71 protein-coding genes and 3 pseudogenes (1 of these 74 running past the window's edge) are annotated in these 55530 nt (G+C 35.8%); 25 read left to right on the forward strand and 49 right to left on the reverse strand.

Going from position 1 to position 55530, the window contains the following annotated elements:
- Nucleotides 1–152: 152 nt before the first annotated feature.
- From LJC66_RS18925 to LJC66_RS18955, 7 genes are all read right to left on the reverse strand, one after another.
- Nucleotides 153–1091: a ring-cleaving dioxygenase gene (locus LJC66_RS18925; protein ID WP_230933288.1), complete on the reverse strand. Its 939-nt coding sequence runs from the start codon at nucleotides 1089–1091 to the stop codon at nucleotides 153–155.
- A 141-nt stretch (nucleotides 1092–1232) separates the two neighbouring features.
- Entirely contained in the window at nucleotides 1233–1631 is a 399-nt protein-coding gene (locus LJC66_RS18930; RefSeq protein WP_013084346.1) for a DoxX family protein, read from the reverse strand.
- Nucleotides 1632–2077: 446 nt separating this feature from the next.
- Nucleotides 2078–2359 carry a hypothetical protein gene (locus LJC66_RS18935; protein WP_153253988.1) on the reverse strand — a complete coding sequence of 94 codons (282 nt, stop codon included), beginning with the start codon at nucleotides 2357–2359 and terminating at the stop codon, nucleotides 2078–2080.
- 10 nt (nucleotides 2360–2369) lie between these two features.
- Nucleotides 2370–2759: an SHOCT-like domain-containing protein gene (locus LJC66_RS18940; RefSeq protein ID WP_230933289.1), complete on the reverse strand. Its 390-nt coding sequence runs from the start codon at nucleotides 2757–2759 to the stop codon at nucleotides 2370–2372.
- Between the two features lie 11 nt (nucleotides 2760–2770).
- Entirely contained in the window at nucleotides 2771–3136 is a 366-nt protein-coding gene (locus LJC66_RS18945) for a DUF2089 domain-containing protein (RefSeq protein WP_230933290.1), read from the reverse strand.
- A 224-nt stretch (nucleotides 3137–3360) separates the two neighbouring features.
- Nucleotides 3361–4167 carry a DUF2262 domain-containing protein gene (locus tag LJC66_RS18950; RefSeq protein WP_230933291.1) on the reverse strand — a complete coding sequence of 269 codons (807 nt, stop codon included), beginning with the start codon at nucleotides 4165–4167 and terminating at the stop codon, nucleotides 3361–3363.
- Between the two features lie 90 nt (nucleotides 4168–4257).
- Entirely contained in the window at nucleotides 4258–4764 is a 507-nt protein-coding gene (locus LJC66_RS18955) for a hypothetical protein (RefSeq protein ID WP_230933292.1), read from the reverse strand.
- Between the two features lie 379 nt (nucleotides 4765–5143).
- On the opposite strand from LJC66_RS18955, the gene LJC66_RS18960 reads away from it, so the two are divergent.
- Nucleotides 5144–6124 (forward strand): cell envelope integrity TolA family protein, encoded by a 981-nt coding sequence (locus LJC66_RS18960; protein ID WP_230933293.1) that lies wholly within the window; start codon nucleotides 5144–5146, stop codon nucleotides 6122–6124.
- 143 nt (nucleotides 6125–6267) lie between these two features.
- Nucleotides 6268–7416 (forward strand): lysozyme inhibitor LprI family protein, encoded by a 1149-nt coding sequence (locus tag LJC66_RS18965; protein ID WP_230933294.1) that lies wholly within the window; start codon nucleotides 6268–6270, stop codon nucleotides 7414–7416.
- A gap of 382 nt (nucleotides 7417–7798) precedes the next feature.
- Here LJC66_RS18965 and LJC66_RS18970 read toward each other — a convergent pair whose 3' ends face one another.
- The gene (locus tag LJC66_RS18970; protein WP_230933295.1) at nucleotides 7799–8266 is read right to left on the reverse strand and encodes a hypothetical protein; all 468 of its coding nucleotides are present in this window, start codon (nucleotides 8264–8266) and stop codon (nucleotides 7799–7801) included.
- 97 nt (nucleotides 8267–8363) lie between these two features.
- Nucleotides 8364–9809 (reverse strand): DHA2 family efflux MFS transporter permease subunit, encoded by a 1446-nt coding sequence (locus LJC66_RS18975; protein WP_230933296.1) that lies wholly within the window; start codon nucleotides 9807–9809, stop codon nucleotides 8364–8366.
- A gap of 563 nt (nucleotides 9810–10372) precedes the next feature.
- On the opposite strand from LJC66_RS18975, the gene LJC66_RS18980 reads away from it, so the two are divergent.
- The gene (locus tag LJC66_RS18980) at nucleotides 10373–10567 is read left to right on the forward strand and encodes a hypothetical protein (protein WP_230933297.1); all 195 of its coding nucleotides are present in this window, start codon (nucleotides 10373–10375) and stop codon (nucleotides 10565–10567) included.
- Nucleotides 10568–10921: 354 nt separating this feature from the next.
- Here the strand turns inward: LJC66_RS18980 and LJC66_RS18985 are convergent, their stop codons facing one another.
- From LJC66_RS18985 to LJC66_RS18995, 3 genes are all read right to left on the reverse strand, one after another.
- Nucleotides 10922–12643, reverse strand: a complete 1722-nt coding sequence (locus tag LJC66_RS18985; RefSeq protein WP_230933298.1) for an MFS transporter — start codon at nucleotides 12641–12643, stop codon at nucleotides 10922–10924.
- A gap of 80 nt (nucleotides 12644–12723) precedes the next feature.
- On the reverse strand, nucleotides 12724–13356 hold the full coding sequence (locus LJC66_RS18990; RefSeq protein WP_230933299.1) for a TetR/AcrR family transcriptional regulator: 633 nt from the start codon (nucleotides 13354–13356) through the stop codon (nucleotides 12724–12726).
- Between the two features lie 438 nt (nucleotides 13357–13794).
- A complete protein-coding gene (locus tag LJC66_RS18995; RefSeq protein ID WP_028409873.1) occupies nucleotides 13795–13992 on the reverse strand; it encodes a ChaB family protein in 198 nt (65 codons plus the stop codon).
- Between the two features lie 992 nt (nucleotides 13993–14984).
- Here LJC66_RS18995 and LJC66_RS19000 point away from each other — a divergent pair.
- Both LJC66_RS19000 and LJC66_RS19005 read left to right on the forward strand, forming a co-directional pair.
- Entirely contained in the window at nucleotides 14985–15416 is a 432-nt protein-coding gene (locus LJC66_RS19000; RefSeq protein ID WP_230933300.1) for a hypothetical protein, read from the forward strand.
- 266 nt (nucleotides 15417–15682) lie between these two features.
- Entirely contained in the window at nucleotides 15683–16012 is a 330-nt protein-coding gene (locus LJC66_RS19005; protein ID WP_230933301.1) for a hypothetical protein, read from the forward strand.
- Nucleotides 16013–16092: 80 nt separating this feature from the next.
- On the opposite strand, the gene LJC66_RS19010 is transcribed toward LJC66_RS19005, so the two are convergent.
- Nucleotides 16093–17295 (reverse strand): iron-containing alcohol dehydrogenase, encoded by a 1203-nt coding sequence (locus tag LJC66_RS19010; RefSeq protein WP_230933302.1) that lies wholly within the window; start codon nucleotides 17293–17295, stop codon nucleotides 16093–16095.
- 349 nt (nucleotides 17296–17644) lie between these two features.
- Nucleotides 17645–18535: a LysR family transcriptional regulator gene (locus LJC66_RS19015; protein WP_230933303.1), complete on the reverse strand. Its 891-nt coding sequence runs from the start codon at nucleotides 18533–18535 to the stop codon at nucleotides 17645–17647.
- A gap of 481 nt (nucleotides 18536–19016) precedes the next feature.
- Here LJC66_RS19015 and LJC66_RS19020 point away from each other — a divergent pair, with 481 nt between their 5' ends.
- Entirely contained in the window at nucleotides 19017–19208 is a 192-nt protein-coding gene (locus LJC66_RS19020; RefSeq protein WP_050690279.1) for a hypothetical protein, read from the forward strand.
- 399 nt (nucleotides 19209–19607) lie between these two features.
- Here the strand turns inward: LJC66_RS19020 and LJC66_RS19025 are convergent, their stop codons facing one another.
- Nucleotides 19608–19775, reverse strand: coding sequence for a hypothetical protein (locus tag LJC66_RS19025; protein WP_153252171.1), 168 nt, complete (start codon nucleotides 19773–19775; stop codon nucleotides 19608–19610).
- A gap of 196 nt (nucleotides 19776–19971) precedes the next feature.
- Nucleotides 19972–20355: a hypothetical protein gene (locus LJC66_RS19030; RefSeq protein ID WP_230933304.1), complete on the reverse strand. Its 384-nt coding sequence runs from the start codon at nucleotides 20353–20355 to the stop codon at nucleotides 19972–19974.
- Between the two features lie 608 nt (nucleotides 20356–20963).
- Between LJC66_RS19030 and LJC66_RS19035 the strand changes: the two genes are divergently transcribed.
- Entirely contained in the window at nucleotides 20964–21677 is a 714-nt protein-coding gene (locus LJC66_RS19035) for a hypothetical protein (RefSeq protein ID WP_025749947.1), read from the forward strand.
- A 53-nt stretch (nucleotides 21678–21730) separates the two neighbouring features.
- On the opposite strand, the gene LJC66_RS19040 is transcribed toward LJC66_RS19035, so the two are convergent.
- Together LJC66_RS19040 and LJC66_RS19045 are read right to left on the reverse strand one after the other, a co-directional pair.
- Nucleotides 21731–21877 carry a hypothetical protein gene (locus LJC66_RS19040; protein ID WP_230933305.1) on the reverse strand — a complete coding sequence of 49 codons (147 nt, stop codon included), beginning with the start codon at nucleotides 21875–21877 and terminating at the stop codon, nucleotides 21731–21733.
- 43 nt (nucleotides 21878–21920) lie between these two features.
- Nucleotides 21921–22841, reverse strand: a complete 921-nt coding sequence (locus LJC66_RS19045) for a CPBP family intramembrane glutamic endopeptidase (protein ID WP_230933306.1) — start codon at nucleotides 22839–22841, stop codon at nucleotides 21921–21923.
- 934 nt (nucleotides 22842–23775) lie between these two features.
- Between LJC66_RS19045 and bioF the strand changes: the two genes are divergently transcribed.
- From bioF to bioC, 3 genes are read left to right on the forward strand one after another with little or no spacing between them, the layout of a single operon-like run.
- Nucleotides 23776–24954 carry an 8-amino-7-oxononanoate synthase gene (bioF, locus tag LJC66_RS19050; RefSeq protein WP_230933728.1) on the forward strand — a complete coding sequence of 393 codons (1179 nt, stop codon included), beginning with the start codon at nucleotides 23776–23778 and terminating at the stop codon, nucleotides 24952–24954.
- Nucleotides 24951–25697: an alpha/beta fold hydrolase gene (locus tag LJC66_RS19055; protein WP_230933307.1), complete on the forward strand. Its 747-nt coding sequence runs from the start codon at nucleotides 24951–24953 to the stop codon at nucleotides 25695–25697. The genes bioF and LJC66_RS19055 overlap by 4 nt, the downstream gene beginning before the upstream one ends.
- Nucleotides 25690–26514, forward strand: coding sequence for a malonyl-ACP O-methyltransferase BioC (gene bioC, locus LJC66_RS19060; RefSeq protein WP_230933308.1), 825 nt, complete (start codon nucleotides 25690–25692; stop codon nucleotides 26512–26514). The genes LJC66_RS19055 and bioC overlap by 8 nt, the downstream gene beginning before the upstream one ends.
- Nucleotides 26515–26622: 108 nt before the next feature.
- Here the strand turns inward: bioC and LJC66_RS19065 are convergent, their stop codons facing one another.
- Nucleotides 26623–27030, reverse strand: coding sequence for a PTS sugar transporter subunit IIA (locus LJC66_RS19065; RefSeq protein ID WP_230933309.1), 408 nt, complete (start codon nucleotides 27028–27030; stop codon nucleotides 26623–26625).
- A gap of 154 nt (nucleotides 27031–27184) precedes the next feature.
- Nucleotides 27185–27467: pseudogene (locus LJC66_RS19070) on the reverse strand (glucose PTS transporter subunit IIA); the annotation flags it as partial.
- Between the two features lie 207 nt (nucleotides 27468–27674).
- Between LJC66_RS19070 and LJC66_RS19075 the strand changes: the two are divergent.
- A complete protein-coding gene (locus LJC66_RS19075) occupies nucleotides 27675–28787 on the forward strand; it encodes a type II asparaginase (RefSeq protein ID WP_230933310.1) in 1113 nt (370 codons plus the stop codon).
- A 153-nt stretch (nucleotides 28788–28940) separates the two neighbouring features.
- Here the strand turns inward: LJC66_RS19075 and LJC66_RS19080 are convergent, their stop codons facing one another.
- From LJC66_RS19080 to LJC66_RS19105, 6 genes are all read right to left on the reverse strand, one after another.
- Nucleotides 28941–29327, reverse strand: coding sequence for a hypothetical protein (locus LJC66_RS19080; RefSeq protein WP_230933311.1), 387 nt, complete (start codon nucleotides 29325–29327; stop codon nucleotides 28941–28943).
- 309 nt (nucleotides 29328–29636) lie between these two features.
- A complete protein-coding gene (locus LJC66_RS19085) occupies nucleotides 29637–30500 on the reverse strand; it encodes a DUF4097 family beta strand repeat-containing protein (RefSeq protein WP_230933312.1) in 864 nt (287 codons plus the stop codon).
- Complete coding sequence (locus tag LJC66_RS19090) at nucleotides 30490–31053, reverse strand: HAAS signaling domain-containing protein (RefSeq protein ID WP_230933313.1); 564 nt, start codon at nucleotides 31051–31053, stop codon at nucleotides 30490–30492. The genes LJC66_RS19085 and LJC66_RS19090 overlap by 11 nt, the downstream gene beginning before the upstream one ends.
- Nucleotides 31040–31369: a PadR family transcriptional regulator gene (locus tag LJC66_RS19095; protein ID WP_028409849.1), complete on the reverse strand. Its 330-nt coding sequence runs from the start codon at nucleotides 31367–31369 to the stop codon at nucleotides 31040–31042. Before LJC66_RS19095 ends, LJC66_RS19090 begins: the two co-directional genes overlap by 14 nt.
- Nucleotides 31370–31649: 280 nt before the next feature.
- Nucleotides 31650–31805, reverse strand: coding sequence for a hypothetical protein (locus LJC66_RS19100; protein ID WP_230933314.1), 156 nt, complete (start codon nucleotides 31803–31805; stop codon nucleotides 31650–31652).
- 306 nt (nucleotides 31806–32111) lie between these two features.
- Nucleotides 32112–33014 (reverse strand): LysR family transcriptional regulator, encoded by a 903-nt coding sequence (locus tag LJC66_RS19105; RefSeq protein ID WP_230933315.1) that lies wholly within the window; start codon nucleotides 33012–33014, stop codon nucleotides 32112–32114.
- Nucleotides 33015–33192: 178 nt separating this feature from the next.
- Here LJC66_RS19105 and LJC66_RS19110 point away from each other — a divergent pair, with 178 nt between their 5' ends.
- From LJC66_RS19110 to LJC66_RS19120, 3 genes are all read left to right on the forward strand, one after another.
- Nucleotides 33193–33708 carry a cyclophilin-like fold protein gene (locus tag LJC66_RS19110; protein WP_230933316.1) on the forward strand — a complete coding sequence of 172 codons (516 nt, stop codon included), beginning with the start codon at nucleotides 33193–33195 and terminating at the stop codon, nucleotides 33706–33708.
- Between the two features lie 80 nt (nucleotides 33709–33788).
- Nucleotides 33789–34958 carry an MFS transporter gene (locus tag LJC66_RS19115; RefSeq protein WP_230933317.1) on the forward strand — a complete coding sequence of 390 codons (1170 nt, stop codon included), beginning with the start codon at nucleotides 33789–33791 and terminating at the stop codon, nucleotides 34956–34958.
- A gap of 163 nt (nucleotides 34959–35121) precedes the next feature.
- Nucleotides 35122–35241 carry a YrhK family protein gene (locus LJC66_RS19120; RefSeq protein ID WP_269067670.1) on the forward strand — a complete coding sequence of 40 codons (120 nt, stop codon included), beginning with the start codon at nucleotides 35122–35124 and terminating at the stop codon, nucleotides 35239–35241.
- Nucleotides 35242–35340: 99 nt separating this feature from the next.
- Here LJC66_RS19120 and LJC66_RS19125 read toward each other — a convergent pair whose 3' ends face one another.
- From LJC66_RS19125 to LJC66_RS19165, 9 genes are all read right to left on the reverse strand, one after another.
- A complete protein-coding gene (locus LJC66_RS19125) occupies nucleotides 35341–35496 on the reverse strand; it encodes a hypothetical protein (protein ID WP_230933318.1) in 156 nt (51 codons plus the stop codon).
- 70 nt (nucleotides 35497–35566) lie between these two features.
- Nucleotides 35567–36037, reverse strand: a complete 471-nt coding sequence (locus LJC66_RS19130) for a DinB family protein (RefSeq protein ID WP_230933319.1) — start codon at nucleotides 36035–36037, stop codon at nucleotides 35567–35569.
- A gap of 302 nt (nucleotides 36038–36339) precedes the next feature.
- Complete coding sequence (yjcZ, locus tag LJC66_RS19135) at nucleotides 36340–36510, reverse strand: sporulation protein YjcZ (RefSeq protein ID WP_230933730.1); 171 nt, start codon at nucleotides 36508–36510, stop codon at nucleotides 36340–36342.
- Between the two features lie 290 nt (nucleotides 36511–36800).
- A complete protein-coding gene (locus LJC66_RS19140; protein ID WP_016766356.1) occupies nucleotides 36801–36908 on the reverse strand; it encodes a YjcZ family sporulation protein in 108 nt (35 codons plus the stop codon).
- Nucleotides 36909–37091: 183 nt separating this feature from the next.
- Nucleotides 37092–37430, reverse strand: coding sequence for a CotD family spore coat protein (locus LJC66_RS19145; RefSeq protein ID WP_230933320.1), 339 nt, complete (start codon nucleotides 37428–37430; stop codon nucleotides 37092–37094).
- A gap of 186 nt (nucleotides 37431–37616) precedes the next feature.
- The gene (locus tag LJC66_RS19150; protein WP_013058440.1) at nucleotides 37617–37805 is read right to left on the reverse strand and encodes a hypothetical protein; all 189 of its coding nucleotides are present in this window, start codon (nucleotides 37803–37805) and stop codon (nucleotides 37617–37619) included.
- A 130-nt stretch (nucleotides 37806–37935) separates the two neighbouring features.
- A complete protein-coding gene (locus LJC66_RS19155; RefSeq protein WP_230933321.1) occupies nucleotides 37936–38679 on the reverse strand; it encodes an HAD family hydrolase in 744 nt (247 codons plus the stop codon).
- Between the two features lie 220 nt (nucleotides 38680–38899).
- Nucleotides 38900–39082, reverse strand: a complete 183-nt coding sequence (locus LJC66_RS19160; RefSeq protein WP_230933322.1) for a hypothetical protein — start codon at nucleotides 39080–39082, stop codon at nucleotides 38900–38902.
- 133 nt (nucleotides 39083–39215) lie between these two features.
- Nucleotides 39216–39422, reverse strand: a complete 207-nt coding sequence (locus tag LJC66_RS19165) for a hypothetical protein (protein ID WP_230933323.1) — start codon at nucleotides 39420–39422, stop codon at nucleotides 39216–39218.
- Between the two features lie 186 nt (nucleotides 39423–39608).
- Between LJC66_RS19165 and LJC66_RS19170 the strand changes: the two genes are divergently transcribed.
- From LJC66_RS19170 to LJC66_RS19180, 3 genes are all read left to right on the forward strand, one after another.
- A complete protein-coding gene (locus LJC66_RS19170; protein ID WP_230933324.1) occupies nucleotides 39609–39773 on the forward strand; it encodes a hypothetical protein in 165 nt (54 codons plus the stop codon).
- Between the two features lie 317 nt (nucleotides 39774–40090).
- The gene (locus LJC66_RS19175) at nucleotides 40091–40300 is read left to right on the forward strand and encodes an alpha/beta-type small acid-soluble spore protein (protein ID WP_050690258.1); all 210 of its coding nucleotides are present in this window, start codon (nucleotides 40091–40093) and stop codon (nucleotides 40298–40300) included.
- An 83-nt stretch (nucleotides 40301–40383) separates the two neighbouring features.
- The gene (locus tag LJC66_RS19180) at nucleotides 40384–40542 is read left to right on the forward strand and encodes a hypothetical protein (RefSeq protein ID WP_165592303.1); all 159 of its coding nucleotides are present in this window, start codon (nucleotides 40384–40386) and stop codon (nucleotides 40540–40542) included.
- Between the two features lie 225 nt (nucleotides 40543–40767).
- Here the strand turns inward: LJC66_RS19180 and LJC66_RS19185 are convergent.
- Nucleotides 40768–40869 (reverse strand): annotated as a pseudogene (locus tag LJC66_RS19185) (esterase); the annotation flags it as partial.
- Nucleotides 40870–41134: 265 nt separating this feature from the next.
- Between LJC66_RS19185 and LJC66_RS19190 the strand changes: the two are divergent.
- Nucleotides 41135–41923 carry a hypothetical protein gene (locus LJC66_RS19190; protein ID WP_230933325.1) on the forward strand — a complete coding sequence of 263 codons (789 nt, stop codon included), beginning with the start codon at nucleotides 41135–41137 and terminating at the stop codon, nucleotides 41921–41923.
- A gap of 4 nt (nucleotides 41924–41927) precedes the next feature.
- A complete protein-coding gene (locus tag LJC66_RS19195) occupies nucleotides 41928–42398 on the forward strand; it encodes an inorganic phosphate transporter (RefSeq protein ID WP_230933326.1) in 471 nt (156 codons plus the stop codon).
- A gap of 191 nt (nucleotides 42399–42589) precedes the next feature.
- Here LJC66_RS19195 and LJC66_RS19200 read toward each other — a convergent pair whose 3' ends face one another.
- From LJC66_RS19200 to LJC66_RS19220, 5 genes are all read right to left on the reverse strand, one after another.
- On the reverse strand, nucleotides 42590–43108 hold the full coding sequence (locus tag LJC66_RS19200) for a YfiT family bacillithiol transferase (protein WP_230933327.1): 519 nt from the start codon (nucleotides 43106–43108) through the stop codon (nucleotides 42590–42592).
- Between the two features lie 537 nt (nucleotides 43109–43645).
- Entirely contained in the window at nucleotides 43646–44179 is a 534-nt protein-coding gene (locus tag LJC66_RS19205; RefSeq protein WP_230933328.1) for a hypothetical protein, read from the reverse strand.
- A gap of 284 nt (nucleotides 44180–44463) precedes the next feature.
- Entirely contained in the window at nucleotides 44464–44745 is a 282-nt protein-coding gene (locus LJC66_RS19210; RefSeq protein ID WP_025749994.1) for a hypothetical protein, read from the reverse strand.
- A gap of 80 nt (nucleotides 44746–44825) precedes the next feature.
- Nucleotides 44826–45011 (reverse strand): hypothetical protein, encoded by a 186-nt coding sequence (locus LJC66_RS19215; protein WP_230933329.1) that lies wholly within the window; start codon nucleotides 45009–45011, stop codon nucleotides 44826–44828.
- Between the two features lie 79 nt (nucleotides 45012–45090).
- Entirely contained in the window at nucleotides 45091–45225 is a 135-nt protein-coding gene (locus LJC66_RS19220) for an ankyrin repeat domain-containing protein (protein WP_230933330.1), read from the reverse strand.
- 201 nt (nucleotides 45226–45426) lie between these two features.
- On the opposite strand from LJC66_RS19220, the gene LJC66_RS19225 reads away from it, so the two are divergent.
- Nucleotides 45427–45879, forward strand: coding sequence for a DUF4288 domain-containing protein (locus LJC66_RS19225; RefSeq protein ID WP_230933331.1), 453 nt, complete (start codon nucleotides 45427–45429; stop codon nucleotides 45877–45879).
- 122 nt (nucleotides 45880–46001) lie between these two features.
- Here LJC66_RS19225 and LJC66_RS19230 read toward each other — a convergent pair whose 3' ends face one another.
- Entirely contained in the window at nucleotides 46002–46571 is a 570-nt protein-coding gene (locus tag LJC66_RS19230; protein ID WP_230933332.1) for an MEDS domain-containing protein, read from the reverse strand.
- A gap of 376 nt (nucleotides 46572–46947) precedes the next feature.
- Nucleotides 46948–47534 (reverse strand): annotated as a pseudogene (locus LJC66_RS19235) (manganese efflux pump).
- A 119-nt stretch (nucleotides 47535–47653) separates the two neighbouring features.
- Here LJC66_RS19235 and LJC66_RS19240 point away from each other — a divergent pair.
- Nucleotides 47654–48289 (forward strand): DUF1232 domain-containing protein, encoded by a 636-nt coding sequence (locus LJC66_RS19240; RefSeq protein ID WP_230933333.1) that lies wholly within the window; start codon nucleotides 47654–47656, stop codon nucleotides 48287–48289.
- 46 nt (nucleotides 48290–48335) lie between these two features.
- On the opposite strand, the gene LJC66_RS19245 is transcribed toward LJC66_RS19240, so the two are convergent.
- Both LJC66_RS19245 and LJC66_RS19255 read right to left on the reverse strand, forming a co-directional pair.
- Nucleotides 48336–48599, reverse strand: a complete 264-nt coding sequence (locus tag LJC66_RS19245) for a DUF3973 domain-containing protein (RefSeq protein ID WP_230933334.1) — start codon at nucleotides 48597–48599, stop codon at nucleotides 48336–48338.
- 803 nt (nucleotides 48600–49402) lie between these two features.
- Nucleotides 49403–49975 (reverse strand): NAD(P)H-dependent oxidoreductase, encoded by a 573-nt coding sequence (locus LJC66_RS19255; protein ID WP_230933336.1) that lies wholly within the window; start codon nucleotides 49973–49975, stop codon nucleotides 49403–49405.
- 119 nt (nucleotides 49976–50094) lie between these two features.
- On the opposite strand from LJC66_RS19255, the gene LJC66_RS19260 reads away from it, so the two are divergent.
- Complete coding sequence (locus tag LJC66_RS19260; protein ID WP_230933337.1) at nucleotides 50095–50472, forward strand: winged helix-turn-helix transcriptional regulator; 378 nt, start codon at nucleotides 50095–50097, stop codon at nucleotides 50470–50472.
- A gap of 463 nt (nucleotides 50473–50935) precedes the next feature.
- Nucleotides 50936–51067, forward strand: coding sequence for a YvrJ family protein (locus LJC66_RS27845; protein WP_269067671.1), 132 nt, complete (start codon nucleotides 50936–50938; stop codon nucleotides 51065–51067).
- Nucleotides 51068–51079: 12 nt separating this feature from the next.
- Here LJC66_RS27845 and LJC66_RS19270 read toward each other — a convergent pair whose 3' ends face one another.
- Nucleotides 51080–52345 (reverse strand): molybdopterin molybdotransferase MoeA, encoded by a 1266-nt coding sequence (locus LJC66_RS19270; protein ID WP_230933338.1) that lies wholly within the window; start codon nucleotides 52343–52345, stop codon nucleotides 51080–51082.
- Between the two features lie 114 nt (nucleotides 52346–52459).
- Here LJC66_RS19270 and moaC point away from each other — a divergent pair, with 114 nt between their 5' ends.
- Together moaC and LJC66_RS19280 are read left to right on the forward strand one after the other, a co-directional pair.
- Nucleotides 52460–52948, forward strand: coding sequence for a cyclic pyranopterin monophosphate synthase MoaC (gene moaC / locus LJC66_RS19275; protein WP_230933339.1), 489 nt, complete (start codon nucleotides 52460–52462; stop codon nucleotides 52946–52948).
- 12 nt (nucleotides 52949–52960) lie between these two features.
- Nucleotides 52961–53473 carry a MogA/MoaB family molybdenum cofactor biosynthesis protein gene (locus tag LJC66_RS19280; protein ID WP_230933340.1) on the forward strand — a complete coding sequence of 171 codons (513 nt, stop codon included), beginning with the start codon at nucleotides 52961–52963 and terminating at the stop codon, nucleotides 53471–53473.
- Nucleotides 53474–53506: 33 nt separating this feature from the next.
- Here LJC66_RS19280 and LJC66_RS19285 read toward each other — a convergent pair whose 3' ends face one another.
- The 3 genes in view from LJC66_RS19285 to LJC66_RS19295 are tightly spaced (at most 24 nt apart) and all read right to left on the reverse strand, a layout consistent with a single transcriptional unit that may run on beyond the window.
- Nucleotides 53507–54169 carry a sulfite oxidase-like oxidoreductase gene (locus tag LJC66_RS19285; RefSeq protein WP_230933341.1) on the reverse strand — a complete coding sequence of 221 codons (663 nt, stop codon included), beginning with the start codon at nucleotides 54167–54169 and terminating at the stop codon, nucleotides 53507–53509.
- 24 nt (nucleotides 54170–54193) lie between these two features.
- On the reverse strand, nucleotides 54194–55111 hold the full coding sequence (locus LJC66_RS19290; RefSeq protein ID WP_230933342.1) for an ABC transporter permease: 918 nt from the start codon (nucleotides 55109–55111) through the stop codon (nucleotides 54194–54196).
- Nucleotides 55098–55530, reverse strand: the 3' end of a protein-coding gene (locus LJC66_RS19295) for an ABC transporter permease (protein ID WP_230933343.1). It continues 635 nt past the right edge of the window; only the last 433 of its 1068 coding nucleotides appear in the window; its start codon lies beyond the right edge, outside the window; it ends in the stop codon at nucleotides 55098–55100. The genes LJC66_RS19290 and LJC66_RS19295 overlap by 14 nt, the downstream gene beginning before the upstream one ends.

Here is a 55530-nt window from a genome sequence, read left to right on the forward strand (position 1 = left end):
TTCACCTCCTTACTTGGAATTAATTTCATATTACCACGGTGTTTCAAATATAGATATTAGTTTTATATATAGATAAATTAATTCCTTCTTTGTACCTAATTTAGAATTTAACTAGTGTTTTACTATTACTAAAAGAATTCTTTTAGTAAAATTCAGTCTAAGTCTCTCACTTCAAAAGGAATCAAAGCTCTTTCAATTTGATCTCGATGAGTTTCATACTGTTCAGGCAGCATGAGCTTTTCTCCCATTGTTTCAAGTGATTCATCATGTGCAAAGCCTGGAGGGTCTGTTGCAATTTCAAATAGAATTTCTCCGTGCTCCTTAAAATAGATCGCATTAAAGTAATTTCGATCTCGAACAGCCGTTACTCCGTATCCGCTGTCGGCTACGTATTTCTGCCATTCTAACTGATCTTCATCATCTTTTGCTCGCCATGCAATATGGTGAACCGTTCCAACGCCCATTTGCCCGCGTCCAATGGTTGTTAATTTTAAATCAATCACATTTCCAATGTCAGCTGATGATTGAAGGCGTATAAAATCTCCTTCTTGCCCTACTTTTTGTAGACCCATTACGCTTTCTAATAACTGAGCTGTTTCATGAGGCTTAACAGATAATAACGTAGCGCCTCCGAATCCTTTAATGGCAACATCAGGTTTAATTTCACCAGCTTGCCACGTATTCTTTTCGCCTTCTTCTCTTTCCACAATCTCTAGATGCAAACCATGAGGATCGTCAAACTCTAAATACTGTTCTCCGAATCGCTCCATCTTTGTAGCTGGAACCCCAAACTTTGCTAATCGCTGTTCCCAAAAGTTCATCGCACCTTTTGGAACCACATAGGAAGTTACGCCAACTTGCCCGTCACCTATTTTTCCTTGTCGTGCATTTGCCCACGGGAAGAATGTAATAATCGTTCCAGGTTTTCCCCCTTCATTCCCAAAGTAAAGATGATACGTTCCTGGATCATCAAAGTTTACCGTTTGTTTGACCAAGCGTAATCCTAGCACGCCCGCATAGAAATCAACATTTTCTTGAGGATGACCTACAATCGCCGTGATATGATGAATACCCGCTGTTTTTTTACTCATTACCACCATCTCCTTCGATACATTTTTCGTCATATGTTTCGTGATCCCTTTTACAATTACAACTATTTATCGCAAATATCTCGAATTCGAGATATTAGTCAAAAAATAAAAGCGTCTTTCTTATTCAACCCATTTTCTCTTTTAGAAAATAAACGTATCTAGTGCATAATAACCTGGTCCTGCAATTGCTACACCGATTGCTACAACTAAAAGCGTAAGGTTATATTCATACCCATTTTGTGTTGCCCAGTATCCATTCGGGCCGTGTACTTTCACAATCGCCATGACCATTGTTCCCGCAATCAAAAGCGCTCCAAGCGGTGTAAGAAGTCCTGCAGCAAATAAAGCTCCTCCTACTAACTCGGATAATCCAGCCATTAACGCCATTCTAACACCTGGCTTCATTCCGATGGATTCAAACCAGCCGCCCGTTCCTTTTAAGCCGTGCCCGCCAAACCATCCAAATAATTTCTGAGTTCCATGAGCCATAAAAGATAACCCAATGACTAAACGTATTAACAACAAACCAATGCTCACCATTTTTTATTCCTCCTATTTTTTCATCAATTTAAAATCTCGAATTAAAATATCTTTAATTAAGGATAATTATAAAATCATATGGTTCTACTGTCAACATAAATTTTTATATTTTTTTGCAGCTAGTTGAAACGCTTAACGACGTATTAAAAACATATTCATGATTTTATATGGATATGAGCATGGAAGTGGAAAATATAATGGGTGGACTTTGTTGTTCTTACTAAAAGTGCAATGGTTTTTGAAACGCAACTATACTTAATGATTCTAAGCCAAATTGAGACACTTTTTTGTATCAAAACTTATCTCAATACCTATAAACAGAAGCGTATACATAAATAAAAGAAGCATCTCCTATCGCCAGAGTTTGCTCCTTTTATTAAATGAGCTCAAACAAGCGGAGCCATTTGCAATTTAGTTCTCTAAAGCTAATTGTACTTTATACTAAATCATAGTTTAACTCTTACCTCTGTACCGTCAGTAGCTTTGACATCTACTAGTACCATTCCCTTATGTTTCTTCAGTTCCTTAACAATAGGCTTTAGCATGCTTTTATCTACTATCGGAAAAGTGAAATTCAGCCCTTTTCTTTTAAAATGGTCTTTTGTCCATTTATCCGCATGCTTCTGGATAAATTTTGAAAAAGCAACGCTAATAGCAATGTTTAAAAGAGCATATGGAACTGGAATGCTAAATCGAACATCTTTTGTTTTTACTTTTACATGAATCATAAGTAAACCATTACTCTATGATGACTGAAACGGTATCTCCGTTCGCCGATTTAATATCAACAATTTGGCCATCTAACTCGTTTTCGATTGCTTCAACAATCAGGTTTATATCTATATCTTTTACATATTTTTCTGATTGAGGAATACTTGCTGCGATGCTGTGTCCCGCCATTAATACCAGCTTGACAAGCTTGATTGGCAAATTCACCTTTACATTATCGTTTTCAGTTGACACAACTCGAATTTTCAACATTTTATCTAGATACGCATTCGGTTTCTTCAAAAGCGTATTGCCTGTTTCTTCTTTTTCCTTTAATACTTGTATCAGTTCTGATCCCTTTTCTGCATCAATTTTGCCTTCTTGAACCATTGTTAACACTTTTGTAATTTCCTCTTTCACAAAAATCCCCCCTATTCTTCCTTTAAGAGCTTGATGGCTTCTTCTGCTGTAATTTCACCATTTTCTAGCATAGACACAACTTTCTTCTCGTCTACTTCATTTTTCTTATTTTCTACATATCCAAGAGATGAAATGATGTCAGTAAGCTTGCCTCGGACGGTTGGATACGAAACTCCCAGTTCCTTTTCCACTTCTTTGATATTTCCTCTGCATGTTAAAAACACTTCTACAAAATGAAGCTGATCACTTGATAAGGATGCCAGCTTAGATAATTCGAACTCATTTTCAATCGTCGTGTGACAATGACTGCACTGCAGCTTTGTGATTTTTAACGTTTCACTGCAGACAGGACAATTTGTAAGTACTTTATAAGCCATAATCAAATCCCCTTCTTTTAGTTAATTTGATTATACAACAAATATTCAACGTTAAAAACAATAAAATTAAATAATTTTAACAAATAAATTAAAAATATAAATTTACATTTTAATAATATTAATAATCTTTTTAACGTACACATAAAATCAAATAAAAAAAAGAAGGATAAAAACCTTCTCTTAAACTACATAATTGCTTTTCAGCTATCATTCAATTGATCTATTTACCCTGCAATCTGAGCCCTAGTAAAAGTCCCATTTATATTTCCTTCTACAACGATGCTATGTCCTGCAAACATATCTCCATCAGAAAAATAAAAATCAAAATCACCTTCTGGATAAACGGATATAGTATCTAAACTCATAAAATCCATAAACATGTCTTTTGTAATCCCCTCTATTTCATCCTCTTCCTGCAGCCAATCATTTGCTAGATCGACCAGTTCCGCCGCTGCATACATTCTAATTTTTTGATTCCATTTATCCTGCTCTTCAAAAAGTGTATGTGCTGTCTTCAACGCAGACTTTATCATGTTTTCATCTTTATGCCAGTCAAAATACAGCTCGCACTTTTCATTCGCCCAAGCAATGTTTCTTTCAAAAACCTTAATACTTTTTTCAAGTGTAAACTTGCCAAGTATCTCATCATAATAATAAACTGGCTTCACTGATTCTTTTACTATCGTTTCTAGCTCTCCGTCTTCATACTCTGGTTCCAGAATATTAACGAGCATCATTGAATCCGTTCCCGTACGTACTTGTAGCTTTACAACGGTATTACTTTGCAGTAGATTCATTGCTTTTTCCACTTCATCCTCGTCCACTAACCATCTAAGCTGTATCTCTTCTTTCTTGACTGCTTCATTTCTCTCTAAACTTTTCCATGCAATTAAATCAATTGATGCTGTCCATAAAGTCTCTCCACTGGACATTCCAGCACCAATCCCTACTGAACCTGTAACCGCTACTATGTCAATTACTTCTTCTGAGAATCCTTTTTCAAATTTCTTTTTTTCACTGAATTTACTCATTTAATGTACATTCCCCTCTTTAACTGCTGTTGAAAAATTCGCCCTAAATATATAGTTACAAACTGATATGTCGTTCTCTACTCTTATTTTTTATAACGGTCCACCTTCAAAACCGATAGGCCATCCGCTTCTGTTGAATTTTACTTTATACTGAAAGGCATTGGGGTAATCCCCATAAACAAAAGCTAAAGAAAATCCTGCAAGAATATGTCCGTCAAAATTTAAAAGCCGCCCAAAACTTACAGCGGACAGATAATAGACGCTGAATTTTTGCGAAGAAATGAACTGCTTTAAATACTTCAATGACCTTTTAAGATAGATATGTAGTTGTTCTAATATACAATCTGCCATTTCAACGAATTCCTCATATGGCTTTTCACTATTTCCCTCTACCGTAATTTCAACTTCTTTCCATTCTCCTATATCCGTACTCCAAAACCATTGCCTTGTAACTGGGACTTCTGCTTCGTATTCACTACTATTCCATTTTTCCGCTGCATGTTCATCAAGTGGTTTAGATAGAACAAGCTTTTGATACCCCTTTTGCTTGAAGTTAGAGATTGTGTAATTCTGTTTAGAAAACTCAGAGTGACTCATTTATTCCCCTCTTCCTTCTATGTTTTTACTGCTATGTAGAAATATGTTTTGACTTGCTAAGCTTAATTTTAGTATCCCGCAAAGCAGACATCAATTAGATTACTTATTCTTCTTTAATAAAAACACTTTTCCGAATTACCGTTACTATAGTACATTATCCCTTTTGATATGAATACACAGGTTCCAAGTTTATCTAAGAGCTTTTTGTTTTGACACGGCAAAAGGCAGCCACTTGATATAGAAAAGAATTATTATTTTTTGGGATTTTTGAGAAAATATGAGCATTAATAGTTATTTTTGGTATAATAGGAAAGGCTTTTTATGATCCTTAAGAATTATATTAAAGTAAAAAAAAGAGAAATACGGAGGAAATACAACTATGAAAATGTTAAAAATTGCTTTAGGAGTACCTCTGCTAGTTTTAGCGTTAACAGCTTGTGGGCAAGAAAATAGTGAACCAGCATCTCGACAAGAACAAACGAAGTCAGAAACAGCAGTACATACTAAAGAAGCTTCTAAAGGTACAGCAGATACTTTAAAAGAAGCATCACCTAGCACGCTACATACTAAATCTACTAAATTGCAAAAGGCTGCAAATGCTAATAATGCAGACCGGAATTATCTTATGGATTTGATGGCTGGTTATCAATATATCCAAGTAGGTAACAACGAATATATTTATTATGGAATCAACCAAGAAGAAAATATTTTTTCTATAATGCAGGTAACCTTTGATAATGACATTAACTATATTCAAGACGTTAATATAATTGACAATGCTTCTGCAAATCAAATCGCTACGTTGCAAAGCCAAATTCAAAATCAACAAGCGCAGCTATCTGACCTTGAACAAAAGCAAATGAAAAAAGAGTTAGATGATTACTATACGCAACTAGAAGCAGATCAAAAAGCTAAAACTGAGGCTGATGATAAGGCTGCAGAAGTTATAGAAGCACAAGCTAAAGCTGATGAAGAGGCACAAGAGCAGGCAGATCAAGAAGCTAAAGCACAAGCTGAAGCTGATAAAAAGGATGAAGAAGAAGCACAGGCACAGGCTAAAGCTGAGGCTGATGCACGAGCGAAAGAAGAGGCTGCAGCTGCTCAAAAACAAGACGAAGCTGAGGCTGATTCTCAAGAACCAGCTGAGCAACCAGAATTAACACAAGATCAAATGGAATCAGTTGAAGCTGCAAATGATGTAATGGATTTCATTGGTGACTGGTTATCGCCAGAAGCTTCCCAAAAAATCCAAGAAGAACTAGCTGCAAGTGGTGACGGATCAAGTCCGACTTTAGATCACTGCTATAGAGCTCATGAAGGAGCAGAAGAAGATTCTGACGGTTTTTGTTCAGCACAATAAATAATGAAAGGAAGTAAAGGTCTCCCTTTTGTTCTTTTTATTTTATGAATTTGATAGATGCTGAAGTAGGATGAGTCGATTCGAAATTCTACCTATACTATTAAACATAGATACAATATACATATTAATTTGGAGGAACAATCATGTACAAAAAAGGTTTAATCTCATTAGTAGCAGCAACTACATTTTTAGTTAGCGGCTGCCAATCAGAGGAAAAAGCAGATTCAAAAACAGTAGAAACAGAAAAAGGTACTAATCAAGAAGCTAAAAATAGTAGTGCTGTTAAGACTAAGCAAGATAGCAGTAGCACTAACAACATGACTCAAAGTAAAACTGAAGAAAATACTAGCACTCCTGCAAATAATAAGCAAAATGTGACAGGTAGTAATAATGCAACTGCCACTCATAAAAATGATTCACAAACTGATTCTAGCAATCAAAGTAATTCAGGGAGTAACAATCCAGCACCTACTAATACATTTGTTCCATCAAGTGATACAGCAGCCCTTTTTATGGGTGATTACATAAATGGACTAACAGAAGCAATTAACACGGGAAGATTCGAGTACTATGTTAGCGATGGTCTCAAAGGCTCCCTTTATAATCAACAGAAATCATTAGTAAGTAAGTTATACAAACAAGGTATCAAGGAAAGATGGGAAGACTTTTCTGTAATTAGCTTTACTAAAACAGGAGAATCTTCAAAAGGAGCACTATACAAAATAGCAACTAAAGAAACTGTAACTGTTATTAAACCTAGTGGTGCTAAAACTACTAAAAAATATAATTGGATGTACTCTGCAATCTTTACTAATAACAGTCTATATCTAACAGATATCGCTAAAAACGGCCCAATAACAACCGTTTCAGAGAGCGAGGCAACGAATAACCAAAATCAGTCTACAGATAATCAAACAGCTACAAACAGCCCAGCAACTACTAGTAAAAAAGAAGAATATGTATATAAATTGAACCATACCAAAGATATGTTAGAAGTTAGTGCCAATTCTGAAAGCGATTTTGAAAGAAAGCAGCAGTACGGACAGAATTACCAACTGTGGGATGGTTTGTTGAATGAAATTTATGGTGTCTTAAAGACGCAATTGTCCGCTTCGGAAATGAATAAACTTCAAGCTGAGCAACGTCAATGGATCAAGTCTAGAGATGCAGCTGCTCAAGCAACTTTTGATGAAGAAGGTGGCGGTACTTTATCTCAAGCTGAACAAGTACGTACATTATGGGAAGTTACAAGAGACCGCTGCTATGATTTAGTTAATAATTATATGAAATAAGTGGAGCAAAAAGAGCAGCTAATGAAGCATCTTATTATGCTGTTCATGCCGCGGACGAAGCACGATCTTCTAGGCACAATCATTAAGAGTTATTAGTACATGTAGCTCTATCAATCAAATATGTAAAAACTAAAGTACAATAATAAAAGAGAGAGAAGGAATAACCTTCTCTCTCTTTTATTTTATTATCTCTGTTTGGGTGCCCTTTTAAACGCACTCCTCTATTTTATAAATTAACTGGAGAAACGCCTTTTTGTAATTTCCGTTTATTTGAATTAGTTAAATAAAAATGCACTGCTTATTTAACTTATATTGATAATTTTCTCATGTTTCGTTGCAAACATATAAAAGGGGCGTATATGATTCCATATAAGTCGTTAAATCAACTCCATTTTTTCACCTTTTCAAATAAATACTGCACTCCATATAACAAATATGCTTTGTAATGAAGATAGATAAAAAATTGAAAATGATTTAATCGGTTTAAACTTACAATTTTTAACCTTTTAAGAACATCAATAAAGTAAAAAGCAAAGATTCCATCAACTATAATATTCAGTAATATAAACTTCTTAAAGTTGCCATACGAAGATTTAAGCAGCCACATTGAAAGTGGCATATAAGGTCCAATGCTAAAAGGAAGTTCATCTTTTATAAACGAATCTTTTTTGTCATAAAATCTCCACCACTTCCTCTGATGCCCATACAAATGATTAATAATTTCTAAGATAATAATAAAAACCCCTGCTAACGAATAACGTTTTATGCTGCGTTTTCCTATAAACAACAATGATAACCACGGAATCGCTATTATGGATAAGTTAAATCCTAAGTGTTTTCTTGATATCATAAGTGAACTCACCTCAATGTATTTTATCTAGTTCTTCTTATAGTGTCCGCCTATTACAAAAAAAACACAGACCATCTATAATGGTCTGTGTTTTTTATTAATGCGCCTTCTGTTCAACATTAACTCTCTTGATAAAGAACGAGATAATCAATCCAACAATGGAAACAATGATCGCAAAGATGAACGCATGTTGAACACCGTTGGTAAAGGCAAGAACTTGGTTTAATGGATCCATTTTATCTGATACCGTCTCAAGGAAGCTTCTTGAACCTGATGAAAGAATGGAAATTCCAACAGCTGTTCCAATTGCGCCAGAAACCTGTTGTAAAGTGTTCATAATTGCTGTTCCATGCGGGTACAGCTCAGGTGGAAGCTGGTTTAATCCGTTTGTTTGAGCCGGCATCATAATCATCGAAATAGCTATCATAAGCGCAATGTGCAGAGCAACGATAAACCCTGTTGACGTTTCCAGCGTTACGGTTGAAAAACCATACATGGTGCCGGCTACAATTACAAGACCAGGGATAACTAACCATTTAGGACCAAAGCGGTCAAATAATCCGCCCATAACCGGTGAAAGAATTCCGTTAATCACTCCTCCAGGAAGAAGCATTAGGCCAGCGGCAAAGGTTGATAAAGCTAGTGATGTTTGTAAGTATAAAGGTAAAATCATCATCGCAGACAGCAGTACCATCATGCAGACTAGAATTAACAGAAGACCGATTGTAAACATCGGATACTTAAAGGCTTTAAGGTCTAACATTGGCTCTTTCATCTTCGTTTGACGAATAGAGAATGCAACTAACGCAATAGCTCCAATCACAAGAGTTAGAATAACCTGTAGACTTCCCCAGCCTCCGCCTTCTCCGGCGCTGCTAAATCCAAACACGATTCCGCCAAAACCGATTGTTGAAAGAACAACAGAAATCATATCGATTTTTGGTTTCGTTGGTGTGGTAACGTTCTGCATAAAGAAAGCTCCAAACACTAAGGCAACAAATAACAGCGGAAGTGAAATCCAGAAAATCCAGTGCCACGTTAATGTTTTTAAGATTAAGCCTGATACGGTTGGTCCCACAGCTGGCGCAAACATAATAACAAGGCCGATAATCCCCATTGACTTTCCACGTTTATGCGGCGGGATAATAACAAGAATCGTGTTAAACATAAGCGGTAAGAGTAAAGCAGTTCCAACGGCTTGCACGACACGGGCAATCATGAGTACCCCAAAAGTTGGTGCAATAGCGGCAATAAATGTTCCAATGATGGAGCAGATTAGAGATGCTATAAAAAGCTGTCTGGTCGTAAAACGCTGAAGAATAAAACCTGAAATAGGTACCAAAATTCCTAACGTTAACAGATACCCTGTTGTCAGCCACTGTGCGGTTGTTTCGTGAATGCCAAAGCCAGAAATTAGCTCCTTTAACGCCATATTTAAAGCTGTTTCACTAAATAAACCGATAAATCCAGCAATAAGAAACGACGTAATAATCGGCAGCACTTTGATGTTAGAGCTTTCGGCTACTGTTTGTTGATTACTCATATTAAATTGTCTTCCTCTCTTTTACATACTCTTTTTGGTGAACATTTTTCTATCTCAATGATAGGTTGATTAGCAGACAAACAATGCATATTGATATAAAGATTAGTGATAGGTTTAAGGCATTATGTTGACTAAGCTTTTTCTTTCTCTTCTCTTTTGATCGAAGTGCTTTTTGTCTTCTAAATTCGTTTCTTTCCACAGATCCCTCTCCATTTCATTTCTAAATCAACTTTAGAAACCTTCCTATGTAAACTAATTTCCATTCATAATATGGAATTTTTAATAAGTAAGTTAAAACGAAATAGAACGATAAAATGAATTTCACTCTATATAACAGGAATATTGTAACACAGCTATAAGTACTGTTTCCATCTAAAATATACTAAATAACAACAGCTATATACCTAACTTGGTGCCCTGTGACAATTAAAATTTGTTTCTGTTATATGCTTTTTGTTCCGTTTGTCCTAACAGAATACAACTAACTTTTTAATCATCAGTCAAAAGAAATAGTATCAGAAATGAAGTAATAGTAAAAATTGATACTATGGAGGTGTTTTCTTATGAAAAAGTATGAAGTAACATTTCATCTAATTAACGGTGAAATAAGTCATTTAGTTGAAGCTAAATCACTTATTCGTGCAAAGAACTACATCCAGTATAGGTTTGAAGATAAAAGTAAAATATTGGACTTATCAAATGAGTTGGTCATTGTTAAAAGGAACGTCCAATACTTTACGGTAGCTGAAAAAGAATAATTAGCTATGTAAAAGGACGTTATCTACAAAAGTAATGTCCTTTTATATCCATACAATATCTTATAGGGTAGTCTCTTTTTTCCTATTCGGGTCACTAACATTTTTTCTCCAACTTCAATTCACATACTAAATTCATCTAACTAAAAAGATATTCTTCTAAGCAGAAGAATATTATAGTTAAAATTTATGTGGGTAATGGGTAGCTCTGAACAGAATTATTGAATTCAGTGTCTCCCTTTTAATAAATGACGGAATTCATCTAGGTTCTCCTCTGTATTTTTGTATTCTGTAAAGCGCACCCGTAGAAATGAAAAAAGCAAACTCACTGCCACGCGAGTTTGCTCTTTTTGTTCTTTATTGAAATTTCTTCAGTTTAACTTCTTGCCCCATATCCTTCATCCTTTTAAGAGCTTTTCTATAGTCTTGATCTCTCATATGCAGCACTTTATCAGCAGAAGGTTTAGACTGACCAAATTTTTTTAGCGCTGCTCTATACTCGCTGTCACCAATGACTCCATTCGAAACAGTCTCTTTAGGCGAACGCTCAAAAACGGGAGCAGCTTTTTTATTGGGAACCTCTTCGGTACTCTGCTTTTCTTTATGTGTTTCTTTGTCATGAGGCTTATGAGCCAGCTTGTGGCCTTTACCTGTTAGGAACATCAAAAACGAGAGAATTAATACCACAATGCTCAATACACACGAAAACGTAGAAAATGTATGATACGTAATGATTTCAGATTTTACATGTAGAGATTGCGCGAAATTTTCTTTACTAGCCATCTGGCTCTCTGCGCTTACTGTTGCAAGGTGATCTTTATACACTTTGGCAAAGACGATGCTGCTGATTACAGGGATGACTGCAGATACTGTAACTCTTATAAATTGAACCGTGACCATCCGAGGGACTAAACTTGGTAGTGGTCCGCCTAAAGCTGCACCCATAAGACCTGCAGCAACTGTGAACCCTACTCCTGCGATTAAAGCGGCAAAGCTGCTAACAAAGAGGAAAGCAGAAGCATGACCGTCTACATACATCCACTGTATGTTCACTCCCATAATAATGACCGCTCCTATAATACCTAATACTCCCGGTCCAACTTTATCATATAATACGGCACTTAATACGGCCGCAATTGCTATTCCCGCAAAAAGCCCGATATAGATCAGTGAAGTGTCTCCTTTATCAAAACCGGATCCGCTTTTAAGCAATCCTTGTAGAGATAAAAGAGTTAAACTCATACTAATATTGCCTATAACAGCAATTAAGATAGCAAGAGCTGGTTTTCGAGAAGCCACTAATCGAAAGGGAATTAACGGATTTTTAATATGCCATTCTGCTGCGAATAAAAAGCATAAAAAAGTGATGCTTCCCACTATGCCTATCCATACATAAGTAGATGCCCATCCTGATTTTTGAAGGTTAAGTAATGTAAACGTAATAAATACGGTAACCATAAACATTAACGCTACACCGATGATGTCAAATGGTTCATGATGTTTGTGCTGTTGCTTGGCGTGATCATTTGTTAAAAATTTGTAGCTAAAACCTATTCCCAGTAAGGAAAGTACGGCCGCTATATAAAATAACCATCTCCAGTGTCCGTAGCTGTTCACTAGCATTCCGAGAAAAATACCCACAACGCTAGATCCATAAAATCCGCCAATAAGAATCAGTAATGCCAAGTTCCGTTTCTGAATTGGAAAAGAAAGAACCAGCATTGGAATCATCATCATAAGTGCTAAACCCGTTCCTGTTCCTTGTAAAAAACGACCAATGTCCATTCCTAAGAAGCTGTTAGACACAATACTTACGATAGCTCCGATAAGAAACAAACACATCGAAAGAACATAAGTCCTTCTCTCCCCTATTCTGTGTCGAAGGATAGGTCCAAACGGAATAAAAAATGCAAAGCTTATAACCCCTATTAAAACCGGTGTTATCGAAATATAAGATTGATTGTTAAACGTTTGTTGGAGAATTTCACGTATAGAATTTAATGACGTGTTTAACATTAAACCAGGACCAATAGCTAAAACTGCCAGTAAGGAAATCCCCCAGTGTTTTTCTATTTTCATACTACAATTCCTTTCTGCCTTTCATGATTGTAAAAAACTAAAAATAATATCTTTATTTGAACAAACTAAAAAATAAAGCTTCAGTAAGGAAGCTTTATTTTATTTTCTAAGCCTGCCACTCGAATTGGCCCTAAAAGTGTTAGCCTGGTTAATTTATCAGCCATAAATGCAGGGCTAAACTTCATATCACTTTCTAACCAAGAACAAATCACACCTATATGAGCTGATGTGATATAGCTAATCAGGATATCTTTAGGGATATCAAGTCCATCCTCTGCTTCTCCAATCGAAGAGATTAGCTCTCCGTACACTCTTCTCTTTACAATTTCCGTCATATGACTTCTGAATTGAGGTAATCCTCGATCACTTAGCATAACTTTAAAATAATCGGCATGGTCATAGATGAATTCAAAAAGCTTTAAGAAAGAAACGGATTCATCGTTTTCTTCTACTTCTGAGGAATCCTCATTATTTTGTTTTGGTTTTACTTTCTCTATTAGCTCTTCTAGAACTTCATTCATACTCTGCATGAGAAAGTCTTGCTTATCTTGGTAATGCAAATAAAATGTTCCCCGCGTTAATTCCGCTTTTTCCGTAATTTCTTGAATCGTAATGGATGTAACGTCTTTCTCTTTAAGAAGTTCGACTAAAGCGTCTCTTAAGTATTTATTTGTTCTTTTTATCCTGGGATCTACTTTTGCTTTTTTAAACATCATTCGTCTCCTTGTATAACTTTTATTAAGTATTAGACATATGATTGGGACTTGTATAGGTGCAGCCATTTAGGCCTTTTCTAGTAATTAACTATTTAAACTACCATGTATGCTCAACACACATTCTGCACATGATGTAAACTAATGAACATCATGTATATTAAGTCTCACAAAATATAACCAGTCTGTCAATATCAAAAACTGATTAAGAACGAATCATTTGGTTGTTAGATATGGATGGCGTGAGCGCAGGAACAAAATCTTTTGTAGAAACGTTCAAAAGAAATGGTAATGGTGAAATCAGTCACTTAATTGAGTATGCACCAGCTAGAAGCACCTGCATACACGAAACCTACGTTCACAATCACAATAAAAAGATCCGAACATTTTATCATTCGGATCTCCATTCCACTAAACTACTCTTAAGCTCTTTTCTCGCTACTTTTTCACCCAGTTGTCATCATCATCTTTTTTGTACTTTGTTTTCACTGCATTCCAAGCGACTTTATGAGCCGTAGCTTCTTCTTTGTATTCGTCACTAGCTGAATTAAATGCTTCTTTATAAATTTCCTGAGCATGATGAGGAAGGTTATCTTTTACTCCATCAGGCAATTCTTTTAATGAATTGTAGGGCATAATCGTATTCCTCCTTGAAAACATCGTTTACTACTGATTTACCTGTTCTTAATGAGTATAAACATTTAATAAATAATGAGAATGAATAACTTTTAGGCTAATCATATTCATTTTGAAAGCTCTCGCTAACTATAGGAAGGGCTTCTTTTTGATGAGTTTCTTCTATATAATTATGGTAAAATGGTATAAAAAGGAATCAGATTAAAGGAATGTGTATGTCTTTTATTCTTACCAATTGATTAGGTATCGGCATAATTTCCGCTTTCATATTTTTTGTAAATATCGTTCTTAAAAAAAGCATAATGTCTCTTTTAATTTCTTTAATTACTTTATTATTTGGTTTGTTTTTAATTTTTTACGCTTCTCATAAGATAAGTGGATTTGACCTTATAGATGTATATGTAAAGGGATTAATCGTTATATTTGAAGGACTAATCTTCTCAGTTGCTACAAGTATATTCATAGTGATACAGGAACTAAATAAAAAAGAAAACAAGCTAAAAAGTTTCTTAAAACAAAAATGTATTGAACAGTGTACACATAAAAAAAGAGAATTAAGAACAAGGAACATACTAAAATGATTGTTTTTACACTGTTCCGCGAGCCATTCTGTCTATTTCAGACTAGCATTATTTTCATTTCTTTAGTTAAATAAAAAGACCTTCTTTTGTTAGGAGGTCTTTTTTACACTAATAATATCAACATATAAAGAATCAAAGCTATCACATAATTGAGGTGAAGAGAATGAAAAAATTGAATAAAGATCACTTACTTTGGAACATGCTAAAGCTGTGGATTTCTATACCTAGAACTATTCGTGTAGCATTTCTTTGGGCTTTTATTTTAGGAATCTCTTACTTGGGGTGGGTCAAGATAGCCCACAGATTTATTTAGCACTAGCGATTTATCTCTGCTGAAATTCAATTGAAGTAAACAAGAAGACTAGGAAAGATAAACTGCTGAAATGAGTATAGAATTAAAGGAGAACTATCTTGAGTCGTTTTATAAAATTAGTTGTTATATCCATTTTATCTACCGCTATTTTTAGTACTGTCTACGGAATCATTAGCTTAACACCTGAAAGTGAAAAAGAACCTAATGTTTATTACTTTAGCTTTACAGATACATTCGTATTTACGTTCATGTATACTTTGCCCGTTTATATAGTTGTTGGAATTATCTGTTCCTATCTAATTGATATGGTAGCACGTAACATGCAGACAAGAAAAATGTACTTTTCTAAACTATTAATGTACTCGTTAGCAGGATTAGTTCCTGCTTTAGCATTTTACTTTCTGTTTGAAGGAATTCAGGTAGATTACCAATTATTATTTTATTTTTTTGCTTTAGGTATTCTTGCAGCTAATACTTTTTATCATATTTTGCTACTCATGAACAAGATTTTTAACAGAAAGAAAGTTTAATTAAGATTGGCTTTTGCCTCTCACAAAATTCACATTATGATACATAAGGCTTTTAATATAAAAAGAATGATTTTAGAAAGAGGAAAATGTGTGAAACGTAGTCAATTGTTGCTTTTATCGTTATTTAGTAGTTTGTTAGTTATTCTGGTATCGTTGTTCCAGTGGGATCTCGTTGATATGATAGTAGAAAGTGGGAGCCGTTTGTTATTCAGCTCATTACTATCGGATTATGGTTCTTCTTTCCCTTTGATCAAGTAAACTTGGATTTGAACTTCAAAGTCCACCAAGGTAAGAGAGAAGAGATTGCTGCTAAAATAGAAAATGACGTGATTAAACCTAACTTGTCTGATAGTCCATCACTTATTCAATTACCTAAAGAGTATACTCAATTGTCTAAAGGTGGAGGAGAAATTGTATTAGAAACCAAAGGAAAAGAAACATCAATTCTTTTCTTTACGTACCGCGGGATGCTAGACAATTTTTCAGGATTCGTCTATGACCCAAATGATCATAAACCTTCAAAAAGCGATTTTGACGGAGATTTTAAACAAATAGAGAAAGTACATAAGAACTGGTATTATGTATCTTCCTATTGAAAAAAGATACTACTTAAAAACTAGTCCCCAATCGTTAGGCATAGCCTGACAATTAGGGGCTAGTTTTTAAGTTTCATTCTTTAATTCAAGCTCTCTACTCCAGAATCCCAATTTCGATCTACAGAGTTAAAGTAAGCTTGTTCAAGAATTTGCATATAATCAGTCTCCGTAATTAAACGGACGTTACTTGATGTTGAGTTGTTTTGCATGGCCAACCTTACAATGCTCGGAAAGTCTTCTTTCTTTACACCCTCTAAATCTTTTAATTTAGGAATATTTAATAATTCGGTTAGCTCTATAATCCCTTGAATTAATTTTTCAACAGCTATTTCATCTGAATCTGAATCCTTGGCAAAGTTCATATACCTTGCTAATGTCGCATGTAAGTGCTTATTCTCCATAGAATTGAACTTTAATACATATGGTAAAAACACTGCGTTGGCAACTCCATGCGGGGTATCATAAAGTCCTCCAAGCGCTTCTGCTAAGCAGTGTACTGAGGCAACATCTGCAGATCCAAAACAAAGGCCTGCTAAGAGACTTCCTTCCAGCATGTCTTGACGAGCCGCTTCATTTTTGCCGTCGCGGAAAACGATAGGCAATGCCGAAACAATGGTTCTCATTGCTTGAGCCCCGAGCGCTTGTGAAATAGGATTTGTTACTTTACACGTATAACCTTCAATCGCATGAACGAGTGCATCAATGCCAGTAGCAGCAGTAACTGACGGCGGAAGACTTAATGTTAGTTCAGGATCAAGAATCGCCAAGACAGGTCTTAATGAAGCATGTTTGAGTGTCATTTTCCGATGTGTAGATGCTTCCGTAATTACGGCAGAACGAGTTACCTCTGATCCTGTGCCTGAAGTAGTTGGAATACAAATAACTGGCGCGATGTTTGAATACAGAAGTCGGCCGTCTGCATAGTCAGATGGTTTCCCGCCGTTTGGGCCGCACAGCGCAATAGCTTTTCCTGTATCCATTGCACTTCCGCCACCAATGGCAACAACTGCATCTGCACCAAAGTCACAAAATAATTTTGCACCTTCCAAACAATTTGTATCTCGAGGATTTTGTTCAATGGAGTCGAATAACAATACTCGGTAACCAGAAGCCTCCAGGGCCGTTGTAATTGGTGAAACTAGTCCTGCATGAACCACACCTGGATCACTCACAATTAAAATGGATGAACCAATATTTAGGGATTTTAGCATTTCTGGCAATTCTTTAGCTTTTCCCGTTCCTACCTCAATTTGAGTAGAACAAAAATAGTTATAGGATTTCATTTATACCCCTCCTATTGTCTAAATTCTAATACATCTCTTAATTAAATTTTAACCTAACCTTCTCTACCATTAGCAGATTCAACTGTTAGGCTGCAGATAACTTATACTGATGATAGTTTAGGCAATACACATACAGAATAGCAAGGTAGTAGAGAACATAAATAAACTATATGTATATCCAACAAACTTCTTATCATATATAATACAAGTCTATTCTCAATCAGGACAGATGAATATTCAGATGGTTACTATCTAAAAAAACGATTAGTAATCTCTATACTATGTAATCAATTTATTTATGCAAACCAATCTTGGTGTTCAATAAAAATAGATTCAAATACTAATCCCCTTAATGATCCAGTATTACTTCTCTAGTTACATCTAAAAAAGCACTCAAAGCTGGAGACACCCATTTGTCTTTATGCCAGACCAGCTGAGTTACAATTGGAAACTCTGGACCTTTCCATCTTAATACACTCATGCTCCCTTCCTCTATTTCCTTCTCCACTGCTAGCTTAGGTAATGCTGCTATTCCAATTCCAGCTATTACACATTTTTTGATGGCTTCTACATCACCAAGTTCAAGATCACATAACGGTTGAACGGCTGCATCAACAAGTGATGCTTCAAATATATTCCGATAATCACATTTCTCAGTAAAAAGCAGCGACTGACCGTCTAGGTCCGCAGGTCTTACTTCAGATTTATCAGCTAAAGGATGATTCGGCGGACTTACTATAACAATAGGTTCCGAGACAAGCTGCTCGGCAATCAGCTTGTCCGAGTTAATGCGAGTCATAGACATTAAAACAGCATCTATGAGACCTTGAGCAAGTAAATCCTCAAAATCATTTTCAGAAATTCCAGGTCGGAAAATCAGTTTTACTTTAGGAAAACGAGCTTGAAATAGTTTCAGCAAAGCTGGTAAGCGATAGGTGCATTGGGTTTCTGAAGCACATATTGTTAACGTCCCGCTAGGCTCTTCATTCCCACCTACAGTCTCCCTTGCCTCTTCGGTTAAATCAAGCACTTTGTCCGTATATAGCTTGAAGCGCTTTCCAGCGTCAGTTAAGATAACCCGTTTCCCTAACCGGTCAAAAAGTCGGACAGCAAGTTCTTCCTCAAGAGATTTAATCTGAGCTGTTACACTTGATTGAGCATAGTGAAGGATTTCAGCTGTTCGAGTAAAGTTTAGTTCTCTGGCAGCAATTTGAAAAATTTTTAACTGTTTGAGTTCCATAGTTTTCTCTCCTAAATCATTTTCACCAATAATATTATTATTCTAAATATATCATTTCACTCGTGCTGCTTGTAAGCGTAATGTCTTTCACTACTCGCTTCTCAGAGGAACGTTTGCATATCAAGAATGTATGATGCAAAGCTGCTTATTCCGGAAAAAGAACCTTGGACAGCAAACAGAACTGATCCAAGAATTCTTCTACTTGATTGGTTCCTTTAAAAATGATTATAGTAACTAAGATTGAACACGATATACAGAGTCAAAACAGAAAAGACCTACCTTTTTTCAGCCAAAAAATAAAACATCTTGTAGCATTGTTGACACATTGTTTCTCAAAAACAAAAAAACAGGATCCATTTTTCTCTAATCTAAGGTTGTTCCTTCTGATAAACCCTATTATGTTATTCCGATGTAATAGAAGAAGGATTTTTACTTTTTAAGATAGAATAGTTTCTTAAAGAGTCATAAAGGAGTTGATTTCATGTCTAAACAAATAGAGGATAGAAAAGAAATAAAGCTTTTGGATTCTCAGATTTATTTATGTGATGAAATTAAAAAGTTGTTGAAGAAAAAAGAAAAAAGAAGTCTAGCCTTTGAACAAGAGTATACAGAACATGATATATTACACATTGCTTTAAACAGATTAATGAGTGAGTTAATCTCTAGACATTAAAAACGTCACCTATCATATTTGATATTATTCGAAATAGATAAGTTTCATATAAAAAAATAGACAGAATATTTCATCATTATCTTTACTTTGTAAACGTTTTCGTTTATACTAAGTATAGGTTGGATGGCATGAGTGGCTGTCATAGTATTTAGCGTAGGCGGGGCTGATACGAGGGAACAGGGCATAGAAGAAATGTCCTTTTTTGTTTGGGCAATATTTCTTAGAAACTAGAAAATATTATAAAATGCTTTCAAACGTTTTTTTATTTAGTATGCCCTATCCAGTCTGGAAATTGAAAACGACCACCTCTTCCCAGTCAAAAGAGGTAGCTTTTTTTAAAATTGAATGAACAGTAGTCGTTAGATAATGCTTTATTGCATCTTAAGTAAGTTGCTTCATTTAATAAACTGTATTCGTAGACAACATATTCACCGCTTTTTCTAGCAGTAAAATATCTTCTTCAACCATTCTTTTCACATCGTCGAGATCAAGTTGAATATATTCTTCTTTTAAACGTTCTAATTCCCTGACGAACAGGGATCCCGTATAGTACCTATAATTTGTCACTACTATTTATCCCCTTTGTATGCTCTTACTGTATGTGATTCCCCTTTATTTAGATAAACAACCAATAAATACAAGATTTTTTTTAAAAAATCCTTCCCTGATGTAGGCAAAGGATTTTTAACTTTATAGAATAGGAAAAATACATTATTAATGTGGTCAGATTTGTAGTTTCATATACATACAACGTTTTATCGCTCTACTTAGATGTTAAATCAAATTTATCTTCTTTCCCATTCCATTTTACTGTCACATGAAAAGGAGCGCTGCTGCTTTGAGTCGCACATCCGCTGCAGCTCCCATTTAAATTAATTTTCCCACCTGTCTCGTCATCCGTACCTGATAATTTGCTTGTTTCCCCTTCCACGACATAAGAAACTTTTCCTACTTTCTCTTTGTCTTTTCCTTTATAGATAATACTGCCTTGTCCGTTTTCAGTATTCTCTCCTTTATTTAAAAGATATAAAGCTTTCCACTGATCTCCTTCACCTTCGAAACGCACACTTTCTTCTTTGCTACCACAGCTACCCAATACTAATAAAAAAATAGATATAAGTCCTAAAAATAAAAAATTCCTTTTCAATTTAAATCCTCCTACACGGTAAAAAAGCACCCAACTATCCTATTAGGTGATTTTTTGTTATTATCTGTTCTTTTTTTCAAGTAATTTAATTAATCTATCATTTTGTTTCACTATCGTTCTTAGCTTAGCTTCTAACGAACATAAAGTGATAAAGACGGCTATAAATCCTATAATGACAAAAAACATATTAGCTGATATCCCCCATACATCATTTTGTTTTTAAAACAATATCTATATAATAACATTTTTTCTATATTTTATATTATAATGTTGTTTCTTAGTTAACATAATAAATAAAAGGAATAGGAAAGTGTTCTCTTAAAGGAATCCTTCAGGGCCGCCATTTAAAAGTTCTAGCTATACCAAAATACAGAATGGATATGCCTTCACCCACGAACTCAACAGCTTTTCTTTATAATAAATACCCTTTCTCTAGCTAATAATAAGTAAGTAAAATATGTATATACTATAAACGAACACCATTCTTAAAAGCATGACGTTTACGAACATCTATCTATAATTGAGCAATGTTTCCATCTAAATCATGGTTTCTCTTCTTCTATTAAAGGGAATTAAACCCTAAAAGTGAACCTTAAAAGGAGACCATCATGGTTACAATTGAATCAATCATAATAGGTATTGTTTTTATCCTCATTCAACTATACGCATTAACGATTGTCGAACGTTCTCCAATCGGGGAGCAAAAGCTGCTCTCATTATCAGGCGGTGTAGCTATTGCCTATGTATTTATTTATATCCTACCGACGCTTCATAAGAAACAAGAAGAGTTTGGAGGTTCGCTAGCCCTTGATACTGAACTATATTTTCTTGGTCTTCTCGGCTTACTCGTCTATTTTTCTGTGTATTCATTTGCTCAGACAAAAGCAGCCACACACCTAACGGAACTGACCGTGTACATGGTACAGGCTAGTTTTTTTATGGTTTATTCTTTTATCATTTCTTATGTCGTATTTTCAACCGATGTTAAGCGAGTTGAATCAGTATTTTACGGACTGGCTATCAGCCTTCATTTTATCGGGTGGTCTTACCATCTAGGAAAAAAACATCCGCGCCTACACAAAACTAGAGGCCGCTATATGCTGGCCGGAGCAACTTTTCTTGGGTCCATTCTGGGCGTTTTCGGACCCTCATCAGGACTGCTTATTGAGTCGATGATTGCTTTTAGTTCAGGTGCAATGTTATTTAACGTGATCAGTAAAGAGCTCCCTTTTGAAAAACATGCGCATTTGCCTACCTTTTTAATCTCATCTCTTATCTACGCGGCTACAATGATTTCGTTAAAAGCTTTTTTCAATTGGTAGTTGCGTGCGCGTGTTTTCACAAAATAAAAAGAGCAGCATTTAATGCTGCTCTTTTAAAGTATGGTTTTTATTACTAGATATACTGCAGCAATCGATGCAAGAACGATAAGTACATTCAAAATGCGATGTTGAGTAGCTAAGTGGCCTCGCTTCATTTCTGCACGAGTCAATGGTTTATTTTCATTGTGATTTCCACTCACTCTGTTACATCTCCTATCCTGTTTAGTTATTGGTTCTGCTAATTTAAGCAATAAGCTGATCTTTGTCAGCTGCTTCTTCCTTTTTTATCTTCCCTCTACATAAGATATAGAAAACACTAAACATAACAATCGACCAAATAAGATTAGCTCCTGGCTCAGTGTTAGCTACCTTAAACAAACTCGGTATAGATCCGAAAACAGAGTCGTCTGTTGTAAGGAATAGAGCGAGAAACATGTTATTGGCTGCGTGTGCGCCAATGGTAATTTCTAAGCTTTTTGTTTTAATCGCGATATATGTAAGAGCAAAACCAGCTACAATATAATCTAGTCCCACCAATATAATCGATTTATTCATTTCAGGATTAGCAAAATGACCTATTGAAAACATTAGTCCGACAATAATAGCAAGTAAAATAGGACGCTTCACTTTCTTACTCACCCATTGAAGAAGAAACCCTCTAAAAAACAGCTCCTCTGTTGTTGTTTGAATAGGTACTAATAAAAGCGTGATCAGTACTAACAGGGCATACTCTTTTAAACTTACATGATTCCATGAATAATCCGAGTGGTTAAACACGACATCAATTAATTGTGAAACGATTAGTAACAGGCTAAAAGCTCCAAAAGCCCATATTACTTTTTTCCAATTCACACGTTTGTTAGCAGTGATTAATGATTTCATTCTTCGTTTGTGAATAAAACGAACCCCGATCCATAAACCAAAAACCCAGCATATGTACATAATATGAGACAACAGAAAATCAAGATTAGCGTTGATTCCTACAGCTACTCCGCTATCAAAATCAAAATATGATTTTCCACTTTCATCAGCTGCAACCATTATCATTTCAGCAATAATATAACTAACTGATCCTAACAGCATAAATACAGAAGCAAGGATTGTTGTACTTACATAACGCTTCCAGCTATTTTTTCCTTCTTCCACATTTAAATAGTTTTTCATTTTATTCTTACTCCCTCAGCCTTCTCTTCTCAATTACATCTTTCTTCTCTACTTCGTTATTGTCTAGGCAATGTAAAAATCTATTAGGACCCGAAGTCCTGCAAACATTTTAACTACCGCCTGCTTTTTACCTTTGAAGATAAGGAAAGAGACTGACAATATTAAGACATTACAACTCTACCCATTACCTCTTTATATAAAATTTAGCGTCTTAAAAGCCGTTAAAAAACAGCTTTTTCTACAAGAAGACTCGACACCAAGTCATCGTTAACCTTTATATCCTGATCATACGTGCCCGCATACACATAATTTTGAAGAAAATACTTGCTACTCAAGAATATATATCCTAGAACAACTAAAATAAATATTTTTTTCAACATCGTCCTCACCTTTTTATCTAAAGTTTTCACCTCACGGCTGCTACCACAACCGCTAAGGTCTTATCCATAAACAGCTTTTCATTTTTTAAAATTAGCTACCATTCTATCTAACATCGCAAAAATGTATATAAGTTACAAATATATTACATTATTATTACAAATGTAACAATTACATTATAACTAAGAAAAAGAGGATAATCAATATGAAGTGTTTAGTAAAGCAAATAAAATTGCTAGATTACTATGATGCGTGTAAATAAATCGAAAACATGTTGGAAAAGACGTTTGTTATTAAACAGGAGTATTTAAAAAACAAAAAGAAGCAAACTCCCTACCATTAGGAGTTTGTTTCTTTTATTTAAGAGTTTTTATAACCTCTTTCATCTCATGTAGTGTTGAGATTTATGAAGTAATAAGCTATAAACTACGTCTCCTGATTTAACATGACACTTAACCATTTTATCTTGACACTCTTCTAAAGGAGTGATTAGATATATATGTTAACTATATTTAAAATAAAGTTAACTAATCTTATTGTCGGTGGTGAAAGCGTATTGGATTGGGAAGAGGATATTAAAAGAGAACTTGCCTATTTAGATGAAATTTTTCAAAAACGGCACCTTGTTACTACAGAATTTGCTGAACAACCATGGCTTATAGTCAATGGACATAGGATGTTAAACCTTGCCTCTAATAACTATTTAGGCTACGCAGGAGATAATGGCCTGAAGAAAACAATGAGTGATGCTGTGATGACATATGGAATAGGAGCAACAGCTTCACGCTTAATAATAGGAAATCACTCTCTTTATGAGAAAGCAGAAAGAGCACTTGTTAATTGGAAGAAAGCTGAGGCAGGAATTATTATCAATAGTGGTTATAATGCAAACCTAGGAATCATCTCAGCCTTGGTTCCGCGTAATGGTTTCATCTTCAGCGATAAGTTAAATCATGCAAGTATCATTGATGGATCCCTACTGAGCCGTGCAAAAATTCAACGCTATCGCCATAACGATGTGAACGACCTGGAAAATTCATTAAAAAAAGTTCCCTTGGAGTCACGAAAGTTAATTGTAACAGATACTGTTTTCAGCATGGATGGTGACTTTGCCAAGCTCGAGGATCTTGTTAAATTAAAAGAGCAGTATAACGCTCTACTAATGGTTGATGAAGCTCACGCAAGCGGTGTATACGGAAAAAGTGGTGAAGGGTATGCGCATTTTCTTGATCTGCAAGATAAAATTGATATTCAAATGGGAACGTTTAGTAAAGCGCTGGGGTCATTTGGAGCTTATGTTACCGGAAAACAGTGGCTCATAGATTATTTAAAAAATAGAATGCGAGGACTCATTTATTCAACTGCTCTTCCCCCTGCTATACTCGGTGCAATAACGGGTGCGATTGAAAAGGTGCAACAAGACACAGAGCGTCGCGCAATTCTTCAACAACATGCACTATTTTTTAGGAAAGCACTTACATACGAAGGATTCGACACATGCGAAAGTCAATCTCAAATCATTCCAATTTTGACAGGAGAAAACAAAAGAACAATGCAGTTTGCAGAGCGCTTACAGAAAGAGGGAATTGCTGCTATTCCAGTTAGGCCCCCTACTGTTCCTGAGAATAAAGCAAGAATTCGTTTTACTGTAACAGCCGATCATACTCGAGAAGATTTAAATTGGGCCATAAAGAGAATTTCTCTAATTGGAAAAGAAATGAGTGTGATTCAATGAAACAAGCCACTATTATAATATTTCCCGGATGGGGAATGGAAAAAGCAGCGTTTCATCCGATCATAAAACCATTGTCTACTATATGTAACGTTTTGTGTACAGACTGGAGAGGTGTAAAAGAACTAAGTGACTTTAGAGAACGAGCAATCCAATTGCTTACTTCTACTCAAGGTACTGTTTATTTAATAGGTTGGTCATTAGGTTCCCTTTTAACGCTTGAACTTGCAAGTTTATACCCTTACAAGATAGAAGGACTCATATTAATTGGCGGAACTAGTCGCTTTACAAACGACGTGCATAATACATTTGGATGGGAGCAACGTATCATTGAACGTACGAAAAAACAGCTACAGCGTAATAAAGAAAAAACCCTTATTGCATTTTATAACGCTATGTTCACTAAATCTGAAAAAAAAGAAGAATTTCACCATCAATTTATGGAAGTTGTTCAGCGTGATTATCAAGGAGACAGTACGCACTCCCTCCTTACAGGGCTGGATTATTTACTCCAAAAAGATGTTAGAATGCAACTCAATCAAATTCAAACTCCTTGTTTGTTGATCCATGGAAAAGATGATCAAATATGTTTACCTGAGTCTTCTTCTTTCATAGCTGAAAGGATTGGTGGAAAAGCGCAGCTGTGTATTTTAGAAAAAGCTGGCCACATTCCTTTTTTTACAAAGCCTCAGCAATGTACGCAACTTATAGAGAAATTTCTCGAAAAGGAGCTCATTTATGATTAATAAGCAACTTTTAAAGAAAAGATTCAATAATCATGCTAAAACTTATGATGCTTATGCCGATGTACAAAAAAGCATGGCAAACCAATTAATAGATCAGCTTTCCACCAATTTCTTTAACCAGGAAATAGCTATTCTTGAAATTGGCTGCGGCACGGGTTATTTAACAAAATTATTGTGCAAAAAATTTCCTAAGGCTGCTATTACAGCAGTTGATTTGTCATCAGGAATGATTGAGTTAGCAAAGAAAAAAATAAGGGAAAATCGAGTTTCTTTCATATGCGGAGATATCGAGGAAATAAGTATAGAAGGACATTACGACCTTATTATTTCGAATGCAACATTTCAGTGGTTTAATAGTCTTCATACGACAATCAAAAAATTGTATAAACAACTTAAGCCTACAGGCAGCTTGCTATTTTCAACCTTTGGAAATCGTACATTTCAAGAGCTTCATTCATGCTACAGTCATGCGAAACAAAAGCTTGGTCTTTTCAGTAACAGTTCACCTGGCCAATTGTTTTTTTCTCTTGAAGAGTTGTCTCAAATTTGTGAACAAGCATTAGTTCCATTGAGAGAGCATCCATTTAAACTATTAAAAATGGAGAACCTAGAGATTCAATACTTTCCGACGGTCCAGGCATTTTTTACATCAATAAAAAAGATTGGAGCAAGTAACAGTAACGAGGAAAGCTACTGTCAGCGCCCTTCCTTTTTTCGTCAGTTGATCAATTTATATGAAAATAATCATCGTGACGAAAATGGCGTAAAAGTAACCTATCATTGCTTAATGTTTAATATTACAAAAACGAACCAATAGCCAATCCAGCCCTGGTTACTCTCTAGAGGTGATGAATTGCCGCCAGTAAAAAAGGGTACTCTTCTATTTAGAAAAGTACCCTTAAATAATCAATTAGATTTAATTAACTTACTGTTTTTTAGAAACTAGCTCAATAATATTTGTTATACCTTGCTCATTGTACCCTGTTTTTAATAACTGTATTTGATTATGTTCAGATAAATTTGTAAAGATGATTGGTGTAACAAGTGATTTAGCATTTTCTTTAATGTAGTTTAGGTCTATTTTTAAAAGCGGGGTTCCTTGTGTAACCTTTTCTCCCTCTTTAATTAGACATGTAAACCCTTTCCCGTTCAAGTTCACTGTTTCTAACCCTACGTGAATTAATAACTCTAGATCTTGATCTGTTTTTAGACCTATGGCATGTTTTGTAGGAAAGATGCTAACAACCTCCCCATTGATAGGAGAAACAAGAATATTATTAGTTGGTTCGATGGCAAAACCGTCTCCCATCATCTTTGAAGAAAAAAACAGCATCAGGGACGTCTTCTAGAGGCACAATATATCCGTCAAACGGAAGTTTGAATGCGCTTCCTAAAGTTGTATCGTTCATTTCTTTTTGCTCACCTGTTGCAGCAACTTTAGTTTTTGCCTTCGCTTCAGGTACTTCTTTGTTATTAGAGCCTTCTGTAATAGCCTCTTTTGGTATGCCAAATAAATATGTGCAGGTGAACCCTCCAGCATATCCTGCAAGTAAGGCAAGGCAATGATATATTTCAGCCATAAACCGTGAGCAATTAATGGAATTAAAGCGAAACCAGATGGACCGATAGCGATGGAACCAACGTTTCCGAACATTCCAATTACGGCTCCTCCAATTTCTCCACCGATACAAGCCGTAATGAACGGCGTCCTAATAGAAGAATAACTCCATAAATAAGTGGTTCTCCAATACCTAATATTCCGACAGGAAGAGGATGCTACTAGACTGCTTTACCCCTTTCTGAAATCCATTTTACGTTTATATCATGTATCTTAAAAAGCAGAAAAAACAAGAAGGATCTCATAAGAATAATGCGTTTATCCATTTATTCTTCGTGCGGACAAATGATTGGATATTTTAAATTCAAATTACCAATAATACCGTTACATGTCTTTTGCCTAAAAGGAGCTAAGTAACGATGAAACTGAAAAGAACAGTAAGCATCACCTTTTTATCAAGCGTTATCTTATTTTCGGGACCTTTATCATTGGTCAATGCATCGGTAAATGATTCTAAAATGACTGTAAAACATTCAGTGAAAGAAGAGCAGCCTAATATAAAGATTTTGGCCACTGGAGGTACGATTGCAGGCTCTTCTAAAAGCAGCACAGACACAACTGGATATGAATCAGGAGCTCTTAACATTAAAACAATTATCAAAGCTGTTCCTCAGTTGAAAAAAATAGCGAATGTAAGCGGAGAACAGGTCGTAAATATCGGAAGTCAAAATATAGATAACAGCATTTTGTTAAAGTTAGCGAAGCGAATTAATACACTATCAGCTTCTAAGGATGTTGATGGAATTGTCGTGACGCACGGATCTGATACGATGGAGGAAACGGCTTATTTTCTAAATTTAGTAGTAAAGAGTGATAAGCCTGTGGTTGTGGTTGGTTCAATGAGACCAGCTACCGCTATAAGTGCAGATGGACCGCTAAACTTGTATAATGCAGTGAAAATTGCCTCTACGAAGGACGCACGAAATACCGGCGTTTTAGTAGCGCTTAACGATCGAATTGGTGCAGCTCGTTATATAACAAAAACACATACAACGGCAGTAGATACGTTTAAATCCCCTGAACAAGGATATGTAGGAGAAATAGCTGGAGATAAGGTAATATTTTATAACAAACCAACTCGCAAGCATACAACACAATCAATATTCGATGTATCAAAATTAGATAAGCTTCCTCAAGTAGATATCATATATGGGTATCAAAACGATTCTAGGAACTTTTATGACACAGCCGTAAAAGCTGGAGCAAAAGGAATAGTCGTTGCAGGAGCAGGAAATGGACTGCTATCCGATGCTGCCATAACAGGTGCTAGAGATGCGGTAAAAAAAGGCGTAGTTATTGTTAGATCTAGCCGGGTAGGAAGCGGAGTTGTGACACATGAAGAATCAGATGATAAAGATACGTTTGTGACATCCGATTCGCTAAATCCACAAAAAGCCCGTATTCTTTTAATGCTTGCTTTAACGAAAACAAAGGATCCTCAAAAGATTCAAACCTACTTTAATGAGTATTAAATCAAAAATATCTTTCATCCTCTGTTTTGACTAAATTTTTTAAGAACAATCGGTAATGGCAGCTTATAAGAAGGACATAAAGAGGTTGAGACATCACTAACATACTTTTATCTCAGCCTCTTTTAATTGAGAAAGAAACCATCCGTAGGTCCCTTATTCATTTCCCCAGTTCTTACTTTCTATAATTAAATGAGTTGATGTGGCGTCTAGCACACGCCATACCAAAGTCTTACCTTTTATATCCTTTAACTCAATAATGCCCTCTAGCTTATTGGTATTCACATGGACACGTTTCTCATCTACTCTTTGCGCACTTTTTAATCTTGTTCCAAATGTTGCAGGGCTTTCTTCCGTTAGCTTTACAATGACATCTATCATACGTTTGTCAGAAACATAGTTTTCGCTGTTCTCATAGTTCTTATCAGCAGGCTTAATAGCGTGTTCTAACCCAGTTTCGTATTGGCGCCAATCAACAATTAAAAAAACCGCAAATACTAAAGACACTGTGAGCAACAAGCCGTAGGCAACATATCGTTTCATTTATTTTTGCTCCTTTCGCAGGAATAGGTTGTATCAGAAAATAGTATCGTTTTATTTAAAGAAATATTCCTTTTTTACAGAAAAGATAAAAGAAGATATATTTTTGTAGACCTTCCCTGCTCAAATTACAAGAACCAAAAGAGATTTGTATACGGCTCATTTTTAGCTGCCACTATTACTTCACCATAAACTAAATTAAAAAAGGTTCCACTCATCAACATTCAATGAGTGAAACCCTTTTTTGATTATCTGCGGCTAGCTGTGCCTCTGCTTTTTTGCAGATGCGCTTTGTGCCGTATAGCTAACAGGCTACTTTATTACTGAAATACTGCCGTTGTGAGTGGCTAGTTTAATGATATTCTTTCCTTTTCCAATAACAGCGTCCCCATCATATTTATTCAAGATATCTACTTTCCCGTTGTCGACAGAAACGTTAAATTGAACGTTACTTGGTTCTTTTTCCGTCGTAATCTTAATCTTTCCATTGTGCGTTTTAAAGTCAATATCTCGATCAAGTTCTTCTGTTTCAAGAGCGATGCTTCCGTTATGCGTTTCGCCTTCTAAACTACCTTCCACGTTACTCAGCGTTATTTTCCCGTTATTTCCTTTTGCTTGAACCGTTTTTGCTGCAGTATTTTTTATGCTTGTAAGTTCATTGTGTACGCTGGTGTTCAAGTTTTGTGAATCAATGTTCTCTAATTCTACACGTCCGTTGTTTGCGCGAATGGAAACATCTGCTGCGCGTAATTTTTTAACAGACACATACCCATTGTTACTGGAAATCCCCAATGAATTATACTGTTTTTCAGGCAGATAAACGTTGATGGATAGCGGTTTTAATACACTCACAATGTCAAAATTGACCCAGCTGCGCTGTTGTTCATTATAGGAGATAAAAAGCGTTGAATTTCTAACGTCAGTAGTGAAGTCTCTTTTTATGTTAGGAGATGTTTCGCCTTTTAATGTTACTTTGATATTATTGCCTTTACTAGGGTATACATGAACACGAGTATTATCCGTATCGATGTTTACCTTTGATACTTTATTGCTTTTAATAACTTTTTCTTTTGAAATAGGTTCAGGATCAATAGCACGATACGTAAGGAGGCCTCCTATAATCCCAACAAGGATGAGAATACCTGCAAGAATGGAGAGTTTCTTTTTATTCAGCACGTTTTAAACCGCCTTTCACGAGTGATACATTGTATTTTAGATAACGTACAAAGCCTTTTATAGCTAGCTTCGTTACAACTAACATACCTAACATAATAAAATATCCAAGTCCGCAAAATGCTAAAGACATAAAAAGATTAAAGAGAAAAAAGCCGCTCGAATGTACAATAGCCTCACCGAGAACTAGAATAGGAGATAGCAAGAAACATAGACCTATGGCCCAAGCTGACAAAATGAAGCCAGCTAATGCCACGGCGGGCCCAAGAACAATCACTACATTAAAAAAAGCTAAACCAATTACGGCCCAAGTGGCTCTTAAAATATTTTGAGTTGTTGCCTTAGCTGTTGCTTGCTCAACATGATAATCTGCCAGCAGTTCTTTAGCTATTTGATTCGGAGAACCTAGCGACGTTACAATTTCTTCTTCCGTTTTTCCTTCTTCTAAGCCGATGGAAAAATGTTCTTCATAATCTTGTAAAATATCTGCCCGTTCTTTTGCGGATAATGGTTTTAAGGATTCATTTAACTGCTGTAAAAAGCTACTCTTTGACATTGTTCACACCTTCTTTAATTAATTGATTAACACCTCTTGAAAACTCGTTCCACTCATCGACAAGTTCATATAAATAATCTCTTCCTTTATCTGTGAGCTGATAATATTTCCGTGAAGGACCTTCTGTAGATTCTTTTAAATACGTTGTAAAGTATTCTTCTTTGGTTAACCGGCGCAGCAAAGGATATACGGACCCTTCTGATATTTCAATTTGATCGGAGATTTTTTGAACTAGCTCATATCCATAGCGGTCTTTTTTATCAAGCAACACAAGGACACAAAGCTCTAAAACTCCTTTTTTAAATTGTACGTTCACTGTTCTTCACCCTTTTCTTTTCACAGTTCACTACTGTTTATTGTATAGTACTTATTCATAATGATTTCCTAATAATTACAATATATCACCAGCTATTGTTTATTGCAAGGTACTGTTTAATATTTTTTTGAATTTTAACCATTTTTACAGTCGTAAGGTGCTTTTTATAAAGCAAGGTTCAACCTTCTTTTCTAATTAGCTTGTAGCTAAAATTATTTTAACGTACCCAAAAGAAAAAGTAGTCTATAGCTATAGACTACACAGCAGCGATCATGTCAGGCTATTTCTCCTTAGCTTGTTGGATAAATAAAAAGAAAACCGTTATTAAAATAAAATAATTTAGAGGATTTTTGAAAATATCCCCTCCTAAAGCCAATTGTACTAAAATCCATAAAGCGAAGATCACTAATACGCCTGGTATTATAAGCTTGTTCATACATCACTCATCCTTCGTTTAAAATAATAAAGCAATCATGGCTCTCCATACTTGTTTCATACTCTAACATTAAATCTATAAATAAAATCCATAAATAGCTTTGAAAGCATACTGATTGAATATTTATAAGAATATCACCTTTAAGATAAAATTTAACAATTGTTACTATAATTGATAGAAATTCCTTAAGTACATTTGATTTTTTTGTAATAAATTAAAGAAAAAAGAAACCGTTATTTTACATTTTCAAACAATAAAAAACAGCCAATTTTATGGCTGTTTTAAAGTAGACTGCTATCAAAAATTTCATTTTCTAGGTGGTGCAAATTCTTCCTGCAGTTCTTTTAAAAACGCAGCCGCCGCAGCTGAAAGAACATGATGCTTTTTCCACACGATATTTAAACCTGATTCAAGTCTTGGCTGTAACGGCTTGAAACAAAGATTGCTAGTCGTAGACGTATTGACGATTTTATCAAGTGTTATGGCATATCCAACGCCTTCTTCAACCATAATCGCCGCATTATAGGCAAGATTGTATGTAGTGACAATGTTTAACTTATGAAAATCTTCGCCAAACCAATCCGCAAACTCATTTTTTGAAAACGTCTGTTTCACGGCTTGTCGTGAACAAATCAGTGGAACGTTTACTAAATCTTCAGCTTGAATGCCTTCTTTGACGGCAAGAGAGCTGTCTTTTTTCATAACAACGCCCCAAACATCTTTGGCAGGCATATTCAGATAATTGTATTTTGAAATATCGGCTGGCTGAATTAAAATACCGAAATCAAGCAATCCCTTGTCAAGCCGTTCCGTTATATCTTCTTCGTTTCCGCTGTAAAGGTGATATCGTATATTGGGATAACGTACCTGTACATCTTTTGCTACTCGTGCAATATGTTTCATTGCTTCAGTTTCCCCGCCGCCTATATAGACATCACCACCTATTGTTTCTTCCATCGAACTAAACTCTGCCTCTAATTTATCCACCATATTAACGATTTCTTCTGCCCTGTTTCGCAGAAGCATTCCTTCATCTGTCAGAATGACACTATGACTGCTGCGAATAAATAGTTTTTTACCTAACTCTTGTTCAAGATCTTTTAATTGTCTCGACAAAGTTGGCTGTGTCACATGCAAAAAATCAGCAGCTCTCGTGATGTTTCCTTCTCTTGCAACCGTAAGAAAATAGCGCAAAACTCGAACTTCCATATACCGCTTCTCCTTTCACAAGCTTTAGTATATATATCTCAGAAATGCTTATCAAGCATACCATGATATAAGATATAAGTATTTTCTATATTTAAAAGGAGCCATTAGAATAAATAGCAACGAAGTTCATATCACGAAAGCAACACTTTTAATTATTCAAAATTGAAAGGAGTTTAAAATGAAAAAATTTTTATGTCTGTCTTCTATCTTAGTAACAAGCCTTGGCCTCGCTGCTTGTAGCAACAATAATTCATCTGCAGCGGACAGAGATCATAATGCAAGTAATCCTTCAAACCAAGCACCAGAACAGCCAAAAGAAGATTCTATTTCAGGTACAAGAATCAAATTAACGTTTAACGATAAAGAAGTCTTGATTAGGATGTACGATAACCCAGCAAGTATGGCTTTTCTAGCTCAATTGCCTTTAACAGTCACTTTTGAAGATTATATAGGTAAAAAGAAAATTAGTATTTTACAAAAAAGATTATCAGCAGATGATGGACAAGCTGGAGATCCATCAAAAAAAGGCGACTTTGCTTATTACGCTCCTTGGGGAAATGTAGCTATTTTTTATAAAGGTTTTGAGGATGCCACAAATGACCTTATCATACTAGGTCAAATTGAGTCTGGAAAAGAAAACGTTGAAAATATTCATGGTGATTTTACAGTTACCATTGGAAAAGTGACTAAGTAAAAACATGACAATTGCTCGGTAAACAGCCGGCTTTGAAGCAGCTAGAACAGAACTCTTTTAGAAAGAAGGAAATTGATTTTATGTCTAAACAACATAAGCTACTTATATTTGTCTTAACCTTAGGAGCTTTCGGGATTATAAATACCGAAATGGGGGTTATAGGGATACTGCCCTACATTGCGGATTACTTTCATATCAGTGTATCAAAGGCCGGGTGGCTGGTGAGTCTCTTTGCACTTACTGTATCAATATCCGGTCCAACTATGCCGTTATTATTTTCAAGGGTCAACCGCAAGAAAGCGATGTTGCTTGTACTTGGTATTTTCGTTTTAGGTAACATTATCTCTATCTTAACTTCTAACTTTGCTGTTGCCATCATTGCGCGTGTGATTCCAGCTATCTTTCATCCAATTTATTTTTCAGCAGCTTTTACAATGGCTGCGAACTCCGTTAACAAAGAAGACGCTCCAAAAGCCGTTTCAAAAGTCTTTATTGGCGTATCTGCAGGTATGGTACTTGGTGTACCAATCGCAAGCTTTCTTGCAAGCACAGTTTCATTTCAACTATCAATGACATTTTTCGCTGTCATTAACGCTATAGTATTTATTGCTACATGGGCATTCTTCCCTTCTATGCCTGTTAAAGAAAGTCTTTCCTACGGAACTCAGCTCAGCGTATTAAAGAACCCCGTTACTTGGCTTTCCATTATTGCTGTCCTTTTACTGAATTCAGCAGTATTTGGGGTTTACAGCTATCTTGCTGAGTATCTTAAAAGCGTTACGAACATCTCTGGAAAATTAATTAGCTTCATGTTAATTCTATTCGGTGTGGCAAATATTATTGGAAACATTATCGCAGGGAAGTTACTTACGAAAAATGCCATCAAAACGGTAGTAGTTTTCCCTTTCGCGTTGGGAGTCGTTTACATCATTTTATTCTTTACCGGACAGTTTACTTGGCCTATGGCTATCATGACTTTAGTTTGGGGAATATTCGCTGGTATAGGAACGAATATTAATCAATATTGGATTTCATCAGCAGCTCCTGAAGCACCTGATTTTGCAAATGGATTATTTTTAGCATCCGTTAACTTAGGAACAACGATTGGTACAGCTGTAGGTGGACTATTTATATCAGGAATGGGTACAGAATACGTCGTACTAGTGGGGATCTTGTCATTAGTCTTGAGCGTAGTATTTATTTTACCAAGAAGCTACATGCATCGTCCTGTAAGTCAACTTTCAAAATAAGGCATCAACGTAACTTTCTTTTTGGGGATCCGTATATAGGATCCCTTTGTTTTCTTTTATTACATAATGAGAGTGCTTACTAATCTACCTATAAATTAAAGCGCTTAATCGCACTGTAAAAATTATTAGTCATTATAAAGCTATAAATACGATTAATGGCTTCTTGATAGGGATTTGGTTATTTATTCTTGGGAGCGTGCTGTTGCTCATTCGTCCAACGATTAAATTAGTTCATGATTTTCACTTACGAAAATATTTAAAGGCAGATTACCCCAATAAATAATCTTCTTTGCGAAAAATTCTCCTTGTGAATTCTATATATCAAAATGGGGTGTACGCGTTAGCCTACACCCCATTTGGTTCCACTTTTAAATCAAATATATTACTCTAGGTCTAACCCTTTTTCATTCAATTTATGAGAAGTCACAGCAATTACAAACTTTCCATCACCTAAATCTTTTTTATGAGAGGTTAGCTCCTCTGTGAAAATACCTAAATTTGTTGCACGGTCTTCTTCATTTGAGTAATTTTGCACCACAAAAAATTTCTTTAATTTATCTAAAAACGGTAACTAATTTTATCTATGATATACATATTAGTTAATTGATTTAATCCCATATTCTAGGTCGATCAACCTCCATGATTCTCAAATACTGTAAGAGCTGTCCAGCGTGTACGGATTCATGATAGCCTATCCGCATCAACATATCCCCTAAAGAACGAATATAACCAACATCTGAACGGTCTATTTGAACATTAGTTAAATCTTCTTCAGAAAAAGTAGTAATCATGTCTAAAAATTGTTGGTGGTATGATGCTGCAAACTCCAATTCATCCTTTATAGATTGTAAGGGTCTTTTTTCAAAAGGAGAATCAAATTCCTTTAGGCTGCCCAAATTTTCGATAGCTAGATGATAATAGTATTCTGACTCCAAGACATGACGAACCATTTCTATGCATGTCATAGCTTCTTTATCTGGCTTCCAATCAAGTTTATCATCAGGAATTGCTTGCCAAACCTTTATACTTCTTCTTCTAATCTCTTTTATATTTAATACTATTGCATCTGTTCCATTCATTTCCATCCCTCCTCTTATCATCATTTTACATGATTTCCCCAAAACAAAGAGGTGAATTTTTAACTAAACTTATTTCAAATATTCATGGTTCTTATGCTGAGTATAATAACTTTCATCCTTTAGGAATCGTATATTCAATTCTTTTATGTAAAAAATTCCATAAACGCTTAGTAACAAGCTGTAAACCATTAGTTAACACAGCAAGTATTAGTACTAATCACTATACATGTCCCTATTTAACAAATAAAAAAAGCTAGCATAAAGCTAACTTTTTTAAGTCAGAGAGAAAGGCAGGCTAATAATTAGCAACCGCCAAATCCTCCCCAACAAGCACAGCCAATAATGATTAATAAGATAAACAGCACGATAATTAAAGCAAAACCACTGCCACCGCCGTAACCACTGCCACCGCCGTAACCGCAGCCGCCGCCATAACCATAGCCACAACCTCCGCCATAACCGCCAAAGAACATAAACTTCACCTCCTTCTTCTTCATACATTTAGCATATGATGAAAAACGAAATGTGCTCCACGAAGTGGATAGACTACGTTTTATATCACTATAAATAAAAAATAATAACCTTTTAGTTTCTTTTACATACAATGAAGCATCCTCAGATCCCACCCATATATGAGTTTTACTCCCTCTGCAATAGATTGTTTGAATTCCGCCCAATCAGTTCTATTGCGTACAAAAGTATCCCCGCACAACCTAGAATAAAAAAGTCTTTCTCACATTAGAGAAAGACTTTTTTATTGTTATTAATAGCCAAATCCGCGGCCGTAACAGCTGCATCCAATAATGACAAGAAGAATAAACAGAACAACTAATAAAGCAAAACCAGAACCTGCTCCACCATAACTAGACATACAAACACCTCTTTTCGTGGTATTTAACTAAAGGAAAAAACTTTAAATATACATGGGTTAAGGTATTATATGTAGACATAGCTCATATCGATTGTATTTTGCTCTAAAATAGGCTACTTTGTTTAACGATAGCTAGATACCATCAATTTCACATAGTAAAAAATGAAGGGGCTTTTTCGGCTATCAGCGCCAAGGACGAGGTCTAGGAGGACAGCTTGGAGCACAAAAATGTTGATGCGTTTCCTGACATACAACGGATTCTGTATGCGGGAATGAGTGCATATATTTATAATTTTTTTGATAAACATTTGTGATATGACTAGGATGCAACACTGGTACAAACACATTTTGACCAGTAAAAGATGTGTTTTGTTTAACTGGGTCATACTGAGCAGGCATGGTTTGAGGAGGCAATTGACCACATGGTTTAGCTTGTGGATAACCGCAGTTACCTTGCTGAGGATACATAGCCCCTTGATAACCACCGTAATTAGAGTGCTGATAAGGATAGTTGTTTCTCATATTAAAAATCTTCTCCTTTCTGTTAGTAGACTCCTATTACTGTATGTGAAACAACCATAGAATGTTTGGACAAATACCTAAAAAAGACCCTAATGATTTAGGGTCTTCTTTACCAAGAGAAAAAGAAACGTGTATCCTTAGTAACATAGCTATGAGACTAAGAAATAGAAGGTTTTTTAATGCCTATTATTCCTCAAGATTAACATCCATCGCTGCGTTATCAATATTATTTAAAATGGTTTTGTTTTTATCGTCTAATTCATTACGTAAAAGTGAATTACGCGTCGCTTCGTATAAATCGTAGCTTCTTTCGTCAACTGGAGAATTATGATCTTCACATATCATCTTTTCTGATTCTTTGGATTGATCCGCCATATCAGTCACCTCCTCTGTATAGTATGTGAATTGATTAGAAAAAACATAAGAATTTTATCTGGCTACCGTTGGATAAGGTTTAATCAACGGTTGGCTGTTTCTGTATATTGTTTTTACATATGACCTAATATTAGGTAGACACAACCGTTTCTTGAGCATGCTTTTGAATGATTTCTGGAACTTCCAGCAACGAATTAACGGTTATCAATTTACCTTTTGGCGCAATATCAATTTTAACTTCGTTGTAGCTCCACTCCAGTTCAGAAGGCACGTGAATCGCATGTATTCCAGCTTCTACTGCCGGTCTTATATCGGTTTTTAATGAATTACCAATCATCCAAGTCTTTTTTTGATCGTACTTAATTTGGTTTAGTATCTCTTTTAATGCAGATGTATCTTTCTGTTCAGAAATGAACACTCTTTTTTCAAAGTATTTAGCTAGCTCTAGCTGAACAATTTTTCTACCTTGATTTTCCTCGTCTCCACCTGTATGTAAGTAGAGATTATGTCCTTGTTCTTTTAGCTTATCTAATACTTCATACATATTTGGCAAAGGCTCTATCGGTACTTCAAATACACTTTGACCAATTTTTTTGATTCTTTCGACTCTATCGTCATGGATATCTTGATGATTTTGTTCACTAAAAAATAAATAAGTAGCTACTAATGATTCTGGAAAGCGGGAAGAGTGAAGGCCATACTTTTCGATACTTTTTAAATCTATCTCTAACTGCTTTTGTTTTATTTCTTCCTTAGTCAGATTCTCAAACCACTCCTGCAATTGAGCCACAAAAGCATTTATGGTGTCTCTAAAATATTTATTACAGTGAACAAGCGTATCGTCTAAATTAAAAAGTAAGGTTTGCTTCTGCATTTCGTTAAATCCTTTCTACAATGGATGTACAGACAGTATATAAAAAAACACTAACCACTTTTGTTACCTATCCAAATCTAGCACGAAGGTGAATTTCCCAATACGTTAGGCACAAGCAATTGATTACTATACTGAAATGAGAATATTTAATGGAAAGACCCTTCTAGCGTATAAAATAGAAGGATCTTTTTATAAGATAAAAAGCTGCAGGATATTCCTGCTAATAAATATAACGTTCAAAATGTTTTCTATTCATGTTTGTTTTGAACGTAGAGGTACTCAGTCCTGAACGATTTATTAGCAGTTGGCTGCCTTCGCCTTCTTTAGATATATTCATTTCAAGACCTTGTATAGTGAAAGGATCATACATATACGTTGTTCGTTCAGTTTCTGTGTGCGACATTAACTTCACCTCTATTAATAGCCCTCATTTTTCTAAATCCTGTTAACTCGTTTACAGCAGGTTCTTTAATGAAAATATCTGCGTTTCATAGGTCTTTTCGCTAAAAAAGATCCGTCATTTTCTACTTTTTTTATTAAGTTGTAATTTCTTGTGGCTCTTCACCTTCAAGGTCAGTAAAGAAATTTTCTAAGGTTTCCCTTGGGTCGAGAACACGCCCATCTTCTTCGACAATACGGTTAAGCGTAGGATCATTATTGCTATCTTTATTTTTATAGTTGTTATAATCAACTCTTTCTGCAATTCCTGAATTATCAACATCTTTAAAGTCTTTCATTGGCATAAAAACACCTCCTAGCCCTATTGTTTGAAAATTTGAAGATAAAATAAGTGGAAGGTTAAGTTATATTTTTATTTCCCGAGAATTAATTAGCTACTTGTTGCTAAGAGACATATACAACATGCTTAATTGTTTTACGAAATGGGGAAACTAAAGCGTCAAAACTTAATTTACTGAGGAGGAATATAAGTGGAAAGAAATCCAAGCACAAGACAGTTTCAGGATGATTTAAAGCAGTATCAAATGCCAGATTCAGTAAAGCAACAAAAATCAGGAACTTATCGAGTCGGATTTCAGTCAAACACTGGAATTGAAAAAGGACAGAATCAGCAAGAAGGAAAAGAAAATAAATAAGCTTAATCACTTTATCCTTTTACATGACGAGGAGGGCATCTCATGGTCACCAAAAGGTGTTAGTCATTTGTCATTTAAATGGTATACACATGAACATGAAAAAAGAATGACAAACAAAATGTCATTCTTTCTCCTACACATGGCAAGGATATAGTTTTTTTCACAAGGAAATGAAACATCTAATTTCACTTTTTACAGTGTCGGTTGTTTCTAAAAACTAGTATGTTATCCTGATAAAAAAATAAACATCCATCATTTACCACACATATACCTCTTGGCCTCTAGGAAACTTAAGAAAAACAAGGAGGTGACACAACATGGCAAACAACAAAAGCAGCAACAACAATGAATTAGTAGTATACGGTGCTGAACAAGCAATCGATCAAATGAAATATGAAATCGCTAGCGAATTTGGTGTAAACCTTGGTGCTGATACAACTGCACGTGCAAATGGTTCAGTAGGTGGCGAAATTACAAAACGTCTTGTGCAATTAGCTGAGCAACAACTTGGCGGCGGACGCTTCTAAGACAACTTTATAATTGATGGCTGAAGGAAGAGTGGGTATCCACTCTTCCTTTTTGTACGAATAAAAAAGGAAGGAAAGATTATATGCAGCAAAATCAACCGGCTAAAGAAAATGCTAGCTTTACTGAAAAACCAGCAGCTTCTGCAACAAATCCACAAAAAGTAAAACAAGAAATCCAAAGAGACGTAAATGAAGGACAAGGTGCAATGACTTCTCGAGAAGCAGGCGCAATGCGTGATTAAAAAAACACTTTAAGCAGTTTTTAATCACGGACTCTTTGTATAAGAACCTATAAAAGTACCTCAATTAACCGAGGTACTTTTAGCAGTCTACTCTATTTCGACGGGGGAGATACTGTCTGTGACTTCGGGTGTGTTTCATCAGGTCCATACTGGTGAAACACAAAGGCAAACGGTCTAATCCCCAATATATAAAAGGCGAGCCTGCCTTGTCCACCTGAAAAATAATTAGTTTGTATTTTGTCCGTCGCCATTCAGCCCTTCTTTTATGTACCCGTTAACCTGACTATTTGAAAGCAACCCAATATGTCCAATGCCATAAAGTTGAATATATTTCTATATCTTGAACAAACGAATCAAGACGCCATGAAGCATCTAACCATCTCTTTATTAACATAATACCAATTGTTAGAAACAACATGTAAAAAAGCTCTCTATCGAAAAATAAAGAGCTTTTTCTTATCAACAAATTCTCCATTTTGACAAAGATTAAGTGTATATCAATGGATTGCATAAAATAAGTAAACAAGACCATATTAAATATGAATGATAGGTATAAAAAGTATATTTCCTTCCAAACCATAGGAGATCGTATATGAATAATTATAAAAATGACAATACTGCAAGACGCTATATTGCTCATGTTAGTATATTTGGAACGACTCAAATTCATTTAAGAAACCCCTATATTGTTGCTTGGTGGTCAGCAGCTTTTCCTGGGTTTGGACACTTGCTACTGTCTAAATATCTTCGCGGCTTTGTGTTATTTATATGGGAGGTCGTCATAAACCTTAAATCTCATGTAAATTTAGCAATGATTTATTCTTTTCAAGGAAACATTGATATGGCCAAAGACGTGCTTAATACAAGATGGCTTCTTATTTACATTCCCGTTTATATTTTTGCTATATGGGATAGTTACCGAACAACCGTTGATTTAAATAAAATATACGTGTTAGCTGAAAGAGAAAATCATCGGTTCAACTCCTTTAGTATAGGAGCCATGGAAATAAACTATTTAGATAAACGGAATCCCATCTTGTCGGTTGCCTGGTCCTTTTTGATGCCAGGTCTAGGACAACTTTATATTCATCGGATCATTGGTGCTTTCTTTGTTATCATTTGGGCAGTCATTTTCTTTTATTACTCTCACCTGCTTGAAGGGATTTCTCTGCTATTTTTAGGAGAAATAAAACAGGCTACCTCCGTTTTAAATAAAGAATGGTTGTTATTTTTCCCTTCTCTATATGGTTTTGCTACTTTTGATTCCTACATGAATACTGTTGAGAACAATAAACTTGTGGAAAGAGAGCAAAAAAATTTCTTCGAGAAAACGTATCAACATCCAAGCTTTTGTATTGCGAAAGGAAAAAAGGTGGAGTGAAAACATGCAGGTCTTTTCTACATTTGAATACTCCAGTTACATAGAATTAGCTGTTTCAGAGCTAGAAAAAAAAGGGATAAAGAAAGAAGATATATTTATTGTTCCTCTTAATAATCGAACGGAAGATCGTCGAATTTTTGACAGCCTTCATCGAGCCGATGGAGTTTCTCTTATTGATTTAGGAATGGCTCTAGCCACAGCCTTTTCCGTCATTGGTGCAAGCATTGGCTTTAAACTAAGCTGGGGCCCTATTTATTGGGGAATTATTAGTGCTTTTATCGGATTTATCTTAGGACTAGGAATTAAACTATTTATATTTAAAGTAATCAGGAAAAATCAACGACTTCTGCGCGGCAAACATTCGGAAGTCATACTCATTGTTGATTGTCATGCTGCGGACGCCGAAATCGTTGAACAAACTTTGTGGAAAAACCTTGCCTTAGGTGTTTCAAAAGTTGGATCTGATGGCTTATAAAAATAAGTCATCACCCAGCAAGATACAGGATGAATGAATTACTATGCAGATTTGATAATAACTTCCTTAACGCATTGAGGGAGTTTTTCTGTTTTTAAGCTGTATATTCTTTAATTAACATAATGGCATTTATTAGAACCAAAAAGCCTTTAAAAAGAGCTTTTTTGGTTCTAACATATGTTAAATGCATTCTACCATCCTTTGTGATTTCTTAATGTCGTAATATGAGCAATATGATGCTTTCCATGCCAAGCGTAAGTCGCTATTAATTGTTCAATCGTCACTTCCCCGTTTTCAGGGTGGTGGATCGTTTTCTTTAGATCTATTTCATCAAGTGAGTTTAACACTTTATGAAGACGCTTATGTAAAGCTGAAAAAAGTTGAAGAGAAACTTCTATAGGTAAATCATTATCAGGAAGATCCGACCAAGCCACTTCATCATAGGCCTTAATAGTAGGCGCTTGCTCTGTTAAGCCTAATTTAAAACGAGTATAAGCATTTATATGTGAATCAGCTAAATGATGAACAACTTGACTTAATGTCCAACCGCCTTCTCGGTAAGGTGTGGCTAATTGTTCTTTCGTCAGCCCTTCTACAGCATCAGCTAATTGCTTTGGTGCATCTCCAATGTCATGAATCCAACCTTGAATATCTTCTTTCTGAATATTTTCTTTCACCGTAAATTTTCCAATAGGATATTGATTAAACATACTTCTGCCTCTCTTTCTATTTTTATTACTATCTATTATAGCAATTTTAAATGTAAATAAATTTAAATATTCAGAATTAAATATAGATAAAAAATTATAATCTATAAATATGCCGTGTACTTTCAGTTGCTATCATGTACATTCTCCGCAGTACAAAGACCTGCCTTTGCTATAATTCATGATAATTATTTTCCTGAATTAGGCCCCTTTTAATTAAAACAATAAACATATAGATAAACTTGCCGTAAAATTAAGTTGAGGTGAGCAAATTGAGCAGTGATTATAAAAGCTATTTCTACAGTAAGTTCTTTTTAATATATTTTATTACCATGTCGTTATTTATTATCGTTGATATTATAGAATCAGGAAGAATTACACTCTTTTCTTTTGGAGACAGCTGGAATTTTATTTTGTATCAAATTGGTTTTTGCTTAATTGCTATTGGCTTTTTTAGTGCCTTCCTTGCAAACTTATTATGGAAAATAAATAGAGTTAAATAAATACGTCATAACCCTCTACAGAAATAAAAGAAGACCTTCAGCTACTGGAAGGTCTTTTTTGGATGTTTGCTTTAAGCGTTTGTAATCTTGATTGGGAATCATTTGTTTGCCTAATTACTTTTTCCACGATGTACTGATATCCATATAAAACAACGGCTAAAACCGTAGTCATTCCCCAGTACATGCTTGGCGACATCTTTTTCATTTTAAATATACCCGCTTTTTTCAAGGCACCACCAAAAGGAAAAATATTAAACCAGTCTAACACCGTATTGGCAAGTATGTATTTTAGAAAAGAGCCGTACGTTAGCTTAAATATCCAAAGCGTTCCTATTAAGTGAGGACCTAAAATATAAGTAAAATCTATAGGTGCTTTAGGAAATAAAGGATTGTTATTTCTAAACCATTTTTTCTGATTGGCAATGACGGTAAACACAATGATGAATAAGTTAGCGAAAGTAGCTACAGGCAAAAAGCGGACAAATGATTTTGTTCCTATAAAAGGCGCGGTTAACCATGGAAAGATTAGCACGCTTAAAGAAATGATCAATTTTCTTTTGTACTTACGCATGAATTGTCTCCTCAAACTGTATTTTCAGAAATATTATTACCTAAAATTGAAAGATTATGTAATATGTACAACGATTCTAGGCAAAGATAACCTAGATAACCATGACATACGTATATTTTTGTATTTCTATGCGGTTCTACTTTTGCACTTTTTAATGGTGAATCTCAATAAAGTTAAATTATTTTTTAATTTATATAGCGTTTATTTCTAGTGACGATGGCATTAGAATCCAATCTTCAAAAAAAGAAGCATCTAGCTTTTAAAGACTAAATGCTTCTCCTCCTTTACACCTTATAGATTTCATTAGACGACAGCCAGTCAACGAATTGATGATACGGATAATATGTAGTCCCTTTCAGCTCAATCTTTGGAGCCCCGGGATATTTTGTTAACAGCTCTTCAATTTCACCTTTACTTAAGTGAAAGTGATAGTGTAGATCTTTTTCTTTAATTAAATAAGGATATTTTGATTTTCTTTGAGGTTTGCTAAAATTCTTTAAACCATCGCCTATAAAATAACCAAGGGCAGCTAATCCTAACGCTAACCAAAAAAAGTTCATTTCCAAAGTAAGGTACCCCCAAACATTCTCATCAAATAAATTTCATCATAAAATTCATAAAAAATAGACCTTACTTTATAAGACCTCTACAAATTAGCCAGCTTTTCATCAGCTATAAACTTCATAAGTATACCTGCACCTGACACATTTAATACGATGCTGCTACCTAAAATAACACCATATAGTAATCCCGTAATATGTAATGTTAAAACTAAAACCAAAAAGACTGTTCCTGTACCGACTAAAAGTAATCCCAAGCTTCGATTGTTCATCTATTTCACCACCAAAAAATAAATATAGTTATATTTTAACATAATTATATTTATTTTACTGATTAAAAAGTCTTTCTATTTATATGCTGTATACAACATATTGCCCAAAATAACAAGCTAAATGTAAAGGCGTCCATCCCTCTGAATTAAAAGCGTTAAGTAAAGATGGCTCTTTATTTAATAACGCTTTTATCTCTTCGCTTTCTCCATTCACCGCCGCATTTGTTATTTAATCAATATATTCCATTTTACATCCCCCTAATATATAGAAATACCTTGATTATATTTCCATTTTATCATAGGTTAGTGAATGAACAAGACATACAAACTTAGGTATATAAGTCGGAAGGACGATGGGGAATACGATGATAAAATTAATTATTATAGTTCCTTTAGTTAAGAATGGAGAGTTGATATGAAAACAACTAATAGCGAAGAGTTAGACTTCCAGTGGTATGGCGTAAAGGTTCTTTATAAGTACTTAATAGTGGATAAACCTAATATAGAAAAGATTGACGAAAATTATGAAGAACATCAGATATTTGAAGAAAGTATTTTATTAATTAAAGCCCCATCATTTGACCTAGCCTATGAAATTGCAGAAAAGAAAGCAAAAGAATGTGAAGACAGCTATACCAACGTTTATGACCAGACTGTGAACTTCCAATTGATTGAGAGTTTAGATGCCTTTCTCTTGTGTGAAGAAGATGAGTTACCAAGTGGTACGGAAGTATATTCACGTTTTTTGCATATACCTAAAGAAGAAAGTTTAGCTAATGTCTTATCTAGGCACTATCCAGAAGTTATGGAAAATGAAACAGAGCAGATACGGAAAAACTTCATTTTAAGGGATAGAGATTTTAATTGAAGATTCGGTATATGGTATCCATACTCTGTGGAAACAACAAACAAAGAGCCTTAAATAAGGCTCTTTATTTGTTCTCTATTTACCTTTGTTTTTCAAGAATAAAAGCTCAAGCACACTATTAATTACACTGCATCTGTCATTATATATAAATCAGATGGCCTAATTTTGTTTTCTGAAATTAAGTATGGATGGCATTTCATTAAAGCGAGTTTCAGAGCTTCTGGTACTCTGTCTTCATCATACGCGCATACTAAATATAATCCGCCTTCCGTTACTAATGTATCTGCTTCATTTTCAAACTCCTCTAAAATAGGGACTATTCCTTCTTGCTGTCCCCATTCTACATGAGCCCATATTTGAAAAGCCATACTGTTTTTATAGAAAGGATCTAAGTGTGTAGAAAGATGCTCAAAAATGATAGCGGGTTGAAAACTGCCGCTGGAACAATAATAATCAAAGTTATTAATAGTATGTATGTACGTTAATTGGCCTTTAGTTAAAATCCCCTCTAATTTTTCAAAAATTAATGGAATTACTCTTTCACTTTCAATAACTAAAGTATGTCTATCCTGTTCAATCCCCGAAACAATATAAGACACAAGATTGTCTACGTAACTTCTCATATCATTAATATTGTAGTAAATATGAACGCTTTCATTATTCTGTATTAATTGAGCAAACTGATTTTTCAAGTGTGTACGCTCCCTTATATAAGATCAACCTGATTTTTAAAATGCTTAAACTAGTAAACTGTCTATCTATTAGAACGATTTTACGCTTCGCACTCTTGTCTGTCAAAGCTGGATGTTCTAGCCTTTATTTTGAGGTGAGACAGTTATTCTGATGCCTTGACTGAAGAATACTATACCCTTTTTGAATATGATTAAAACCTAATAAAAAATAATGACAGACTTAAGTTTACTTATCCTATCATTAAAATAAATTCTCATGCAGCATTGATAGGAGTATTAGACATTTATTTTTTACTTTGTATAACCTATTTAAAACTAGTTACTACAAAATACAAAGAAAAAACACCACTTGCTTTAGTAAGTGGCGCCTTTTCTTTTAAAATATTTGCGTAAAAGCTACAATTAAAATCGTAATTCCGCTTATTAACGTTCCAAATTGACTCAAGGTGAATTTCCCAATTTGAACATTTGCTGCTTTTTTCCCCACCATTACTCCTAGCCATACGGTGATAAAACTGCCACATGCTGATGTAAGCGAAATAGCTAAAGGCGATAACCCAAGCAAACCTGCTCCCAGAACGTTTGTGAGTGCATTTGCTGAAAGTGCAACACCTAGGACACTGCTTTCGATCCACCCAATATATCGTACGTTTTCTTGACCACTACTATCTAATTCATCACTTCCGTTATTTCTTTGGGATACAACTAATAAAATAATACGAACCCCAATTAGCGTTAATAATACGACGGCTACAATAACATGGAACACCCCTGGCAAGATGGTTGAAATCCACCTGCCAAACATAATCCCCACCATGCTAAAGAGGAAACAAATAGCCGCTATCAGTAAATTAGAAAGCCATTTTATCCTTACCTTTCGAACTCCGTATGATATTATATTCCTACACCGAAGTTATCTATACTTGATGATAATGCAAAACCTAATATGAATAACCATTCCATTTTGTATTCTCCTTTTGTTGATAATGTTGAGGAGATTTGCTTATTTGTTGCATATATTGTTGATAAACCTTCAATAAAATAATCACTGTACGTTGAAAAATATAAAGAGGTGAATCGCTATGTCTAACACCCAAAATGATCAAAGTCTTGGTTTGTTATTAAGGTCTTTATTAAAGGAAAATGCTTTATCTATGCGAAAACTTAGCTCACTTACGGGGATTGATACAGCAACTATCTCACGGATTATAAATGGAAAACAGCAAGCAAATCTACATCATTTAAAACAATTTGCGCACTATTTAAATACTCCTCTTGAAGCATTAATTGACCCTGCTGGAGCTAACAATACAGAAAATGAAGTAGAAACAGGCATTCATTACTCCATTGATAAAATTCAAGAAATACTTAAATCTTTTAATATAGTAGATACAAACTTTACGATTGAACGTGTCGAACAAGAACTAACAAAATATAAGCAATATGCACAGACAGACGAAGGACACAGCATGATTTGTAATAACTTTCAAACCAAAATAGAGCAAGTCGGCAGCGTCGGAACCTTTATTGATCAATTAAAGCAAATGTATCTTGAATATTGTGATGAAAAAACATCAGATACCAAGCGCTCAATATTGGGAAGTGCGCTACTGTATTTTATTTTGCCTACCGATATTATCCCAGACTATGTCTTTCCAATCGGCTATTTAGACGATGCAATAGCTGTACAACTGGTAATGAATCAGCTTGCGGAATAACAACGGCTTTCTATTAAGTGAAATGAACGCGGATACCGCTCTCTATTTATTGTGAAAATGGAACTTTCTCTTGACCATGACGATGAGCAGGTAAATATTCTATTGCTTTCCTCAATTTAAATACTTCCTTTGGCGCAATCTTTTTAATCACTTTTTCTTTTTTGCATAGCTCATGGTTACATCTATGCGCACACATACCTAAAGGGATTTTCTCTCCTACAAATGGATCTATATAGACTCCATTTTCAAATAGCTTACTCTTAATAAGATTTTCATTTTGCAATCTGCAGCAAGTAACACAATAGTACATTTGTTTTCCACTCTCTTTCTTATACTTGATTTTGAAACATCTTATGAGAACTCATCAACAGAAGTGCTTGTTCCTATATTAAAGATTGAAAAAATCTCAACAGGCGTTGAAGAATACTCAACACACGTCCCTTACAAACATGTAATTTAATAATGAGAGCATGAAGAGTGCCATGCTTTGAGGAGAAATAGTGGTGAAAACAAGAGGTATTTTTAACGCTGTAATCGGTATTTAGTTTGTTATTGCCCCATGGATGCTTGGTTTTTCATACGATGCAGGTGCTACTTCAGCAAGTATTGTATTTGGAACCCTTCAAATGATTATTTCTTTTTGGGGAACTACTAAACCAGGATGAAATTCATGACAAAACTGGATTTCGCTCATTACCGGATTATGTTTTATTCTTTTTCCCTTTATTTATTCATTAACAGGTGGCATAGTTTGGCTTAGCCTTATACTTGGTTTAATGACCGTACTATTTAGCTTATGGAGCTTGAATTCTAAAGCAAAACTAAAAGCTGTAAGTTAAAGAGCGAATAATATTCCACTATTCACCTAAACTATTGAAGATGCAGCAACACGTCGACCTATGTGAGAAATAATTTTTGTAGCAGAAAAAGCTCCCTATTTCCGTAGGGAGCTTTTTCTGGTTTGCAAGAATTGATGATTAATTTTATCTTCACCTTTTTTAACATATCTTTATACGCTTCATCTTCAAGATATCCAATACTTCCACTTAGTAAATGATCTAATGTCTCAATTCCCGTAAAATCAAATATTCTATAAAGTCAGTTCCTCACACATTATTCAGCTAGCTGTTTTAAATAGTTACGAAGGCGAATTTTCGGATTTAATCCTGTATTTGTAATATGCTTTACATAGCGAATTGAACTTTGAATGATATCATAGTCATTGATTTTATTTGCACGATACTCGACAAAAGGAGGAAGATAGCTCATCCCAACTAAACTAGCAGATGCTTGGAACGGCTTTGTTAATTCGCTTATTGAAAATAAATTATACCCGCCCGCTTGATAAGAATGTTCAGGTGAACCGATAGAAATAGCCAATACCCACTCCTTTCCTGTCAGCTTCGTTCCGCCAGGACCATGAGCCCAGCCAAAGGTAAACACTTCATCAAACCACTGTTTTAAAAGTGGTGGACTGCTATACCAGTACAGTGGAAACTGAAAAACAATACGATCATGGGCAAGAAGCAGCTGTTGTTCAAATTCCACATTAATAGGCTGATCACAATATGTTTCATAAAGGTCATGAACTGTTAGATCCGTTTCGTTCAAAACTGATTCCTTCCACTTTTTATTTACTCGGGAAGACTCAATATTTGGATGTGCAATGAGCACTAATGTTTTCATATCTAGACCTCCTTATTATTTTTGGTATGATTATATTGTATATTTTGTAATAAATTAGAGGAAGTACGCACATTAATTAAACATAGTATAAAATTGTATACTACAGGGAGTGAAAATGGATGAGAAACCAAAAAATAGGATTTAATTATCCCCCCACTAAAGTCGGGTGCCCGGTCGAAACCACATTAGACGTAATAGGAGGAAAATGGAAAGGGATTATTCTTTATCACCTTATCGATGGAAAGAAACGTTTTAATGAGTTCCGAAAACTGTATCCTGCCATTACACAGCGGATGCTGACCTTACAATTAAGAGAATTAGAAAAAGATGGGATTGTCCACCGTGAGATCTATAAAGAAATCCCTCCAAAAGTAGAGTACTCCCTAACCGAATTTGGAAGATCTCTCGAACCAATCATTTTACTTATGAAAGACTGGGGAGAAACGCATAAGAACAGAATTATTAGTGCGAGAACAGTAGAAAAGGAAGAAATTTAAACAGGGAATATATTAATTAATAGATTAGTGTATTTGAGGTATGGCCTATACCCGAGTAGAGTAGTTACCGCAATATAAGTTCTCGGTAGAAATAAAAAGCAGACCTTTATTTAAAGATCTGCTTCTTTTCTTTAACAAAAACTAAATATGTTCCCGCTATGAATATGATGCCCAAACCTATAAAAACTAACCAGTACGTTAAAGGGAAACTAGATGAAACTGTCATAACGCAAGTAGTATTTACATTTAAAAACATGTTAAAATCTAGTAGTCATTTATACTGAGATACGCATAAATGAACCCTTACAAAAAAGCAGCCTCGCTTGCCAATGCCGAGGCTGCTTTTTCTTATTTCTTAAGGACTTTTGTCTTAAAAATGGATGTATGTCCTGTGAACAAATACTTAGAAATCACATATTATAGTGTATCTTCTAATTGAAGGAGGTATGCAATTATAGAAAACTTGGTTAGTTATATTAAAGAATTAGGCTTTCCAGTTGCGCTATCTTTTTACTTACTCGTGCGCATTGAAAGCAAATTAGATCGAATTACAGAGCTGCTTCAAGTTCTTATTGAAAAAAAGGACAAGCAATAAGCAGAATGCTATTTATACCCAAAGCGAACTCGTTCCTTCGTTTTCGAGATGCAGCACGTTCACTTCTGTTCCTTTGTCATATCCATGCTCTCCACCCGGAAGAACAATCAAGCCATTCGCCGCAGCTAAAGACGAAATAGCACCCGACTTGTCTATGCCAACAGGCGTTACTAAGAGCCTTCCGCCTTCGTCTGTAATTTCTCCTCGCACCATTCTTGTGAATGCGTTAGGCTCTTTAAAACGGCCGTTTAACACCGCTTCTGTTTTATGTAAATGAGGCGCCGGTGAATGTAAAAAGCTACGAACAATCGGACGAACAAACAGTTCAAACCCGACATAGCAAGCAGATGGATTTCCTGATAGTCCAAACAGCAGCTGTCCGTTTCGTTCTGCGACTGTTGTGACGCTTCCTGGTCTCATCGCAATTTTGTTAAACAGCACGTTCGCACCAAGCTTTTCGTAAATAGCCGGCAAATAATCATAGTCGCCAACGGATACGCCGCCGGTCGTTAGTAAAATATCCACTTCTTCAAGCGCTTTTTCTACCGCTTCATAGCAGCGGTCAAAATCATCTTCAAGCTTTCCTAAGTATTTCGGAATTCCCCCGCTTCTTACGATTTGCGCAAGTGCCATATAGGAGTTGCTGTTGCGGATTTTTCCTGGTTCTAGCGGCTCGTTCACATCAAGCAGCTCACTGCCCGTTGTTAAAACCCCAACAACCGGCTGCTTCACGACAGCGACATCCGCATAGCCAAACGTAGCTAAAAAAGCCGTGACGCCTGGATTAATGCGCGTTCCTTTGGAAACAAGCACGTCTCCTTTTTTCGTTTCTTCTCCTTTTAACGCAATGTGTTCCCACTTTGAAGCAAGCCGCCTTAACGCCATATACGTTTTGCCTTCTTTTTCATACGAAGTTGTGACTTCAAGCATTACAACCGCATCACATGAATGAGGCACTTGCGCTCCTGTCATAATACGCACCGCTTGAAACGGCTTTACTTCTCCTTCAAAAACAGAGCCTGCACCGATTTCACCTACAACTTCGAACTCCACAGGATGTTCATTTGAGACTTCTGCGCAGTCTTGAGCTCGAACCGCAAAGCCGTCATAAAGCGATTTATTAAAATGAGGAACGTTTTGGTCGGCGATAATATCTTCTCCTAAATATCGTCCGTAACTTTCCGTGATGGATACGCGTTCGATGCTGCCTTTTCTTTTATATGTCATGACTTTTTCAATTGCTTCAGGAATTGAAATAGGTGTTCTGCTTTCTAACATACATTCTTCACTTCCTTTATGTCTGTTCACTTTTTATGCTATGGTGTAAAATCATAGCATATCTCACTATTTCTATCATACAACAAAATTTACTGAAAAAGGATGAAAACACCGATGTCTTCTTTTACACACTTTAATGACCAAGGCCGTGCCAACATGGTCGATATTAGCGAAAAATCTATCACTCGCCGCGTTGCAACAGCTCGTTCAAGCATACTCGTTAACAAAGAAATTCACGAAGCCATTGTAGAACATAAAATTGGAAAAGGCGACGTCCTTGCTGTCGCACAAGTAGCGGGAATCATGGCAGCAAAACGCACGTCTGACATTATTCCAATGTGTCACCCTCTTTTATTAAAAGGCGTAAACCTTTCATTTGACTGGGATACAAGCCATGATCAATACCGTTTATTAATAGAAGCAACTGTTAAAACGGAAGGCTCAACGGGCGTTGAAATGGAAGCTTTAACCGCTGCTTCTGCCTGCGCATTAACTGTCTATGATATGTGCAAAGCCATTGATAAAGGCATGATTATCGGCGAAACGTATCTGCTTGAAAAATCAGGCGGCAAAAACGGTGACTACAAGCGTACGGAAGCGTAAAGGAGGTACATAATGAGCGTACATGAACATAAATCCAAAGCAACTCAGCCCGTTCGCTGCAAAGTCATTACGGTATCCGATACACGTACAAAAGAAACCGATAAAAGCGGCGCGCTAATGATCCAACTTCTGAAAGAACACGACATGCAGATCGCTTCCTATGAAATTGTAAAAGACGACCAAACGTCGATTCAACAAGCGATACTTGCCGGATGCAGTGCTGAGGACATTGACGTTGTTCTCACAAACGGCGGGACTGGCATTACAAAACGAGACGTTACGATTGAAGCCGTTCAAGCGCTGATTCATAAAGAAATCGTTGGATTTGGCGAGCTGTTTCGCATGCTGAGCTACACCGAAGACATTGGCAGCGCGGCGATTATGAGCCGAGCAATTGCCGGAACGATTAACGAAAAAGCCGTTTTTTCTACACCAGGATCAAGGGGTGCTGTTCGCCTAGCTATGACCAAACTGATTTTGCCTGAACTTCGCCACGTTGTGTGGGAATTAAACCGCCAGCGCTGACAAAATGCCTATGCGCGCGCATAGGCATTTTTATTAATCATAGTCTTTATGTACCCACTCATCTTCTGGAATGCCTAAATCTTCTCCAGAAAAACGCTCTTCTTGAAACGGATCTCCTCTAAGATGAAAGCCGTTTTGCTCCCAAAAGCCAGAATGGTTTTCATCAATGGCTTCAAAGCCTCGAAGCCATTTGACACTTTTCCAAAAGTACAAATGAGGAACAATTAATCGCAGCGGATATCCATGCTTAGGTGTAAGCGGCTCTCCGTTAAAGGAATGAGCGAGAAGAATATCGTCTCTCAGTAAATCTTTCACTTCAATATTTGACGTATAGTCATTATCTCCGTGCAGCATGATGTATTTACTTTTCAACTCCACGCCAACTGCTTTCAAAAAGTCTGTAAACAGCACGCCCGTAAATTCATTATCAAGCCTTGTCCATCTCGTTACGCAGTGAATATCACATTTCACCGTTGTTTGCGGCATGTCCAATATATCTTGATACGAAAGCGTTACTTCCTTGTTTACTAATCCAAACACTCGAAGCGTCCACTCCTCTAAGTTATACTCCGGCACGTCGCCTTCATGTAAAATCGGAAAGCGCTCTGTCACTACTTGCCCCGGAGGCACTCGTCCTTCATACTTTGGATCAATTTCTGGTGTTTTCATTCGTTTTATACGGTCTGCTTTGTTCATAGGTACCACCTCTTTATTTTTTTATCAGCGTGCACTTTGCTGACTTGTTTGATTCGTTTCGACTCCTTTATCTCGCAGGAAAAACATCGCTGCTAATGTCAGCACGTAAGGGACCATCATCGTAAACTCGGTCGGTATTGAAAAACCTTGCAGCCGTGTACTCACCGCATCCATTAAGCCAAAAAGTATACTTGAGGCTAAAATACCAAGCGGATGAGATTGACCGAGCATCATCGCAACAAGTGCGATAAATCCACGTCCTGAAGTCATGCCTTCTGAGAACATCGTGACTTGTCCTAATGAAAGCTGCGCTCCGGCAATCCCACACAGGATTCCGCATGCTGCAATCGCAAACAGCTGATATCTGATTGCTTTTAAACCAAGCGTACTTGCTGCTACTTGATTGTAGCCTACCGCTAGGAGCCGGAAACCAAAGATCGTTCGATAAAAGAAGATATAAAAAGCAATTGCTGCTAAAAAAGCAAAATAGACAAGCGGCGACTGTCCTGAAATAATTTCGCCGATTACAGGTATGTCTTTGATCAAAGGAATATCCCATGTGCCTATTCCCTGCATATTTTTATCGTAATAGGCACCTTTTGTATGAAAAATTGTCCGGAGTAAAAAGGTTGTTAAGCCTAGTGCTAAAAAATTAATAGACACCCCAACCACAATTTCATTCGCTTTAAACACTACGACCATCATTCCAAACAGCAACGCAAAAAGTAAGCTTGCTCCAGCAGCAATCACGATCGCAAAAAAGACATTATGAGTATAATAGTTGCCGGCAATCCCGCTAAAAGCCCCAATCAAAATCAGACCTTCTAGTCCTACATTAAATATGCCCACACGCGCGCAAAGCATCCCGCCCAGCGCCGCTAATAAAATAGGCGCAACCATTCGCAGCGTTGCATTTAACAGTGACCAATCAAGCAGCTCCACGAATATCAGCTCCTTTCTTTTTTGCTCTCCACCACTGCTTTGTGAATTTTGCTGAGATAAATAGAATGAGCACAGCTTGCATAATACTCGCAATTTCTAACGGAATTTCTGTATTACGCTCTAGCCCCATCGCTCCTGTTTGCAAAGCGGCAAGTAAAAGAGACGTAAAAACAATGCCGATTGGATTGGAATTTGCTAACAGAGCAGCCATCACTCCAGTCCATGCATATCCAGGAACGGTGAGCGCACCGTCTACAAATCGGTACTGTGAACCAAGCACTTCAAATCCTCCTGCTAATCCAGCCAAGCTCCCGCTAATAAACATGCTAAACAGCATGACTTTTACCTGATGAATGCCCCCATACGCTCCGAACAACGGATTTTTCCCGGATGCGTTTACTTCATAGCCAAACACAGAG

It is taken from the genome of Priestia sp. TSO9 (assembly GCF_021029645.1).
Taxonomy (GTDB): Bacteria; Bacillota; Bacilli; order Bacillales; family Bacillaceae_H; genus Priestia; species Priestia megaterium_E.

Coding starts and splice junctions, on each gene's coding strand:
- LJC66_RS19255 (WP_230933336.1), bottom strand. CDS start 49,975: ATGAAAACATTAGTGCTCATTGCACATCCAAATATTGAGTCTTCCCGA.
- LJC66_RS19105 (WP_230933315.1), bottom strand. CDS start 33,014: ATGGAAGTTCGAGTTTTGCGCTATTTTCTTACGGTTGCAAGAGAAGGA.
- LJC66_RS19145 (WP_230933320.1), bottom strand. CDS start 37,430: ATGAGAAACAACTATCCTTATCAGCACTCTAATTACGGTGGTTATCAA.
- LJC66_RS19010 (WP_230933302.1), bottom strand. CDS start 17,295: ATGAAATCCTATAACTATTTTTGTTCTACTCAAATTGAGGTAGGAACG.
- LJC66_RS19100 (WP_230933314.1), bottom strand. CDS start 31,805: ATGAACAAGCTTATAATACCAGGCGTATTAGTGATCTTCGCTTTATGG.
- LJC66_RS19165 (WP_230933323.1), bottom strand. CDS start 39,422: ATGCCAATGAAAGACTTTAAAGATGTTGATAATTCAGGAATTGCAGAA.
- LJC66_RS19215 (WP_230933329.1), bottom strand. CDS start 45,011: ATGAACAATCGAAGCTTGGGATTACTTTTAGTCGGTACAGGAACAGTC.
- LJC66_RS18945 (WP_230933290.1), bottom strand. CDS start 3,136: ATGGCTTATAAAGTACTTACAAATTGTCCTGTCTGCAGTGAAACGTTA.
- LJC66_RS19240 (WP_230933333.1), top strand. CDS start 47,654: ATGTCTAACACCCAAAATGATCAAAGTCTTGGTTTGTTATTAAGGTCT.
- LJC66_RS18980 (WP_230933297.1), top strand. CDS start 10,373: ATGAAAAAGTATGAAGTAACATTTCATCTAATTAACGGTGAAATAAGT.
- LJC66_RS19075 (WP_230933310.1), top strand. CDS start 27,675: ATGAAACTGAAAAGAACAGTAAGCATCACCTTTTTATCAAGCGTTATC.
- bioC (WP_230933308.1), top strand. CDS start 25,690: ATGATTAATAAGCAACTTTTAAAGAAAAGATTCAATAATCATGCTAAA.
- LJC66_RS18975 (WP_230933296.1), bottom strand. CDS start 9,809: ATGAGTAATCAACAAACAGTAGCCGAAAGCTCTAACATCAAAGTGCTG.
- LJC66_RS18935 (WP_153253988.1), bottom strand. CDS start 2,359: ATGATTCATGTAAAAGTAAAAACAAAAGATGTTCGATTTAGCATTCCA.
- LJC66_RS19065 (WP_230933309.1), bottom strand. CDS start 27,030: ATGCTGTTTTTTTCTTCAAAGATGATGGGAGACGGTTTTGCCATCGAA.
- LJC66_RS19200 (WP_230933327.1), bottom strand. CDS start 43,108: ATGTTTAATCAATATCCTATTGGAAAATTTACGGTGAAAGAAAATATT.
- LJC66_RS18970 (WP_230933295.1), bottom strand. CDS start 8,266: ATGATATCAAGAAAACACTTAGGATTTAACTTATCCATAATAGCGATT.
- LJC66_RS18995 (WP_028409873.1), bottom strand. CDS start 13,992: ATGCCCTACAATTCATTAAAAGAATTGCCTGATGGAGTAAAAGATAAC.
- LJC66_RS19055 (WP_230933307.1), top strand. CDS start 24,951: ATGAAACAAGCCACTATTATAATATTTCCCGGATGGGGAATGGAAAAA.
- LJC66_RS18925 (WP_230933288.1), bottom strand. CDS start 1,091: ATGAGTAAAAAAACAGCGGGTATTCATCATATCACGGCGATTGTAGGT.
- LJC66_RS19225 (WP_230933331.1), top strand. CDS start 45,427: ATGAAAACAACTAATAGCGAAGAGTTAGACTTCCAGTGGTATGGCGTA.
- LJC66_RS19160 (WP_230933322.1), bottom strand. CDS start 39,082: ATGTCGCACACAGAAACTGAACGAACAACGTATATGTATGATCCTTTC.
- LJC66_RS19035 (WP_025749947.1), top strand. CDS start 20,964: ATGGTTACAATTGAATCAATCATAATAGGTATTGTTTTTATCCTCATT.
- LJC66_RS19130 (WP_230933319.1), bottom strand. CDS start 36,037: ATGAATGGAACAGATGCAATAGTATTAAATATAAAAGAGATTAGAAGA.
- LJC66_RS19110 (WP_230933316.1), top strand. CDS start 33,193: ATGAAAAAATTTTTATGTCTGTCTTCTATCTTAGTAACAAGCCTTGGC.
- LJC66_RS18965 (WP_230933294.1), top strand. CDS start 6,268: ATGTACAAAAAAGGTTTAATCTCATTAGTAGCAGCAACTACATTTTTA.
- LJC66_RS18985 (WP_230933298.1), bottom strand. CDS start 12,643: ATGAAAATAGAAAAACACTGGGGGATTTCCTTACTGGCAGTTTTAGCT.
- LJC66_RS18955 (WP_230933292.1), bottom strand. CDS start 4,764: ATGAGTCACTCTGAGTTTTCTAAACAGAATTACACAATCTCTAACTTC.
- LJC66_RS18960 (WP_230933293.1), top strand. CDS start 5,144: ATGAAAATGTTAAAAATTGCTTTAGGAGTACCTCTGCTAGTTTTAGCG.
- LJC66_RS19115 (WP_230933317.1), top strand. CDS start 33,789: ATGTCTAAACAACATAAGCTACTTATATTTGTCTTAACCTTAGGAGCT.
- LJC66_RS19015 (WP_230933303.1), bottom strand. CDS start 18,535: ATGGAACTCAAACAGTTAAAAATTTTTCAAATTGCTGCCAGAGAACTA.
- LJC66_RS18990 (WP_230933299.1), bottom strand. CDS start 13,356: ATGTTTAAAAAAGCAAAAGTAGATCCCAGGATAAAAAGAACAAATAAA.
- LJC66_RS19155 (WP_230933321.1), bottom strand. CDS start 38,679: ATGCAGAAGCAAACCTTACTTTTTAATTTAGACGATACGCTTGTTCAC.
- LJC66_RS19270 (WP_230933338.1), bottom strand. CDS start 52,345: ATGTTAGAAAGCAGAACACCTATTTCAATTCCTGAAGCAATTGAAAAA.
- moaC (WP_230933339.1), top strand. CDS start 52,460: ATGTCTTCTTTTACACACTTTAATGACCAAGGCCGTGCCAACATGGTC.
- LJC66_RS19285 (WP_230933341.1), bottom strand. CDS start 54,169: ATGAACAAAGCAGACCGTATAAAACGAATGAAAACACCAGAAATTGAT.
- LJC66_RS19280 (WP_230933340.1), top strand. CDS start 52,961: ATGAGCGTACATGAACATAAATCCAAAGCAACTCAGCCCGTTCGCTGC.
- LJC66_RS19245 (WP_230933334.1), bottom strand. CDS start 48,599: ATGTACTATTGTGTTACTTGCTGCAGATTGCAAAATGAAAATCTTATT.
- LJC66_RS19045 (WP_230933306.1), bottom strand. CDS start 22,841: ATGAAAAACTATTTAAATGTGGAAGAAGGAAAAAATAGCTGGAAGCGT.
- LJC66_RS18950 (WP_230933291.1), bottom strand. CDS start 4,167: ATGAGTAAATTCAGTGAAAAAAAGAAATTTGAAAAAGGATTCTCAGAA.
- LJC66_RS19090 (WP_230933313.1), bottom strand. CDS start 31,053: ATGTCAAAGAGTAGCTTTTTACAGCAGTTAAATGAATCCTTAAAACCA.
- LJC66_RS19260 (WP_230933337.1), top strand. CDS start 50,095: ATGAGAAACCAAAAAATAGGATTTAATTATCCCCCCACTAAAGTCGGG.
- LJC66_RS19190 (WP_230933325.1), top strand. CDS start 41,135: ATGAATAATTATAAAAATGACAATACTGCAAGACGCTATATTGCTCAT.
- LJC66_RS19175 (WP_050690258.1), top strand. CDS start 40,091: ATGGCAAACAACAAAAGCAGCAACAACAATGAATTAGTAGTATACGGT.
- LJC66_RS19195 (WP_230933326.1), top strand. CDS start 41,928: ATGCAGGTCTTTTCTACATTTGAATACTCCAGTTACATAGAATTAGCT.
- LJC66_RS19140 (WP_016766356.1), bottom strand. CDS start 36,908: ATGTCTAGTTATGGTGGAGCAGGTTCTGGTTTTGCTTTATTAGTTGTT.
- LJC66_RS18930 (WP_013084346.1), bottom strand. CDS start 1,631: ATGGTGAGCATTGGTTTGTTGTTAATACGTTTAGTCATTGGGTTATCT.
- LJC66_RS19020 (WP_050690279.1), top strand. CDS start 19,017: ATGTCTAAACAAATAGAGGATAGAAAAGAAATAAAGCTTTTGGATTCT.
- LJC66_RS19080 (WP_230933311.1), bottom strand. CDS start 29,327: ATGAAACGATATGTTGCCTACGGCTTGTTGCTCACAGTGTCTTTAGTA.
- yjcZ (WP_230933730.1), bottom strand. CDS start 36,510: ATGTTCTTTGGCGGTTATGGCGGAGGTTGTGGCTATGGTTATGGCGGC.
- LJC66_RS19205 (WP_230933328.1), bottom strand. CDS start 44,179: ATGCGTAAGTACAAAAGAAAATTGATCATTTCTTTAAGCGTGCTAATC.
- LJC66_RS19180 (WP_165592303.1), top strand. CDS start 40,384: ATGCAGCAAAATCAACCGGCTAAAGAAAATGCTAGCTTTACTGAAAAA.
- LJC66_RS19150 (WP_013058440.1), bottom strand. CDS start 37,805: ATGGCGGATCAATCCAAAGAATCAGAAAAGATGATATGTGAAGATCAT.